The sequence below is a fragment of the Acinetobacter sp. S4397-1 genome, assembly GCF_024129285.1.
Classification (GTDB): Bacteria; Pseudomonadota; Gammaproteobacteria; order Pseudomonadales; family Moraxellaceae; genus Acinetobacter; species Acinetobacter lwoffii_C.
On the sequence record NZ_JAMXXZ010000024.1, the window covers coordinates 1 to 41,535 of the forward strand.

Below are 41,535 nucleotides of genomic sequence, written 5' to 3' on the forward strand. Positions count from 1 at the left end.
AGTAATTTAAACCAATCAATCAATGATAATATTTCGATCAATCAACCAGTAAAAATCCACACAAGTTGTTCTTCATAATCTCTTAATGATCATCTTACTGCTTCGTCAGCAGCAAGCTAGGTCGGCTATGTTACGCTTTCTTTGTAGAAAGTCAACCAGCAAATCCAATTATTTTTAAACCCATTCAAGACACTTAAATTTAACACCTTGTGCTAAATCCTTGTTTCTTAACAAGTTTTAATCTTCATCACTGCCGATGGATGTGCATTCTACAGTATTTCAGGGAGCTTGCAACACCTATTTTTAAAAAATTAAATTACATGTCTTTTTTTTAGCCATTTATGATGTTTTAATTCATTTTCTATACAATTTCGCTTAAATTCCTCCTATTCGTGACAATACAGTTTATTATTTTAGCTGAACAATGCCACCATACTCAGAAAAAGGCCTCGGGATTTTCCTTATGCATCGCTCAATTTACTTATCTCTATGTTTACTCGCTTTGGCCTCTAGTTCATCTTTTGCAGCTGAGGAAAATACTGAGCTTGAGGTGGAAAGTGAATCTACCACCTCTACAACAGTCCCTTTAAGAGCCAAAATTTCTTCTAAGGTCAATCATCTGCAAAGCCAGCTTAAAGTAGATGCTACTGCTGCTCAAGCAGAAGAAGTAAAAGATCCTTTTCAATTCTGGAACAGAAAGGTATATCAATTTAATGATGCGATTGACCGTACGATTGTACGTCCGGTAGCTGTACAGTATAAAGAAAAGCTTCCTCAAGAGGTTCGTGGCAGTTATACCCATTTTCGCAGTAATTTAGGCGAACCTTGGAATGCGGTTAACCAATTGATCCAAGGCCGCCCAGCACACGCAGCAAAATCTTTAGGCCGTTTTACCATTAACACCTTGACCACTTTGGGTCTGGCGGATCCTGCACGTCGTTTAGGTCTCACTCATGAAGATGAAAAATTTGCAACGACCTTAGGATATTACGGTGTTCCTTCTGGGCCTTATCTGATGTTGCCTATTTTGGGTCCAAGTTCAGTACGTGGCGTGATTGGAATATTAGCCGACAGTCAAGCGCGTCCACAAAAATATATGCTGGAAGATCACGATGGCTTGTACTGGGCCGACCAGTTCTGGCGCGGTATTGATACACGTAGCGAATATCTGGATGTCGAAAGTGTGCTGACAGGTGATCGTTATGCGCAGATTCGTGACATCTATTTGCAACGAACCAACTATGCCATTGCAGAAAAGAAGGGTACCGAGCAAGAATCTCTCTTTCTCGAGGATGACTTTGATGATGAAGGTTCGGCAGACGAGTCTCTTAATGAGTCTGAATTCAACACCACCAACGAACTCTTCTAAGTCTGATATTTTAATTAAATGGTTAGCGAAATCTGTGCGCTAGCCATAATTTGCTTGTTATAGTACACCTTAAGTAGACAGCCCTAAGATCGAATCATCTCTCTATGTATTTCATTCAACCCACTCGTGATATTCCCTATCTGGACCAGGTTCTTGAGACACTTCCGCATGTTCAAGTCATCCTGCCGGATGACCATGAGCTGTATGATGCTACGATTATTGCAATTGCTGATGTACATGATTATTTGCATTATCAGTGGAATCTTCCAACGATTGTCCTGGCTCTGGAACATGAAGGGACTGCGCTGGCACAGGCTTGGCAACAGGGTGCTTTGGCTGGATGGATCTGGAACCAACTGCCGGAACAACCACTTCCCGCTCTACAAAAAATTGATGCTCAATATAAACGCAATCAGGATAGCCGTGATCTGCCTTCTGCCGCAGAACTGCAAAAACGCCTATTGCCCAATCCGATAGAACTGCTTAATTATGAGGTCGAGACCTGTTTTCAGCCTTCGGCCTATTTATCGGGTGACTGGTATGATTACTGGAAAATTAGCGATAAAGAGGTCTTATTTTATCTGGCAGATGTGTCGGGACATGGTGTCACCAGCAGTTTATTAACCTCATGGATGGCTGCATTTCATGGCCGCTCCAAAACACCTCGCGAGCTGATCAAAAAGCTCAATGGCATGCTGGTTCAGGAAAATATTGAAAAACATATCACCATGATTGCTGGAGTGCTAAACCTTGAAACTCATGTCTTAAAATGGTCCAGTGCAGGACATTATCCACCGCCGATTATCCTTGAGCCCAACCAGGAACCTAAAATTTTTACAACCAGCAGTTTTCCTCTGGGACTGACCGAAGAGCTGGAAGTCGAAGAATATGAATATATTTTAAGCCGTAATGCTCGCTTTTTCATCTGCTCGGATGGAGCTCTGGAACCTTTTGAAGGCGGCCTGAACGAACAGTTTACCCACCTTCTACACCACCTTAAAAATCAATCACTTGAAATACCAGAACATGTCGCTGATGATATTGCTTTCCTGAGTTTTATAAGAGTCAAGTAATAGGGTCTGTCGATACTTCGCCTATGTTTGCGACGCAAGAGATAGCTCTCGCAAGATTTTTTAGCTGATATAAAACATCAGGCCGGAAAGTTAGTCATTCTAGATGAATCACTCATCACCAGATAGCAGCAGAAAATATACTCATCCTTGCGCTTTAAACACAGCAACGCTTTGTGCTTGTCATGCAGCAAAAACTGTCTCAAATTTCGTTATGAAGCTTGGCAATAGCCTCATTCCCTTGGTTTCATGTCTCATCCGCTGAGTTTTAGCTTACAGCACAAGCCATTTATGAAATATCAACACAGACTAATATATTTACAGGCTTTATAAGCACTTAATTTAATCAGGACTTTCGGCTACTTGAGTATCTAAGTACCCTATGGGATAATTTAATATCCTTCTCTGCAAATGGCATTTATATGTCAACAGGTCATGTTGAATATGCAAGTTTGAATGGAACGCATATTTTTAAGCTTATTGGCGAAGTGCGTGCTCAATCTTGTATTAGTCTAGATAAATTACTGAACAAACTTGAACAGCAAGACAACGTGGTTGGTGCAATAGTTGATCTGACTGAAACCAGCTTCATTGATAGTACTGTACTGGGTGTCTTGGCAAAGTTAGGACTGAAACTCAAGCAAATCCATGAAATTCAGCCGGTTATGTTGTCTACCAACTCGGATATTACCACTCTGGCCAATAGTATGGGCTTGGGACAGGTTTTCGTGATTCTGAATTACTGTGGTGATTCAAATGTATGTACGCGCGCCCTGATGGAAGAACATATCACCCATCAGGCGATGCTGAGTACTGTTCTGGATGCCCACAAGACTTTAATGAAGCTAAATCAGAGTAACCAGAATATGTTTGAACCTCTGGTCAAACAGTTACAGAAAGAACAAGACAGTTTAGATAAAACTTCCGAACAAAAGGTATGAACCGACCATAAGGAGCCTCCATGACTTTAGTTTCTGTTGCACAAATGAATTCCCAAAATGAAATTGAACAAAATTTCACAGTAATCGAGTCATTAATTCAACAGAGTAAAGCCCAAGGGGCAGAGCTGATTGTCTTTCCTGAAAATTTCGTCTGTTTCGCCGCAGGAAAGCAGCGCGAAACTGCAGCCCAGTTTGAAGCAATCCAGCAGCGTCTGGAGCAGCTTGCTCAGCAATATCAGATCTGGATTGTCGCAGGAACTTTACCCTGCCCTTATCGTCCTGATGGTTCTGTGATTAAAGATGGCCGGGTACGTACTGTAAGTCTCTGTATCAGCCCGGAGCGGACTGAAGCCCGTTATGACAAGATTCACCTGTTTGATGTACAGGTGGGTGATGCAGTCGGTGGCTACCAGGAATCCAGGTTCTTTGAACCCGGTGATGAATTAGTCGTGGCTCAAACACCTTTTGGAAATATCGGCCTGATGGTCTGTTATGACCTGCGCTTTCCTGAACTTGCCCTGAAGCTGCGTGCCCAAGGCGCAAATATTTTGACTGCACCTTCTGCTTTTACCTATACCACCGGACAAATGCACTGGCAGTTATTATTACAGGCACGCGGCATGGACACCCAATGTACGGTTCTAGGTGCAGCACAGCAAGGATGGCACGGCGAAAAACGTCAAACCTGGGGGCATAGCGCAGCTGCAAATAGCCGTGGTCAACTTCTGGATATGGTACATGCGGAAGGGGCACAGATTATTACGGTCGAATTTGATCTGGCTGAACAGGCCAAAGTGCGGGAAGCCATGCCACTTATCGAACATCGTAAATTATTGCAGTTTTCCTAAGCGAGTTTTAACTCCTGACTGCATACTGCTTGCATAAATTAACAAAATCCCTCTTATACTTGGCCAGAAATTAGGGAGTATAGAAGCTCTATTAAAATAAATAGGGATTCATCTCATGTCATTAGAAAAAGCTGTATATACCGCACATGCCAAAGCCACCGGTGGTCGTGATGGCCATGCCACCACCGATGATCAGATTCTGAATGTACAATTGGCGGTGCCTAAAGAAATGGGCGGCCCAGGTGGCGGCACCAACCCTGAACAACTGTTTGCCGCAGGTTATTCCGCCTGCTTTTTAGGTGCAATGAAATTTGTTGCGAACCGTGACAAGCTTAATATCAGTAAAGATGCCTATATTGAAGGCGATGTAGGCATTGGTCCGATTCCAACAGGCTTTGGTATTGAAGTGACCTTAAACATTCATTTAGAAGGCATGGACCGAGCTGAAGCTCAAAAACTGGTAGATGCAGCACATATTGTCTGCCCTTATTCAAATGCCACCCGTGGTAATATTGATGTGGTATTAAATGTGATTGTTTGATTTTCAAGCCACCATTCATCTGGATAGATGTTGATGTGGATTAAATTAACGGGCGTCATATGGAATAATATTTATTAGACGCTCTTTTCTTTCTAGCCCACTTATTCAGCACATTGATGAAAGAAAGCTTGAAAATAAACCATAAAATTGACTATCCATAAGTTTCTTTAGCGAAATATAGTACAACCATTCAAAAAAACCGGCTTGTTCTCAAGTCGGTTTTTCATTATTTTCAAGGATGGTCAATAAAAATGCCCCCCATGAAAACAAGTTTTTTAAAAAGAGTTTCCTTTCATACTCATAAGGTTAAATACAAGCAATTGATCGAAATATAGATTAATTTAGGTCAATAGCCCATTAACCCTATTCAAAATAATAGATAATACCCTTTTAAGTTAAGGTTTTATTGGGGTTTTATCACTATCACTCATCATATTTATGGCTTAATGGCGAAAGGACGAGTGCCCATTTTCTTGGCACAGACTCTGCAAATTGCATTTTGAGAATATCAGAGCTCTAACAGCCTCAAGCATGCTAAAAAACAAAGAAGCGTATTTTCATGACTCCGCCGCTTCATTGGTAACACGCAGCACTTCTTCAATCGTGGTTTTCCCTGCCAAGACTTTACGCAAGCCATCATCCCGAATGGAGCCAGACTGCTGGCGTGCATAATTTTCCAGTTCATATTCTGCGGCATTGCCATGAATCAAACGGCGCATATGGTCATCTACCGGTACAATTTCATAAATCGCGGTACGCCCGCTAAAACCGGTATTGCCACAGCGTTCACAGCCTTGCGGTTGCGGTAATTTTAATTCCTGTGGATGCTCAATATTTTCAAACAGACCTTTTTCAAAACTATCTGCTGCTTGCCAGGTCGCGCAGTGCGGACATAAAGTCCGAACCAACCGCTGAGCTACCACCCCAATTAAAGAGCTGGATAATAAAAATGGTTCGATGCCCATATCTTTGAGACGGGTCACGGCACCAATTGCAGTATTGGTATGTAATGTGGAAAGTACCAGATGACCGGTAAGCGAGGCCTGTACCGCAATTTCTGCAGTTTCCAGATCACGAATTTCGCCGACCATCACCACATCAGGATCCTGACGCAGCATGGCTTTTAAAGCCCTGGCAAAAGTCATATCAACTTTGGTATTGACCTGAGTCTGACCAATCCCTTCCAGCTGATACTCTACTGGATCTTCTGCGGTCAGAATATTTTTAGAGCCATCATTCAGATCAGACAGCGCGGCATATAAGGTAGTGGTTTTACCCGAACCCGTAGGCCCGGTGACCAGAATAATTCCATGCGGACGATGTACCAGCGTCTTTAAACGCTCATAGTCTTTACTCATTAGGCCCAGATGGGTCATATTGAGGCGGCCAGCCTGCTTATCCAGCAGACGCATTACCACCCGTTCACCATAAGACGAAGGCAAGGTCGAGACACGAACATCGACTTCACGTCCTGCCAGACGTAAGGAAATACGGCCATCTTGGGGAATGCGCTTTTCGGCAATATCCAGCTTGGCCATCACTTTAATCCGGGAAACCAGCAAAGGAGCCAGTTCACGGCGTGGCTGGACAATCTCGCGCAGCTGCCCATCGACACGCAGGCGTACAGACAGTCTTTTCTCAAATGATTCGACATGGATATCCGAGGCACCTACCCGAATGGCTTCGGACAATAAGGCATTAATCAGCCGGACAATCGGTGCATCATCTTCCTGATCCATCAGGTCTTCAGCTTCCGGAACCGATTCGGCCAAGCTGAGTAAGTCGGGATGGTCTTCCAGGCCAGCTGCGACCTGCTGCGACTCGCCACTGTCGCCAGCAAAACTGGCACTCAACAACTGGTTAAACTCCTGCTCGCTATACAGCAGATAATGTGCAGGATGTCCCAGTAAACGGCGTGCTTCCTGCAATGCAAGCATGGAGGTATTGTCCCGGCGGACAATGAAGGCCTGATCACCCTCATAACGCAACAGCACACCATGACGCTTGGCGAAACTATATGGAATTTGTAATTGTTTCAGTACTTGCATTGCAGATTATAATAATGATGAAAAAATTTAAATTGAGTGTACTCTAAGCATATGACAGCGTGAAGTATGTTTTCAAAGATTTAGCAAGAAAGGGAGCCAGGATTGTCACAAGATCAAGAGGAATATAGCTTAACATCTCCCAAAATACAGTGGTGGGGAGAGCAGAATTTTGAAATTAATGAATCTAAGGCTTGGCAATTCGGCTCCCTGCTGTTCCGCCTGACCCGCGGCTTGCAGGAGTGGCGTCTGGAATATTACCGGCCTGCGGTACAGTATGATTATGAGCAGCAGTGGCATCAGATTGATGATCCACATTTTGCCTTCCCTTCGCCGGTCAAAATCGAACGCTATATGTTCAAGCTGACTCAAAGCAAACTGCAGCTGATGCCTCGCCTGGCTGACCGCTCGGTAGTGATTAAACCGGTTGATCCGATTTATATTCCAGCCGGTCAGCGCGGGACTTTATATATCAGTACCCCGCTTTGGATTGCCGGTTTTGTTGAAGGTCAACGTGAACCCATTTTTGATCTTCCAGTAATTCTACCCAAAGACACCTGGTTCGGACCGAATCATCGCTCGGGTGAAATTTGTTATGCTACCGCGGTCGATGGCCGGACTGAACTGAAGCAATTACGTCCCCGTGCGTTTCGGGCTGTCACCCCAATTGAGTTTCATAATACCAGTCACCAGCAGCTGCGTTTTGACCGGATGAGTGTTCCCGTTCTGGCCTTGCCACTCTTTTATAGTGAAAGTACGGGGCGCTTATGGACATCTCAAATTAAAGTATTGCATGAAGGACTGGACCGTCCGCCGCGGATTCGGGTGGAAAACCGCACTCCTCCCCATGCAGGCGAAGTTAATTATTTACATCCACCGCGTGATCCGGCGGGAAATTTATTTAATATGTTTGATTCATTTTTCTAAGAGCGTGTGATGCCTAATTCGAGTCTTCCAGCCGAAATCACCAGCAGTCTCAAGGCCGTATTTACCAATATTAATACGGAGCGCCTGACTGAGGTTCTGGTGGCAGTGGTATTAAGTTTTATTGGTTTTCTGATTGCACGTTTTGTTTCCAATACGTTTATTCGCACTATCGGTATGCGTTTCAATGCGCATCAGAAACTGGTCTGGCGGCGCGGGATTTTTTATTTCATCTTCTTGCTGTTCATCATGGCCAGTTTGAAAGAAGCCGGCTTTAAACTGAGTGTCTTCCTGGGTGCTGCGGGGATTTTAACAGTCGCTCTGGGTTTTGCTTCACAAACGTCTGCTTCCAACCTGATCAGCGGACTGTTCCTGATTGGTGAAGGCTCTTTTGAAGTGGGTGACACTATTCAGATTACCTTAATTCGCGGACATGCAATTGAAGGTGAAGTCATCTCTATTGACTTGCTCTCGGTCAAGCTTTTGACCCAGGACAATATTTATGTGCGTTTGCCGAATGAACAGCTGATTCGTGCTCCAGTACAGAACCTGTCCAAATTCCCGATCCGGCGCATTCCGATTACTCTGGCAATTAACTTTCATGAAGACATTATTAAAGTGCGTGAAGTACTGCTTGATGTTGCCAATAAATATCCGCTGGTTCTGGCTGATCCGAAACCGGCGGTAACAGTGACTGCCTTCCGTGAATCTTCAATTGAATTGCTGTTTGCCATTTGGTGCCAGCAGGAAAATTATTTGCAAGTACGAGATGAAATGCAGGAACGGATTCGTAACGGCTTTGTCGACAACCAGATTGAGATTCCAGTTCCGAAAATGGGCTTTGTCGATCATCCGCTGTCCCGCCCACTGGAAAATGCAGAAATTGACCAATATGCCAATGAAAAAGAGTTAAAAAGAGAGCCGTATTTAAAATAATGTCGTTCCACCCCCTCCCTTTTACCAAGGGAGGAGGTGAACTACTTAAACCATCTTGAAGCTCTTCTTAGATCTTTTCTCCCTCTGGCATCGGTGCAATATAGGCAATGAATAACATTACTCCACCAGCCAGCAGGAAAGAAATCACCCGGGTCAGCGTACCAGTATGCGACAGGTCGAATAACACCAGTTTCAAACTGACTATCACCAAAATACTGCCCCCTAGAACCCACATCGGTTTAAGTTTTTTTAAGGTTGCAGTCCACATGGTTACCCATGCCAGTAATACCCACAGAATGGTCAGGCTCAGCTGGACTGTGGCATTGCTCCATAGCGCCAGACTATTAAAGGGTGTTTGCAGATACATATGCAAGGCGCGCAAAACGATATAACTCGACAGCCACAGCAGACTCAGTACCATCAACACCGACATCATGCCGCGGTCCTGTCCGGCCCGAATTTGTTGTAACAGCATCCAGATAAAACTGGCCAGCATCGCCAAGCTAATCAGATCAAATGGGTTGAGTAGCGGCAGCCAGTAGTATTCAAAAGCTTGCCGATTGAAAAGTTGTGAGCACAGTAACCACCCTCCCATCAGAAACAGACAGCTTTTACTCTGCCAGAACAAACACCAGTCTGAATTTGCTGGTTGCCTATAACACCAGAGCCAGAAAACCAGCGGTAAAATCACCATACTCAGATAAGGCATGCTCGGCATCAGACAGAGGCTGGCCAAGGCCAAACTGCTGAATCCACCAAAACTCATCCACTCTTTAGACAGCTCCATGCCCTTGATCGGTCTTAGCCATAACGTAGTCAGCAATAGCGCTGAGAGGCCAAATACGCCACGTTCCAGATTACTTTGCCAGACCAGTACGGCATTCTGACTATGATCCACAGCCAAGATGACCGCAATCACCATTAAAGGTGTAAGCCCGCTCCATTTGGGCAATAACCAGCCCCATGCCTGATGTTTATGCTGGACGATTTCACTTAAAATGACATAACCAAGCGTAAGACTGAACAAGCTCAAACTATAGGCATAGTCCTGAGCAAACTCATCTTCTAGCAAGGCAAAGAGAATCAGGGTTGCGGCAAAACTGAGTAGGCTTAGAAAGCTGATACTGAAACTATTCAGCTGCTGGCGGTATTCGGCTTTGAGCTGGCTAAGAAAGACCACGGCCACATAGCAGACGCTCAGAATCCAGTAGATCTCTCGAGGTATCGGATTAAGCTCAACCAGATAATATAGGCTACTGAATCCTGCCATCAGCAACAGTCCCATGCTCAGGTAATGTGCGACACGGATATTTTTTTCCAGAGCCCAGAGATAGATGAGTAGTCCTTCAACAGCCCAGCCCACCACGCTCCACTGCTCTGTCAATAAAATCGGTGGAATCAGCGCCAGGAAAATCAGCATCAGGCTCAGATAGCTTTGTGAAATGATCTGAACCGTTTCTCTATGACGAACCAAGTGCCAACAGACGGCAAAGACCAAAGCAAATAGCAGACTTAAGCCGGCTTGCCAGAGTTTCTGCTCAGGCTGATTAAAATGGATCAGGTATAAAAAGAGATAGGCAGTAATCGGGGCAGCGAAAATGAGGGCCAGATCAAGTACCGGCTTTAAGCGGAAACGGGACAGATCCTGCTTGGCCAGCAACTGGCTAAAGCGAAAACCCAGCCAGATAAAGACTGTGCTATGGGCCAGAATCAGAGCGGTCATACGATAGCGTTCATGGGTGGTGCCATGTATCAGGCTATAGAGTCCACCGACCATGACGGTGACCAAAAAAGCAATCTGGTTCAGAATTTTCCAGGGCCTGAAACTGCTCAGCAACAATACCCCGATATTGATCAGCAGATAATAGCTGATGAACTCCACCGCAGAGGCATCTCGAGTTGGCAGGGTAAACGGTGCCAGATAAGCTATAAATAAGGCCATCACTGCCAGTTCAATACTGTCCTGTTTCAGGCTTAAGTAGAGGGTCAGCGCCAGAATAATCATAAAAACCAGAGCGGCCAGCGCCAAGCTGGGAATCACCAGACTGTAATAGGCAAAAAATAAGGTCAGGAACAAAGCACCCAGCCCCAAGCCTTCCAGTGCCAGAGCAAAACTCCGGTTTTTCACCATTAAAGCATAGCCCAGTCCGGTCACCATGAGGGCAGCCAGCGCCACCAGTGCTAATTTCACCGCCAGGCTGAGTTGCCAGTGCTCTGTCGCAAAACGCAATAATAAAATAATGCCAATCACCAGAATGGTAATTGCAGCTTTTAACACCGGATTACCACGAAAAATCCAGTGCTGGATTTGTTCAATAAGCTGTGGCTGTTCCGAAATAGATGACTCCCTTACCGGTTCTGCCATATCTTCCGGCATGCTGTTTGGCTGAGCCTGCTTTGCAGATGGATAGCGCGCTTGTAGCTGAAGGACACTCCGTTCCAGACGTTGCAGCCAGCGCAAGAGAAAGAAAATCCAGGCAGTTACCCCGATGCCCATTAACCAGTTGAGTTCGCTCACCCCACCCACAATCGCGATAATAGAAGAGATATATAGTGGAACTTTAGAGTTGGCCGGAACAATACGCTGCGCCGGACTGGCCATATCACTTACTGGGGTTTCCACCGCACTGATATATTGCATCACGCTGATCAAAAAGCCCAAGCCAGATAAATAAGTAACGATCTGCAAGTCCAGATACCAAGCACTGACCCCAATGATAAGAAGGCTAATCAGCCAGATCATACGCAACTCATTTTGTCCTGTTGTCATTCTTATCATTCTCTCTCTCCTGAACTTTTCCATCATACAACAGCTGGCACTGCTTATTTCATCTTCACCCGATATTCGCTAAGCTGTGGAACGGGACTTGCCTCAGCGAGTGCAGTAAAAATCACGTACAATAAAGCAGTTTTTTGAATAAGGAATTGATTACATGCCACCATTTGTCTTGGTCGATGGCTCTTACTTTTTATTTCGTGCCTTTCACGCAGTACCACCATTAACCACGTCAACCGGTCTGCACACCAATGCAATTCGTGGTGCGATTTCTGCCATTCAAAAACTGATGCGCCGTACCCAGCCGACTTATATGGCTGTGATCTTCGATACACCAGAACCGACCTTCCGCCATGAACTGTCACCGATTTATAAGGGTGACCGTCCCAGCATGCCAGAAGAATTATCTCAGCAGATCCCGTATTTACATGCCCTGATCCGTGCCTTGGGCATTCCCTTGCATATGTTGCCGGGCGCTGAGGCAGATGACATCATTGGTACCTTGGCCAAACGTGCCGAAGCGCTGGGCCATCAGGTACTGATTTCTACCGGTGATAAAGATATGGCCCAGCTGGTGACCGACAAAGTGACCCTGGAAGACAGCTTTAAAGAAAAACCAATGGATGTCGATGGGGTTTTTGAAAAGTTTGGCGTGTGGCCCAACCAGATCATTGACTATCTGACCCTGATGGGTGATGCCTCGGATGGCATTAAAGGTGTGCCGGGAGTGGGTGCCAAAACTGCTGCCAAACTGCTGACTGAATATGGCTGCATCGGTAGCATTCTGGAAAATGTCGACAAGATCAAAGGGAAAGTCGGCCAGAATATTAAAGACAATGTCGAGGGCATCACTCTGGATCATCAACTGGCCAGTATTATTTGCGATCTGGATTTGAGTTTTGGCTATGAGGACCTGAAGCTGCAAGAACCGAATGTTGAAGCTTTACGCAATCTGTATACCGAGCTGGAATTCCGTAATCAGTTACAGTCGCTGGATCATCCTCATAACCCGAATAACCGCAATTATAAACAGGCGGCCCAATCTATAACTGCCAAAGCCGCCTCTGAGCCTGAAGAGGTGGATGACCAGCAAGCAACGCTCAGTAGTGAGAATGACCAGCTCGGTAAGGCGACCTATCATACAGTTTTAAATCAGGACGACTGGGACCAGCTATTGGAGCGTCTCAGCACAGAAAAACGCTTTGCTTTTGATACCGAAACCACCAGTCTGGATTATCGCGTGGCACGAATTGTTGGTTTCTCGGTGGCTTTTGATGCAGAAAATGCCTATTACATCCCGCTGGCACATGATTATGAAGGTGTGCCTGAACAGCTCAATCGTGAAGATATTCTGGCGCAGCTCAAACCGATTCTGGAAGATGAGGCGATTCAGAAAATTGGCCATCATCTGAAATACGATGCACATGTACTGGAGAATCACGGTATTCATTTAGCAGGCTGGTATTTTGATACCATGCTCGCCTCTTATGTCCTTAACTCGGTTGCAACCCGGCATGGCATGGATGATGTCGCACGTCTTTATTTAAGCCATTTAACCACCACCTATGAACAGGTGGCCGGTAAAGGTGCCAAACAGAAAACCTTTAACCAGATTGAGATTGAGACTGCAACGCACTATGCCGCAGAAGATGCGCATGTAACCTATCGACTTTATGAAGTTTTAAGTGCGAAACTGCAAGCCTATCCGGAACTGGTCAATCTTCTGCACAATATTGAAATGCCGGTAGCACGCGTCCTGACCAGTATGGAAGAAAACGGGATTCAGCTTGACCTCGGCTTTCTGGATCAGTTGAGCTGCGATTTTTCTAAAACCATGCAAGCCTTAGAAAACCAGATCTCAGAAATGGCCGGTGAAGCGTTTAATGTCAGCTCTCCGAAACAGGTCGGTGAAGTTTTATTTGAAAAACTGGGTTTAAAAGGCGGTAAAAAGACCGCGACCGGACAATACAGCACCAGTGAAAGCGTTTTAGAAAAACTGGAACATCCAATTGCCGAACTGATTCTGGAGTATCGCGGTCTGTCCAAACTAAAAAGCACTTATACCGATGGCCTGTTAAAGCAGGTCAATAATAGCTCACATCGCGTCCATACCAGTTATCATCAGGCACTCACTGCGACTGGCCGTCTATCTTCAACCGATCCGAACCTGCAAAACATTCCGATTCGTACCGAAATCGGCCGTCAAATCCGTAAAGCCTTTATTGCACCCGAAGGTCGTGTCCTGCTGGCAGCCGACTATTCACAAATCGAGTTACGCCTGATGGCACATCTGTCTCAGGATGATGCGCTGGTCGATGCCTTTATTCATGGACAGGACGTACACCGCCGTACTGCTGCCGAAGTTCTGGGTATTCCACTCGAAGAGGTCAGCAGTGACCAGCGTCGTCAGGCCAAGGCTGTTAACTTCGGCCTGTTATATGGCATGTCTGAATTTGGCCTGACGCGCCAGCTCGGCTTTACCCGTCAGGAATCACAGGAATATATCAAACAGTATTTCCGTCGTTACCCGGGAATTTATGAATATATGCAGCGCACCCGTCAGGTTGCTCTGGAACAAGGCTTTGTTGAAACCATTCTTGGACGCCGTTTATATACTCCGGACATTGATGCGCGTAACATGATGGTACGCAAGGCCGCAGAACGTGCTGCTATTAATGCGCCTTTACAGGGCTCGGCAGCCGATATTATTAAAATAGCCATGGTCGAAGTCGACAAAATTCTGCCTAAAGATCAGGCTAAAATGCTGCTACAAGTGCATGACGAACTGGTATTTGAGGTCGATGAAGCCATTGCTGATGAGCTGGCCCCAAAACTGGCTGAGATCATGCAATCGGTGATTGAAATCTCTGTGCCGCTCGTAGTTGAAGTCGGTAAGGGCAAAAACTGGGATGAAGCACATTAAGCCGTCATTTTTCTCTTGGTGAAAGCGGAGAAGCATTACAAGCAAGAAGCGGCTATTGATAGCCGCTTCTTGCTTTACTTTATGCTGTCTTTAAATGAGACAGCACCTGCAATTCTCAGGTGCTGTTTCAAGTTGACTAGAGTCTATGCTGTCCTTCTCGGAAAGTTATCAGAGAAGGACTAATAAGCTCAACGATGAAAATCGTGTAAGTTTCTCAGGTTGAAATAAGACAGTTCAAAGTCCGATTACATTTCTACCATTTCTACACCATCAATACGCGCGACCGTCATCAAGTCCTTATCTCCACGGCCCGAGACCGTCGCAATAATGATCTGATCCTTATCCATCGCTGGAGCAAGTTTGGTCACATAAGCCATTGCATGCGAGCTTTCCAGCGCAGGAATAATACCTTCAATTTTGGTCAAATCACGGAAACCCTGTAAAGCTTCCTGATCATTAATCGGCATATAATTGACACGGTGCATATCTTTCAGGAAGCTATGCTCAGGCCCCACGCCCGGATAATCCAGCCCCGCAGAAATTGAATGGGTTTCAATAATCTGACCTTGATCATCAGACATTAAATAAGTCCGGTTACCATGCAATACTCCGACATGACCTGCATTTAAAGGTGCAGAATGCTTGCCGGATTCAATGCCATAGCCTGCTGCTTCAACACCATACATTTTCACATCTTGATCGTTCAAGAACGGATAGAATAGGCCCATCGCATTTGAACCACCACCCACACAGGCCACCAGTGCATCCGGTAAACGGCCAGCCTGTTCCTGAATCTGACGGCGTGCTTCACGACCGATAATCGACTGGAAATCACGAACCAGCTGCGGATACGGATGTGGGCCTGCCACCGTACCAATCACATAATAAGTTGAATCCACATTGGTCACCCAGTCACGCATGGCTTCATTCATGGCATCTTTCAGGGTTTTAGAGCCGCTTTCCACCGGTACTACAGTCGCACCGAGCAGACGCATCCGATAGACGTTCATCGCCTGACGTTTCACGTCTTCTGCACCCATAAAAACCACACATTCAAGGCCCAAACGTGCAGCAATTGTTGCGGTTGCCACCCCATGCTGGCCCGCACCTGTTTCGGCAATAATTCGTTTTTTACCAGACAGTTTTGCCAGCAGCGCCTGACCAATTGTGTTATTAACTTTATGCGAACCTGTATGGTTTAAGTCTTCACGTTTCAAGTAAATTTGCGCACCACCCAACTCTTTCGACCATCGTTCAGCATGATAAAGCGGACTTGGACGACCTACGTAGTAAGCGAGGTCACGGTCGAATTCTGCCAAAAACTGTTCGTCATTTTTCATACGGAAATACAGCTTCTCCAGGTCTTCCAGAGCTGCCATAAGAGTTTCTGACACAAAACGCCCGCCATGAATACCGAAATGCCCGCGTTCATCCGGGAATTGGGTATAGTCAATCACATTATTTTGCTGATCCACGTAGGACTCCTTGCATAAAGCGTTCGATGAGTTGTTGGTCTTTAATACCTTTTGCGGACTCGACACCGCCGCTCACGTCCACCGCATACGCATGTGTGGTGAGAATTGCCTGTTCGATATTGTCAGGATTTAACCCCCCTGCCAAGATCAAAGGAATATTGAGTTGGGGAAATGTGTTCCAGTCAAAGCTGTGCCCGGTGCCACCTTTTAGTTCAGGATGCCATGCGTCTAACAGCACGGCATTAGCCCCTGCCTTCTGGTAGCGTTGAATTTCTGCAACGATATCCAGCTCAGGTTTGACCTGAATGGCCTTGTACCAACGCCGACTTACAGCCTGTGCCATACTTTGGCACTGTTCAGGTGTTTCGTCACCATGAAATTGCAGGATATCCAGCGGCACGGTTTTTAAAAGAAGCTGAATTTCTTCAAGCGTACTGTTCACAAATAGCCCAACCACCTGTACATAGGCGGGTACGGCCTGGATGAGAGCTTCTGCCTGCGCCACTGTCACACTGCGCGGACTCGGCGGATAGAACACAAATCCGATTGCATCGGCACCGGCCCGAACAACGGCGTGTACATCTTCAGCACGGGTAATTCCACAAATTTTGGCACGGGTTCGCATCGTTTTTTGGCTCTACATCTGCCCATGTCATAGCCGATCTATGAGATTGGGGCGAATCATTGTAATGCAAATTTTTAAACTTGCGTAAAGTTCATACGGATTATTCTCAATTCAGATTGTTTAAATCTGTGTCCAACTTTATACTGCGCACAACTTGCAACAAGTCAAAGCCTTTCGCTTTAGGGAAGCTGGTGTAAATCCAGCACTGCCCCCGCAACGGTAAAAAATGAAAAGCTTATCTTTATAAATCCTGTTGATTTACGCCACTGCATATTTGATGTGGGAAGGTGGATAAGTAAGTAGCAACATACTGCATTTAAGTCCGGATACCTGCTTGTTGTGTTCTTTAACTCAATCATTCACGGGGAGTGAATGTATGGAGCACATATCATGTCTATTCAATTTCAACCTACTGCCTTGGTAGGTGCAATCGCGCTTGCGTTGGGTTTTACTTCATCTGTGTCTGCTGCCGAGCAAAAAGTTGCACAAGCATCTTTAAATACCATTGTGGTGACGGCAACCCGTTCAGAAGAAAAAATTGAAAATGTACCGGCGCGGATCTCAGTTATCAATGAACAGCAAATTCAACAATCTCCTATTGCTGATTTAGGTTCTCTACTGAATAAAGAAGCATCTATTAACATTGTACAATCAGGTGGTATTGGTCAAACGACATCTGCATTTCTTCGTGGGACAGATTCAAAACACCTGTTATTTTTAAAAGATGGCGTAAGCTTGAATACAGCTCTAGATGGCGGCTCTAATATTCCTTACGTAGATTTAAGTGATATTCAAGGTATTGAAGTATTAAGAGGGCCTGCATCAGTTCAATACGGTACAGATGCAATTGGTGGTGTGATTAATATCATTTCTGCTACACCTAAAAAAACAGGGATATCATTAACCAATGAAATTGGTGAAAATCATACCTATAAATCTATTATTGGTGCAGATTTTGTAGATCAGTCAGGTTTATATGCTCAAATTAAAGGTCAGCGTCTTGAAAGCGATGGCACACCTGTAACGAACAAAGTTAAAGTAAACGCGGGATACGATCAGAAAGGCTATAGTGCTAAATTAGGCCTCAATAAAGAGAAATATAGTGCAAGTCTTAGTTTTAGTGAGAATGAAGGAACTAATATTTACTATGGCGGCTCACAAGATTTTTTAAACCGCGTCCTTATTGCTAAAGCAAGTGCTGAAGTTTCACCGAATCTTTTACTGACTGGACAATACTCCAACTTCAAAGATGAATTATTAGGAGCCGGAAATAGCTATCTATTTAACACTGAACGTGATGAAGCTGATTTAAGTGCAAAATGGAAATTATCTAACACACAGCATCTTCTTTTAGGGGCCAGTTTAAATCAGGCGAATATTGAAAGTTATTCAATCTTGGGGCAAAAACAGGATTTAGACAGTATTGGATATTATGTGCAACATAATTACGATACCAATAAAATTCATACGCAAGCTGGTTTACGCCTAGAGGATCATGATGAATTTGGTAGCCATATTGTAGGTCAACTTGCAGGTCGATATAATCTAAATGCTAAAACTAGTATTTACAGCAATATCGGAACTGGTTTTAAAGCACCTACAGGTAACCAACTTTACTATTCTTACGATAATGCAACTTGGGGAGGTACTTACGGAAATCCTGACCTAAAACCTGAAGAAAGTATTTCGTATGAAATCGGTTTAGATCATCAGCTCACAAATAGTTTATCTTTAAACGCAGCACTCTATGAAACTCAGGTTGATAACCTAATTGATACTCGCCTGATCGAAGTAGAGAAGAAAGATAAGACCTATGACAATATTAGAAAAGCCCAAATGCAAGGCGGAGAATTCGGATTAAAGTGGCAAAAAGATGATCTATTTATGAGCACTGAATATGCTTATGTTAAAACTAAAAATAAAGAGACTGGTTTAGAACTTATTCGTCGTCCTCGCCAATCTCTTTCAACAACTGTTGGATTAGAAAATAATGTGTATGGTTTAAGTGCGACACTCATTGCAAAATCGACATCGAAGATCTCTAACACTGCAAACTCAAAAGAAGTTCCTGGATATGCAACTGTAGACCTTAATGGCTATTGGAATCTTAATCCTAATATTAAATTATTTACCAATATCAAAAATGTAGGTGATGTGAAATTTAAAACTGCCAATTATTACGAGGATGAATTTTATATCAACGGTGGCCGACTCGCCTCTGCTGGTGTTACTTTCAAATATTAAGTTCACAACAGTTTAAATAAATACTTTTGAGAATCATGTCATGCCTATGGCATGATTCTTTTTATTTACCGCATTTAATTATTTTAGGATCTATCATGGGCCACCGTTTAAGTAAAATCTATACCCGCACCGGCGATTCGGGCACCACAGGACTGGGCGATGGCTCACGTGTGGCTAAAGATGATTTACGCATCACTGCACTAGGGGATGTGGATGAGCTGAATGCAATTATTGGGGTATTACGCGCACAAATTTCCATAAGTTCAATCGAAGATAAAGCCACTTGGGATAAATCCCTGAGTCTGATCCAGCACTGGCTGTTCGATCTGGGAGGTGAAGTCTGCATTCCCAACTTTAATCTGGTACAACCCGTTGCCATTGAATTTCTAGAAAATGACATTGACCGCATGAATGAAGCCTTACCGATGCTGAAAGACTTTATTTTGCCTGCGGGTAGTTTGGTCTGCAGTTTTGCCCATCAGGCTCGTGCGGTATGTCGCCGTGCAGAACGCAGCGTAATGTCAGTTCACTCCCGTGACCAGAATATTCAAGCGGCTTCTCTACAATTACTGAATCGTCTCTCTGACTGGCTGTTTGTGGCCTCACGTACCTGGCAGCGTGCTGAAGGCGGCTCAGAGGTTCTGTGGCAGAAAAACATCAATGACAGCATCGAAAAGTAAAATTATATTTCAGTTTAGCATCTAAAAATACGCGTCAGATGTAGCTTGAATTTACACAGCATCTGACGACAATAGGGCTTATCATTTTTTTGTCATATCGCACACCTATAATGAATTCACCTTCTCAATTTATGAGCAGTCTATGCGCATAATTGGTCATCGTGGTGCGCGTGGCGAAGCACCAGAAAACACGCTTGGCGGTTTTCAGTACATTCAGGATATTGGAATTAGCGCGGTCGAGTTTGATGTACGCCAGCTGAAGGACAATGCACTGATCATCATGCATGATGATGACTTTGTGCGCACCACCGGTTTACAAAAACCGCTCTATGAATGTAGCCGTCAGGATCTGTCCTTATATAACCATGCCGTTAGCTGGTCGGAATGGCATAAGGTTGAAGCCACGCCTCTGCTGGATCAGACCTTAACGATCATTCAGAATTTTGATCATATTGAAGTCGAAGTCAAAAGTGTGGCCTCTGAAGCGGACGCTGAAAAAATCACCACTGAACTCGAACAGCAATTGCAAGGCTTTGAACAGGCTGTCGTCATCACCAGTTTTGACCTCAAAATTCATCAAGCCCTACAACAACAAAAATCCCGTTTAAAACGCGGCCTTTTAGTCGAAACGGATGTGAAATATCTGGCGATTGATCAGGCACTGCAACTGGGCTGCTGCCAGATTGGCTGGATGGATGAATTAGCCAGCAAAGACATCATTCAGACCACTCAGGCTGCAGCACTTAGCATTAGCGTTTGGACAGTCAATGATGTGACCCGTGCCAAAGAGTTACGCAACTGGGGCATTCAAGGCCTGATTACTGATTATCCCAAATTAATGATGCAGCAACTTTAAAGTGTAATATTACGCTGCTTTTTGATTCAGGCTTATCCATCTTATTTTTTAGAATAAAAATTTCCAAAAATCGGGTTATATTTTCTTTTCCCCCTGTTTTATATCTGTGAATTCAGGATCAAAAGCCAACATTCACTTAAAGTGTTTTAACCCCATAGACAGATTAATAATATTGATAAATATTATATACTTAATCTAAAACAAGATGCACTTCTGACGAGAAAAACCACCTGCAAGACCCTCATTATCCTGTTACCGGCCAGTACAATACAATTGTACAATAATGCTAGTGATGGTTCAGGGGGCATGCTAAGATGACCCAGTTTGCTGCTGTTAAATCAGGCAGTAGTCTCTGCTTTTTGTTATACCTTCCCAGGTTCCAGGAGTGCTGTTGGAGATGAATGCTCCCCTACCTCAAGCCCCAATTAATTGGGTCGCAGTCTTTGCTTTGGTGGTTTTGCCCATTGTCGCTGTGATCGCAATTCCCTTATATGCGTATCACCATGATTTCAGCCTTGCCGCTTGGATCAGCATGTTTGTTCTACTGGGCGTGAGTAGCCTGGGTATTACAGCGGGATACCATCGTCTTTGGGCACATCGTGCTTATGAGGCCACCTTGCCTTTAAAAATCATTCTGATGATTATGGGAACCTTTGCCGTACAGAACAGTATTTTGTACTGGGGTTCTGGTCATCGTACCCATCACCGCCATGTAGATGATGTGGAAAAAGATCCCTATTCTATTAACAACGGTTTCTGGTATGCACACCTAGGCTGGATGCTTCGTGATTATCCTGCCGCGGAACCGAACTATAAAAACGCACCTGATTTGCTGAATGATAAAGTGGTGATGTTCCAGCACAAATATTATGTCCCTCTGGTAATTGCAGTCCATGCTGCCATCCTGCTGCCAATTGGCTGGGCTGTGGGGGATGTCTGGGGCGTATTGCTACTGGGTGGTCTGGTGCGTTTGATTCTAAGCCATCACGTAACGTTCTTTATCAACTCGCTGTGCCACATGTGGGGTTCACGCCCATATACTGATGAAAATACGGCACGTGACAACTTCTGGCTGGCAATTGCGACCTGGGGTGAGGGTTATCATAACTATCATCACATTTTCCAGTACGATTACCGTAATGGCGTGAAATGGTGGCAGTATGATCCAACCAAATGGCTGATCTGGAGCTGTTCAAAACTGGGACTGGCAAAAAATCTGCGCCGTATTCCGAGTTTTAATATCAAAAAAGCAGAACTGGCGATGCGGTTCAAATATGCCGAGCAGGATCTGGCAGTATATGGTCATAACGTGACTGAAGACATGGCCAATGTCAAAAGCAAAATTGCTCTGGAATATGAAGCATTTACTCATACCTTAAATGACTGGGCCAAGTTGAAAGAACAGGAAATCCAGATCAAAAGGGCTGCTATGGCAGAGAAAATTCACCAGATGGATGACAAGCTGAAAGTTGAATTCCAGCTGGTGGAACAGCGTCTTTCCCACCATCGTGAGACCCTGAATCTGTTGGTGCGTAATTTAAAGAAAGCGCCGGTGTCACAGTAATTTTATTAACTGTCCTGTTTAGGGCGATACAATTCAATGAAGGAGTTTAGAAATAAGCTCCTTCGTTTTTTTTTAAGGATCATTCTCCGATTTTAAACCTGGAATTTTAAATTAAGCTGGGTATGGCAAATATGGCATGCGCATTACAGGTTTGCGCTTAGAGCTGGAAAACTGTAAGTTTTAAATATTGCGAGGGTCTACAGTAATTCTCGACAAGCTTTTTAAAACCGATCCTAATATCATAACTTTTCAAACAAAAGTTTTACCAACTCTACACTGAGCAGCATTTCCCACTTCCAAGCTTTCAAAGAAGCTTTTTTTGATTCAACTTTCTCTTACGCATACTTGCTTTTTACAACAGTTTTAAACAGGGTTCTTTGTTATATTGATCTTAATTATTTCATTATCCTGTGCCTTATGCATTTTAATTCCCGTTATCCTCAGCTCCCTGCCCGTCTCTATCACCAGCAAATGCCTTTACCACTTAAAGGTGCCAAAGCAGGACATTTTAATGCTGCACTCGCAGAACAGTTGCAATGGTCTGAAGAGGATAAAGCACAATGGGTCGAGATTTGTAGTGGTCAAAAAACTTTTGCCGAATTTGAACCCTTGGCCATGGTCTATGCAGGACACCAGTTCGGCCAGTGGGCCGGACAGTTAGGCGATGGACGAGGTTTGCTGATCGCACAGATTTTAGATCAGCAGGGCCAGACCATTGACCTGCATTTAAAGGGAGCAGGAGCCACTCCTTATTCACGTATGGGAGATGGCCGCGCTGTACTGCGTTCAGTGATTCGGGAATATCTGGCAGGACATGCTTTAAATTGTTTAGGGGTTGCATCGAGTAATGCCGTCGGTTTTACCTCTTCGGCTCAAGGCGTACAGCGGGAAAAACTGGAGCCTGGTGCCATGTTACTGCGGACTTCAGATTGCCATATCCGTTTCGGGCATTTCGAATGGATCAATCAATATCAGCCTGAGTTACTGCCTGAATTTACCCAGAAATGTATCGAATGGCATTATCCTGAATGTCTACAAGCTGAACAACCGATTCTGGCTTTTGCCAGCCAGGTTATCCAGCGTACGGCTCTAATGATTGCCCAATGGCAACTGCTTGGATTCGCACATGGAGTAATGAACACCGATAACCTGAATATTACCGGTTCCACCCTGGACTTTGGTCCATATGGGTTTATGGAGCGTTTCCGCCCTAACTGGATTAACAACCATTCAGATTATCAGGGCCGTTATACCTATCAGCAACAGCCAAGCATTGGCCACTGGAATCTGTGGATGTGGCTGAATAATCTGGTTGCGCTGTGTCCTGAAAATTATGACAAAGAACAATGGAAACAGGATCTGGCCGAATGTCTGGAACATTATGAACCGACCTTCCTTGAACATTATCGGAATGGCTTAAACCAGAAAATGGGCCTGCCTCGTTTTCATAAAGACAGCTTTGACTGTGCCATGGCATTTTTACGAATTTTGCAAAGTGAGCAACTGGATTACACCCAAAGCTTCCTTCGCCTGCAAAATAGGGAATATGACGCGATCAAGGATGATTGTCTGGATCGCCGTCAATTTGAAAGCTTTTTAAGTCTATATAACACGATCCGTGAACATCAAAACCTTGCAGAATTGGATGGTGCAATGGCGCTGGCCAATCCGCATTATATTCTGCGTAACCATATGGCACAGAAAGCCATTGAACTGGCGGGGCGGGATGACTTTTCCGAAGTCGATCGGCTATTTAAACTTTTAAGCCAGCCTTATTTAAAACAGCGAGACCTAGAACAAGCTGAAGATTTAGCTCCCTTACCAAGCGATGTACCAGAAGTCATGGTCAGCTGTTCATCATAATTTCTTCACAACCCAACTCAAAGCTGTGGATAATTTAAGCAATCCCCCACAGCTTTTTTTGATTTATTTCTAGCGAATGACTGACGTACACTTGCCTAAAAACCACCGTGTCTTTAAGTAGAAAATGAGATTGGAACAATAAAACCATTCTATTAACTCGTGAATGGTATTGAGCAACTGCTCATGTAATAGTGCCATAAAGCATGGAAAAACCATTTTAAAGGAACTTACAGATGAGCAAAGCGTCGTATGCCAGCGCTATGGAGCAAAAAAAGACCGAAAGGACATAGTCAAACTCAATTGATACTTATTGTGTAGCATTAAATGCTTCGTCATAGAATACCTCCCCTTGTGGAAAATACCCAATAAAACTGATCGCCTGAAAATATTCGGCTGGCACATCTGCCAACCTCAAATCTTTAATCGCTTTAAATCCAAAATGTGCATAATACGCTGGATCACCCAATAGCACACATCCTTGAGCATTGCGGGTTTTTAATTGCTTCAAAGCCGCATTTATCAATGCTGAGCCAATACCGAAGCCTTGACGAGATGGTACAACTGAAATTGGGCCTAAGCCATACCAGCCCTGATCTCCTGAGGATAATCGTACAGGCGAAATCGCCACATGTCCCACAATTTGACAATCATCTGTGGCGACCAATGAAACAGTGAGCTTATTTCTTTTACGCAGTGTATTCACAATAAAATGTTCAGTGTGGCTTGAATACTCTACATGTTCAAAGGCCGCCTGAGTCAGCTCTGCAATCTTTTGAATATCTTCAGCCTGTTCTAGTCGGATTATGAGGGTCATCAATGCATCTCAACTTTTTTCTGCTCATCATAAAAAAGCGAATACCCCCAGTCTATTCGCTTTTCTTTAACAGGCTTGAAAATTAGTCCTCAGGATATTCAAAACGGTAACCCACCCCGTACACCGCCTGAATCCACTCATGACGGTTACCGGTTTCCGCAGCATCCGAAATTTTACGGCGCAGGTTTTTGATATGACTGTCAATCACCCGGTCTGCGACATCAAAACTGTCCGGATTAATATGATCCAGCAACTGTGCGCGTGAATAGACCTGACCGACATGTTCCAGGAACAGTTCCAGTAAACGAAACTCGGTTGGGGTCAGATTCAAGGCTTTTTGCTGGTACCAGATACGCTGCTGTGATTTATCCATACGGAACAGGTCATTACTTTCCGGCTCCACCTTACGGTCCAGACGGCGAAGTACAGCCTGTACACGCGCCACGAGTTCTTTCGGGCTAAATGGCTTACAGATATAGTCATCTGCGCCCATATTCAGGCCCAGTACCCGGTCAATTTCTTCAGTCCGCGCGGTCACCATAATAATAGGCAGATCCGATTGCTCACGCACCTTACGACAAATCGTCAGGCCATCCATACGCGGCACCATCAGATCCAGAATCATCAGGTTGGGTTTACGCTGGATAAAACTGTTATATGCTTCCTGTCCATCATGAAACATACTGACCTCAAAACCAGTAGCTTCCAGATAGTCTCGCACCAGCTGTGCAAGTTCGATTTCATCTTCAACCAGCATGATATGTTTCATGAATTTATTTCCTTTAAGATTTCATTTGTTTAGGAAAGCTGAGCTTGCAGCGCAAACCACCCAGCGGTGAATGTGCAAAGCTAAGGCTGCCGCCCATTGCTTGAGTAATTTTACATGATAGCGCCAGACCGAGCCCTGTTCCGCCAGTGGCCCGGGTACGCGAATCATCAACCCGATAGAAACGCTCTCCAATCCGGGCCAGTTGCTCATCTGTCAGACCAAATGGACTGTCATCAATATATAAAGTCCACGAGCTGTCATCCTGCTCCGTATGGATATGCACCTGCCCACCGGCTTCAGTATAGCGAATACTGTTACTGAGCAGATTGCCCACAATCTGTTTAAAGCGATCCAAATCCAGTTCCAGTTCTGCCCCCTCGCCTTCGACAGTCACACTCAGCTTGGCCTGTTCAAATTTTGGCTGGAAGCTCATCAGTTCCTGCTGTACCACTTCCCAAGGATTGACCGTGGCACAATAAAATTGCAACTGCTGTGAATCAGCCTGTGCCAGAGCAGCCAGATCTTGAGTCAGCTTTTTCAGGCTCGTCACCTGACCTAGCATCGAGGCAAAATGTTCCGGTGTTGGTTTACGGATTCCATCCTGCATGGCTTCAATCTGAGCCTGCAAGACCGCAAGCGGTGTTTTCAGCTCATGCGAGGTATCTGCCACCCATTGACGGCGCGATGTTTCATGCTGATCCAGAATCACTGCTAACTGGTTCAATTCACTGGATAAATCACCGAGTTCATCATTACGTTTTACTTTGACCTGATGCTGATAATTACCTCGGGTCAGTTCACGGGTACCATTAAGTAAACGCTGGATCGGTTTTTTAAAATAAGTCGCCAACAACAACGCTGCAATCAGACTGGCAAGAATACTTAAACCATAAACCAAAAATAGGTAACGCTTCTGATTACTAAAGAAATTAATACTTAAAGCATCATCCTGATCTAAAACCGGCTTTAAGCCCAAATAACCTACAATCTGCTTATTTACCATAATCGGACGATAGGAAATCTGCTCATCTGAAGCTTCTCCCACCACAAAACGGCGCTTTGCATCATAAAGAGACAGACGCGAACTGAGTCCCAGACGGTCCGGCATTTGAATGAACTGTTTCTTGCCTGCTGGCCGCCCTGCCGATTGCTCCCCCTTATTTTTATGATCGGTTCGGAACGCGCCTTGATTCGAGCTGAGTGGAAATCTCAAACCTTCAAAGGGCTGAAATTGAGAAGGCATATTTGAGGCCAGTATGCGCAATTCTTCCTGATTGACGGGTCGCGGTGCCAAGCTGGGCTCAACCATACTGGACGGCGTAACACTGGCCAGAGTCTGTTCCTGAAAATAACGCTGCTGCAAGGCAATATCATATTGGCGACGTAACCACCAGCGTGATAAGCGGTCATAATCATCTGGCGCTGCTTCCCCTTCAATTTGCAGAATCTGTGCCTGAATGGCATTGCCCCAGTCCTGATAAACCATATAAACGTCTGCAAGGTTTTCAATCACATGATCCAGTTTCTGCATTTCCACATCCGCCACATAGCGGGTGAAGTTCCGTTGCATATTCAGATGCAATACGCCCAGACTCACCGTCGTGATGAGCAGCGTCGTCAACAGCACAGTTAAAAACAGGCGTAAGGCAATCGGAATACGACGAATTTTCAAAGCAAGAATCTCGATTTTTCTTCTGTATTCATCATTGTAACGAACACGGGATTAAAAAACCCTCCATTGTTTCTTCATCTTTATTATTTAATCTTTAAACATTCTAAAAAATCAGCTTCTAATAAATGGGGTAGCGAGATGAAAGCAATGACAAAAGTAGGTTTAATCGGTGCCAGCATTGTGTCTATGAGCTTACTCAGCGCCTGTCAATCGACCAGCCAGGTGCCAGACAGCAAAGAACATCCACACATGATGAAACATCATGAGCATCATGCAGCTAAAAAAGCCCATCAGCTTTCTCCTGAGCAGCGCGAACACTACCAGGCCATGCGCACCGAACGGATGCAGCTGGGCAAACAGATGCAGCAGGCTTGTGAGGGTAAGACCATTGGCAGCACAGTACAAGTGAAAGCCGGCGATAAAACTATTGAAGGCCAGTGTAATATCTTTTTTAAGGCTGACCGCAAAGAGATGAAACAACGTGGTGAATTCCGTGGTATGCGCGGTGAACACCGCCCGATGCAGGGGAATTTCCGTGGCGGTATGAACGGCGCTGACGTATTAACCGATACAAAACGTGCCGAACTGGTCAAACAGTACGATCAATATCTGGCAGAACGCCAGGCTTTACAGACTGCTTTTGCTCGGGCCTGTCAGGGCCAAGCCCCAGGCAAGGCGGTACAGGTTAAAATCGCTGACCAAACCATTAATGGTCAGTGTATGGTGCGCTTTCAACCCAAAGCACCTGTAGCAACGGCTGCATCTCAATAAAAACATGATTCACTAATCAGGCACCTCCGGGTGCTTTTTTATTGGCTGGCATTATTATGCGTTGACCTTTCTTGCCTCATAAAAACTTACAAAAAGTCTTTACCCTCAATACTTTTGATCATTGATATATACTAATCTTTGACTTTACAGTCACCAAGAAATTCCCTTGAAATGCTTGTACCGCGAGGGAAGATGTTGCAGGATTAGACTCATGCCGATACGTGTCAATGAAGATACGTTGTATTTAATTTAGGATTATAACGCTGGTTAAACCAGTATTGAGGAAACCGATATGCCACAATACAAAGCGCCTTTACGTGATATGCAGTTCGTATTGCATGAACTATTAAATGCTGAAGAACACTATGCAAAACTTCCAGCATTCCAGGACAACGTAAGCCGTGAGTTGGTTGATCAGTATTTAGAAGCTGCGGCTGACTTCTGTGAAAATGAATTATCACCTTTAAACCAAGTGGGTGACCGCGAAGGCTGTAGCTGGAACGACGGTGTAGTAACGACCCCGACCGGTTTTAAAGAAGCGTATCAAAAATATATCGAGTTAGGCTTCCCTTCTCTTTCTGCCGAAGAACAATATGGCGGCCAAGGCTTGCCAAACTCCCTGGGTATCAGTATTTCTGAAATGGTCGGTACAGCGAACTGGGCATGGGGCATGTACCCTGGCCTGTCTCACGGTGCGGTCCGTACTCTGGAACACCATGGTTCAGACGAACAAAAGAATACCTATCTGCCTAAACTGGTTTCAGGTGAGTGGACAGGAACCATGTGTCTGACCGAATCTCATGCAGGTTCTGATTTAGGTATTATCCGTACCAAAGCTGAACCTCAAGCAGATGGTAGCTATGCAATTTCTGGCGAGAAAATCTTTATCTCTGCTGGTGAGCATGACATGGCTGAGAACATCATCCATATCGTACTGGCTCGTCTTCCTGGCGCACCTAAAGGCACCAAAGGTATCTCGCTGTTTATCGTACCGAAATTCAGTCTCAATGCGGATGGCAGCATAGGCGATCGTAATGGCGTACGTTGTGGTTCCATCGAACATAAAATGGGTATTCATGGCAATGCAACCTGTGTGATCAACTTTGATAATGCCAAAGGCTTCCTGATTGGTCCTGAAAACCGCGGTCTGAACTGCATGTTCACTTTCATGAATACAGCGCGTATCGGTACAGCCATACAAGGCGTTTCGGCTTCTGAAGGTTCTTTCCAAGGCGCACTTGCGTATGCAAAAGACCGTCTAGCGATGCGCTCACTTTCTGGCCCTAAAGCACCTGAAAAAGAGGCAGATCCAATTATCGTACATCCGGCTGTACGTAACATGCTGTTCACGCAAAAGGCATTTGCTGAAGGTGGTCGTGCGCTGGTTTACCTGCTGGCTCAATATGCTGATGTGGTTGAACACGGCACTGAAGAAGCTGACCGTAAGTTTGCCGACAACATCTTGTCACTTCTGACGCCAATTGCGAAAGCGTTCCTGACTGAAACCGGTTCAGAAGCAGCAAAACATGGCGTACAGGTCTTCGGTGGTCACGGCTTTATTTCTGAGCATGGCATGGAGCAGATCGTACGTGATACACGTATTGCCTGCCTGTACGAAGGTACAACTGAAATTCAGGCACTTGACCTGTTAGGCCGTAAAGTTTTGGGTACTCAAGGTGCAATGTTGAAAGACTTCACCAAGATCATCCACAAATTTACCGAAGCCAACAAAGACAACAGTGCACTGACCGAGTTTATTGAACCGCTTGCGGCATTAAACAAAGAATGGGGTGACTTAACGATGCAAATCGGTATGCGCGCCATGCAAAACCCTGAAGAAGTGGGTGCAGCAGCAGTCGATTACCTGTACTTCTCGGGTTATGTAACGCTGGCTTACCTATGGGCACGTATGGCACTGGTTGCGCAGGAAACTCTGGCTGCTGGTACGACAGAAGTTGATTTCTACAATGCCAAAATCACGACTGCCCGCTTCTACTTCAAGAAGATTCTGCCACGCGTTCGTTCACATGTAGATGTGATCGCAACTGGTGTAGAGCCACTGATGGCTTTAGATGCAGAACACTTTGCATTTTAAAGTAATATCTAGCCGATATTAAAAAAGCTGTACTCATGAGTACAGAAATAGCGAAAGGACGGTCATAGCTTTGGCGGTCCTTTTTCTTTATAAAGGATCAACATTTAAATAATTGTTCTCTAAAAACTTGTGCTTTCAAGCTTTAGAAACAACCTACCGAATTGAAAAATAAACAGGTGACACTATGCCAATTTATAACGCGCCGCTTGCTGATATGAAGTTCATCTTAAATGATGTGTTTAATGCAGAACAATTCTGGCAAGCCAATGAAAATCTTGCCCATGTCGATGCAGCAACCGCTGAAGCCATTCTGGAAGAAATGGCAAAGTTTGCGCAAAACGTGATGCTGCCACTGAACCGTAGCGGGGATGAAGAAGGCGCGAAATATGAAAATGGCAATGTGACCACCCCTGCCGGCTTTAAAGAGGCTTTTAAACAGTATGCAGAAGGTGGCTGGATTGGCTTAGGGGCTGATGCTGAATGGGGCGGTCAGGAAATGCCGAAAATGCTGACCGTACTTTCTGATGAAATGCTGTTTGCGACCAACCCGTCTTTCATGCTGTATCCGCTGCTTTCTGTCGGTGCAGGTATGGCCTTAAACAGCTACGGCTCTCAAGCCCAGAAAGAAACCTATCTGCCTAAGATTTATTCAGGCGAATGGTCAGGCACCATGTGCCTAACTGAACCGCATGCAGGTACAGATTTGGGAATTATTAAAACCAAAGCTGAACGCAATGAAGATGGCAGTTATAACATTACTGGGACCAAAATTTTCATTACTGGCGGTGACCATGACCTGGCGGAAAACATTATCCACCTCGTATTGGCAAAAACACCGGATGCACCTGCAGGTTCACGCGGTATTTCTCTGTTCATCGTGCCAAAATTCCTGGTCAATAAAGATGGTACCTTAGCTGAACGCAATCCGGTCGGTCCAGGTTCAATCGAACACAAGATGGGGATTAAAGCGTCTGCGACCTGCGTGATGAACTTTGACGGTGCCAAAGGCTATCTGGTCGGCAAAGAAAATGAAGGCCTGGCTGCCATGTTCGTCATGATGAACTATGAACGTCTGTCCATGGGCATTCAGGGTCTGGGCGCTTCTGAATTTGCTTATCAAAATGCGGCCCAATATGCCACAGACCGCCTGCAAGGCCGCAGCGCATCTGGTGCACAATCTCCAAGCAAACCGGCTGACAGTATTCTGGTACATGGTGATGTACGCCGTATGCTGCTGAATGCACGTGCCAACAATGAAGCTTCACGTGCATTCGCGGTATATGTAGGTCAACAGCTGGACATTACCAAGTTCTCGACCGATCCGGAAGCTGTGAAAAAGGCCAATGACCGTGTTGCGCTATTAACACCAATCGCAAAAGCATATCTGACGGATACTGCTTTCCAGGCCACGCTCGATGCACAGATGGTCTTCGGTGGTCATGGCTATATTCGAGAATGGGGCATGGAACAATGTATCCGTGACCTGCGTATTGCGCAAATTTATGAGGGCACCAATGGCGTTCAGTCTCAAGATTTAATTGGCCGTAAAACCATTAAGTGTAACGGTGAATTCATTGCAGAGTATATTCAGGAAATCCGTGACTTTACCAATGGTTTAGATGCGGATCTTAATTTTATTAAAGATGCCACACTGGATGCAGCGACTGAAGTTGAATCTGTGACCCACTATGTTTTAGCAGCTGCGCGTGAAAATACCGAATTTTCTAACTCCGCTGCTGTGGATTACCTGCACGCTGTTGGCTTGCTGAGCTTCGCTTATATGTTTGCCCGTATTGCCAATGCCGCCAAAGATAAACAGGGCGAGTTCTACCAGAATAAACTTGCACTGGCACATTATTTTGCACAACGCATTCTGCCGGAACTGGCATTACGCATTACCAAAGTAAAAACCGGTGCCGATATCATCATGAATTTCTCTGAAGATTATTTCACAACCCAAGCTTAAAAGAGCACTTAAAAAACGCCTGCATCTGCAGGCGTTTTTTTATGATTAAACTTTCTGAATTAAAATGGTATCTGGCTGCTGCTGAGTTTTACGATTAAGATGTTTGCTCACAATTTTAATTTCCCCATCCGATTCCAGGGACTCACACAATTCCAGCACCTTCTGCATCTCATCCGCTTTGATGCCTGTGCCAAGAATGAGTTTTTTACCTGCTGCAAGTTGACTAATTTTTGTTTGAATTTTATCTAGCACTTTTTTCTCCTATTTATTCAAGATACCGCTCCTACACTATAGCAATTTAGTTTAAAAAAAGCGCAAAAGTTCAAATAATTTTTTATTCAGTTCCTCTATTTTTGTGCATGCTCTGTGTTTGCTATTTTTTGCCTCATCTTTACTTTCTATACGCCAATCGAAGGAAAGATGAAATTACTCAGTCACGCGAATCAATGCCCGGCCTCCCAGCCAGTTGGCTCCTCGGCTTAGGCGAGCTTTGATTTTATTGATGCAAGATCAAATTTAAAAAAGAATTTTTATATCCGACTTAACTCTGAGCTTTTAATTTGTCCCTCTACTTTCCTCTTCAATCAAGAGGAATTTCAGCTTAGCGATTGGGTACCAGCACATAGCGCCCATTTTCATAAATCCAGTAAGTTCCCGCAGGAGGTGCCGGCAGTCCCAAACGCTGCCAATCCGTGATCAGGGTATAATTGGAGCTTTCAATTCGGGCCACATTCGGGTCGCCATTGACCCAGCGATAACTATTATTATTCTGATAGATGGTGGTCGGTGCCTGATAACGGATATTCAGGCCACTTTGGTTGTGGGCTGGCGGATAGCCCCAGTGCGGCGGACGTTGCGGATTGTGCGCATTCGGTGGCATAGGTCTATGTGAATGGTGCGGATAATCTGGACGTGACGAAGGATGGTAGGGCTTGTTATATCGATCACTGCTGCCATAACCGGTCCAGGCATTTCCGGCAATAGACAGGCTAGACATAGTAGAACACAGACCTGCCAATACAGCGCTAAATAGAACTTTGTGCATGTACATTTCCCCCGACACCCTCTTGTTTACATTTTAAACAAAAGATCGGGAGAAAATATGAATATTCCGGATTTTTCTACAGTTTTTTGTAAGGCTTCGCGCCTGGCCTCGATTCAATCTGGAGCTTTTCTCAGTGGGGTGTCTGGGTTATGCTAGAATCCATTTTTTAATGGTTTCGAGTTAAATACTGTGTCTGACTTAAGTTTCGATCGTTTGTATGAATATTTTTGTAAGGTCCCGAGTGTTCAAAAAGAACTGATTGATAGTTATGGCACGGATGGCCAACAGGCCTGGTGGTTTAAGTTTCAGATCAATGTCGATCATCCTTTGGCATGGCAAACAGTCCAGGAACTGGGGCATGTCCTGAACTATATTTCCAAAAACGAGCGCTTGCCGACCCAGTTTCTTCCGGTTTCCCCGCCCCCTTATATGAATGGTGTGGCTAAAGATTTTTTGTCATGGGTGATCCAGTGTAATCATGCTGACTTTCCACCCGATGTGGTGTGTGACTGGCTTGAAGCACGTTTGCCCAATCCGGTAGAGAATGAAGAGCAATGGAAGATTAAAACTGATATTAAAGAACTCGATATGATGTCAGATAAAGATTTGGATCAGCTGATTCCGCCAAATCCGGAAAACTAATCTCTTCCTCCTAGCCTTCCCCCTTTCAGGAGAGGGCTAGGAGAAAGCATCAAAATGTCGACCAGCCACTCCACTCCATAAAGCGATACAGCCAGTATTTCAACCCTGAATCATCTGCATATTGCGAATAATCCACACTCTCCTGACGGCCATCCAGATTGAACCAGGCTGTATTAAAGTATTGCAGGGCCTCTTGGAAAACTGCTGCGTCTTTTTGTCCCAGCACACGTATATTGGTTTCCAGATTATAGTTTTTCAGATTACGCGCGGTGAAATTGGCAGAACCCAAAATCATTTCAGCCTGCTGGATATTGGATTTGATTAAAATCTTGCTATGACATTGCTCACCTTGTGTATTGCACCAGCGTACATTGATTCCTGCCTTATGCAGTTCCGAAGCCACCTGACGGTTGGGAATGCCATTTTTTTCACGGCCAAAAGCATCTTTGTTGGGATCCAGCAATACACGCAATTTGACCCCGCGCTCATGAGCAGCGATCAAACTCTTAATGATCTTGCGCTCAGACAGATAGAACATTGCCAGGTCAAGCTGATCATCGGCTTTAGCAGTCTGAATCTGGTTTAAAACGGCATCATAAATTGCCTTTTCAGTCAGCACCTGCACCTGTGGCTGGGTCTTATCAGCTTCAAATTCTCCTGCTATAACCGCAGGCATACTGGCCTTCGACATCATGCCAACCGTTTGCTCGGTAGCCAGAATATCCAGCGCAGGCCGCCCCCAAACCAGCAAGCCGATATTGGAATGTTTTGAACTGCCATCATGCGGATTCATCGAAGTGACTAAAGCTTTCCAGCCCTGATCTGTATCTACCACCAGGGTTTTGCGATGATTGGCCTTAAAATTAAACAGGTCAAAATAACTGCGCAGGGTAATTTTTTCTGTTCCAAACGGATTCGGCAACCAGCCTTTGTCCGGATTATTGCCGACCCCCTGGCAACATAAGTACCAGAAGCCTGACCAGCTTGGATTTGAAGCCCTTAACGGAGTCAGATCCGTTTCAATGACATCGACTCCCTGCTGGCGCAGCTGACGGTAGTGGTCAGCCGACACGCCGCCATAGACCGTATTAATCGGATCGGTAATAAACCTGATTTCGACTTCAGGATGTAATAGCCGCTTATTCACCAGGGCCTGAGTCAGCTCGGTACTGAGCGCCTGATGCTGCTCTTTGGACATACCAGTTTGCTGATTAAAAAGAAACATATCCAGTACGATCAGGGATTTGGCTTCTTCAATCATCTTCAGCATTTCATTGAAAATCTGCTGATCCAGATGCTGCTTGCCCTGGGCATCCAGATAGGTCTGATCCGCCAGAAACTTCACTTCAGCATGGCGCAGCTTGCCCGTATAGTTAAGCCCTGCTGGCAAGGGTTTATAGCTTTGATAAATCGCTGATGCCAGATAGCCGACGGCTATAATACCCAGAATAAGTACCGCATAACGGCGATTTGACCAGTTGAGTTTATTGTGAATTCGCTGAAAGATACGCATAAGAAAGAACCTAACCTAATCTGCTCAGGCTAGGTTTAATCGGATGATTTTTCAAGTGGATTTCAGTGACAGCTCTTTGATTCGAACTCTCATTTTATCAATACTGCTAGAAATCGTACTGAACGCCGACGCTAAAGTTACGTCCGACTTGAGGAAGATTGGACAGAAATGAACTATGGGAATAGACGTGATCATCCAGCAGATTATTGGCTTTAAAATACACGCGATAGGCATTCTGATTGGCAAGTGTATGGTGATAACTTAACCCCAGATTAAGCATATTGTAGCCCGGTGTTTCATCTTCATCGCTTGCCACCTTATTCTGATCAAACACATGATAATATTCAGCCAGACCTGACCAGCCATCAGCAAAATCGGCTTCCACTTGGGTGCCTAGCCGACCTGCTGGTACACGTGGCGCATCCTCCCCTTCAATCTTGCCACGTACATAGTCACCAAATACGCTCAGCTTATAGCGTTCATTGATCTGATAACCCGCTTGTGCTTCTGTTCCATAAAATCTGGCTTTAGCCTGAGTATACTGAATTCCTTTTAAATTCCCCTGTCGTGCCACTGTTGCTCCATAAATATAATCATCAAACCAGTTATGATAAATATGCACCTGATAGTCCAGCTGATCCCCTTGATAATACAGGCCAAGCTCCAGATTATTTGAGCTTTCTTTTTCCAGATCAGGCTGACCGACTTCATAGCTATTGGTCGCAAAATGCAATCCGTCTGCATACAGCTCCTGAGCCAGCGGCAAACGCTGCTGATGTGAACCCACTAAAGAGAGCTTATAGTGGGGTTTAAATTCCCAGTGGGCAGCTGCCGAAGCAGACAGCCCGGTGCCCGAATAATCTTTCTGCTCAGAATCAACCTTGACTTTTTGATGGTCTATACGTGCGCCCAGTTCCAGCTGTACATCGCCGAGCTGTTTATGCTCAAGTGCAAATACGCTCCATTTTTGGGTGCGGGTATCTGCCATCAGTACATTATGATTATGATCTGTCTGGTCATTATGGCCATGTGACTCGGGTGCAGATAAATCAATATCCTGCCTTGAGAACTGGCCTCCAATCACCCCTTCCCAACCAGCAACCGGAACATGCACCAGCTCTAAACGACCATCGTAGCCTTTGCTTTTGAAATTACTAATGACTGCATTTTCTTCCAGCTCATCATGCTCATAATCGGTAAAACTGGCATGCGCACGTAACTTGTCAAAACCGGCAAAAGGCTGTTCCAGTTCAGTTCGCAGATCATAACGCTCAGAGTTCAAGTCGACCCATGGTCCGGCGGCATGATCATGATCATTCTGTTTAGAAGCTGGGCAATAAAAATGATCGCCTTGAATTTCACAGTCATGATATTCATGACTATGTCCTGGCAAACCATATTGATCCTGACGGTTGCTATAAGACATCCCGACAAAACCACGGTCATGAACCCATGAGCCACCAACATTGACCGTTTGTCCTTCAGCAAAAGTATTGCCAACCCGACGTTCTTTTTCTAATTCGCCCGCATGCTCATGGAAATAATCCGGAGCAATATAGTCATGGGCTTGATGTTGAGATCCTTCTACATGTAACGCAAACTTTTCCCCCACTGCCGCAGTGACTCCGACACTGGCCAGCTTTTCATCACTGCCCGAGTTATAACGCAAGCCCGCGGTGCCCTCCAGACCATTTTCAGGCAGCTGGGTGGGAATTTTCTGATCCCTGACATTGACCAGACCACCGACCGTACCGGCGCTATATAACAGTGTAGATGGGCCACGTATCAGCTCAACCTGCTTGGCCAGAATCGGATCAACTGTCACGGCATGGTCAGGCGACAAGGTAGATACATCGGCGGTTTCGGAAGCGTGCTGCAATACTTTGACCCGTGGCCCATCCTGCCCGCGAATCACCGGGCGACTCGCGCCACTCCCATACTGGTTAGAATATACGCCGAGCTCATCTGCCAGTGCATCTCCAATGCTGGTCGCACGCTCAGACAAGGCTTTCTGGTCCACAATATGATGTACCCCTGCAAAATCTGCTGCGGTCTGGTTCAAGGCAGGCGCTATCACCTGAATGGTCTCCAGCGTTTGCATTCGCGTAGATGATGTTTGTTCTGCCCATACACTCGGTGTCAGCACCGAAAAAATTGACAATGTTATTAAATTCTTGTGAAAAGACATGATCCCAGCTCAAATCGGCCATTTTTGATTTTGTTATATTATAACATATCAATTGATTTGCAATCTTTTACGATAAATAGCCGCTAAATTTATTACTATGGCACTTCATGATGTTTAAAAATTTTAGTCTGTATTTCAATTTATGCCCTTTACCTTATCTCATGCAGTACTTGCTCCACCCATTTCCTATCTGACCAGAAACCGGTTTCCTGTCGCTGCCCTGGCAATTGGCTGTATGGTACCGGATTTATATCGTCTCTTTAGTCAGGACAGTTCCAGCACCACACATTTATGGTCCTCGCTGATCTATCCTAACTTATGGATTGGCTTGGGCTTCTGTGCGCTGTGGTATTTCATTTATCGACCTGTGATTTACCGCCTGACTGGCATTCAGCATGAACTGAAAATGCACGATTTTTTTGCAGTATTTAAGTTTTTTGTCGGCATGTGTCTGGCCCTGATTGTGGGAACAGCCACCCATCTGGTCTGGGATGGTCTGACCCATGTCGATTTTCGTACTTTTGCTTTTCATGACTTTTTAAATCAGAAATTACTCATTTTTGGACACAGTTATCCTCTGCATCGCCTCCTGCAAATCGGTACTTCGTTTTTAGCACTGCCATTTCTGCTGTGGATGAGCTTGCATTATTATCAGACCCACCGGCAATATCTGGCGGTCAGTACCCGGATTAAAATAGCGGGCTCAGGGCTACTTGGCCTGTCCCTCATGACCGGTGGACTCTCGGTCTGGGATTATATGCGTTATATCCCCGCAGAAGTCTGGCAAGCTGATCTGTACTATTTTAGCGGCCGATCCATCAATGAATTTAGCCAAGGTTTTTTGATTGTTTTTAGTCTGGGTTGCTTGCTGTTTTTACTGCTGGACCGAAACCGGCGCATGGGCTGATGAACGTCCCTGCTTTTTGTTTATTCCCGCTTATTCACTTTAAAATGCGACTGTTTTTGTCCCAAGTTCTTGTGACTATATGTCCAAAGAGGCATAATCCTAGCTTTGTTTAAGGCGGTACGCTGTTTACGTATACGCTTCCTTAACCCATATAGTTGGATTTTTAACGCTATGATGCGAACTCATTACTGCGGTTCTTTAACCGAAGCTCAAATCGACCAAACTGTAACCTTGTGTGGCTGGATACATCGTCGCCGTGACCACGGTGGTGTGATTTTCCTGGACATGCGTGACCGTGACGGTCTGGTTCAAGTGGTTATCGACCCAGATACACCTGAAGCCTTTGCAACAGCAGATAAAGCCCGTTCTGAATTCGTATTAAAAATTACAGGCCGTGTACGTCGCCGTTATGCCGGTACTGAAAATGCCAACATGGTGAGCGGTCAAATCGAAGTTTTGGGTAAAGAAATTGAAGTTTTGGCTCAGTCTGAAACTCCACCCTTCCCGCTGAACGATGAAAACACCAATATTTCTGAAGAAATCCGTTTAAAATACCGTTTCCTCGATATCCGTCGTCCGGAAATGCTAGACCGTTTACGTTTCCGCTCTAAAGTAACCAACCTGATCCGTAACTATTTGGATGATCATGGTTTCTTAGACGTTGAAACTCCTATTCTGACCCGTGCCACCCCTGAAGGTGCACGTGACTATTTAGTCCCAAGCCGTGTATCCAATGGTAGCTTCTATGCACTGCCACAGTCCCCACAGCTGTTCAAACAGTTATTGATGGTGGGTGGTGTTGATCGTTACTACCAGATCGCAAAATGCTTCCGTGATGAAGACTTGCGTGCAGACCGTCAGCCAGAATTTACCCAGATCGACATTGAAACATCGTTCATGAGTGACGATGACATCATGGATTTGATGGAAGGCATGACTGTGAAGATGTTCGATGAACTTCTTGGCGTCAAATTCGACAAGTTCCAGCGTATGCCATATTCAGAAGCCATGCGTGACTATGCTTCTGACAAACCGGACCTTCGTATTCCTTTGAAACTCGTAGATGTTGCTGACCTGATGCAAGATGTAGAGTTCAAGGTATTTGCAGGCCCTGCTAAAGATCCTAAAGGCCGTATCGTGGCGCTTCGCGTACCGGGTGCAGGCGCTTTACCACGTAGCGCGATTGACGAATACACCAAATTTGTCGGCATCTACGGTGCAAGAGGTTTGGCTTATATTAAAGTCAACGAGCTTGAAAAAGGCATCGAAGGTCTTCAATCACCGATCGTAAAATTCATCGAGCCAATCGTGCTGGATCTGTTGAAACGCGTGGGCGCTGAAAATGGCGACATCGTATTCTTCGGTGCAGACAAAGCGAAGATCGTGAATGATGCCATGGGCGCACTTCGTGTGAAAATCGGTCATGACTTGAACCTTGCGACTTGTGAATGGGCACCGCTTTGGGTGGTGGACTTCCCAATGTTCGAAGAAACTGATGATGGCAAATGGACCTCTGTTCACCACCCGTTCACGCTGCCAAAATCAAGCGTTGAAGAGGTGAAGAACAATCCGGGTGAAGCCTTGTCTGTTGCTTACGATATGGTATTAAACGGTACTGAAATCGGCGGTGGTTCACTGCGTATCTATACTTTAGAAATGCAAAAAGCGATCTTTGAAGCGCTTGGCATTGATGAAGAAGAAGCCGAAGAGAAATTCAGCTTCCTGTTAAATGCGCTTAAATTCGGTGCACCTCCACATGGTGGTTTGGCATTTGGTTTAGATCGTTTAGTCATGCTGATGACTGGTGCATCTTCAATCCGTGATGTAATCGCATTCCCGAAAACCAAAACGGCTGAATGTCCACTGACTCAAGCACCAGCACCAGTTGAAGCAACTCAACTGCGTGACCTGGGTATTCGTTTACGTGAAAAACCAAAAGCTGAATCTCAAGAATAATTCTTGGCGATTTCAAGTAAAAGCCCTGCAATTGCAGGGCTTTTTTATTACATTGAGAACAGTTCCCAACAGTGGCATAATAGCCTCAGTTTCTATTTTTAGGTGATTTAGCAATGGCGATGCGTCCTGCTGTTCGTAATCGTAGTATTATGCTGATTGTATTTTCTGTGGTGCAATGGCTATTTATGCGCTATATCCTTGCAAATAACCTGTTCCAGTTAGATACCAATGAGCGTATTGTCTATTTCTGCTTAAGTAGCATCATTGGCGCTTTGTTTATTTTTATCGGCTTGATTTATATGGTATTGAAGGGTAATCCGGATAAAGAATCTTAATCAAATACTCTGGATGCCATGTACCTCTTACTCAAAAATTTCTCAAGACTCCCCCTCAGATTGATTCAAAATTTAGCTCGGCTGGCGGGTTCTCTTCTTTATCTGAGCAACTCCTCCGCACGTCGGGTGACCGAAATCAATCTGGCTTCTGCTTATCCTGAACTTTCTGAATCTGAACACGCTGATTTGACCCAGCGTAGCCTGAAAAGTCAGTGCATGACCTATGCAGAATCAATCAAGACTTGGGGTTCTGCACCGGAGTTTGCCCTTGAGCAGATCAAGGTCGTGCACGGGGAAAATATTTTTTTAGACGCGCTGAAAAACCCAAATGGAACTTTGGCCGTGGTTCCACATTTTGGTACCTGGGAACTTTTGAATGTCTGGGTGAATCAACATACCTCACCAGTCATTATGTACAAGCCCAGCAAGAATGAAGATATTGATCGTTTTATGCTGGAAGCTAGACAACGACTGAATGCGACTCTGGTTCCAACCGATGAAACAGGGGTTCGCGCCTTATTTAAACATTTAAAACAGGGCGGATTTGCTGCAATTTTACCGGATCATGTACCTAAAGAGTCTGGCGGAATTTACTCACCTTTCTTTGGACAAAATGCCTTGTCCTCCACTTTGCTGTCTAAACTGGCAGCTAAAACGCAATGCTCTGTGGTTGGACTCAGCTGTTTAAGACGTGAAGATTTATCTGGTTTTGAGGTGCATGTGCAGACTTTATCTGCAGAGATTAATGCCAAAGATTTGCAGCTTTCAGTCGATACGCTGAATAAAGAAATGGAGCGCATGATTAATGTCGCTCCAGAACAGTATTTGTGGGGGTATAAAAGATTTAGGAAGGTTAAAGGAGGTAAAAACATTTATCATGTTATTAGAATATAAAACCTACCTACTTTATAGATTTTGACTTTCAAGGTATTACATTTTATTGTAGAGAAACTAGGGCGTGTCCTCATTTGGCTTTGCACCAAATAAACATGCAAGCAATGTAGATCATAGACTGATAATTTCGTGCAAGCTTATCAAATCGGGTAGCAATAGCACGGAAATGTTTTAATCTCGCAAATGCATTTTCAACCAAATGTCTTAATTGATATAGATATTTATCAAACTCCTTATTCGACCTCTTACTATTTGATCTCATTGGAATAATGGGAATCATATCCTTAT

33 protein-coding genes and 1 riboswitch are annotated in these 41,535 nt (G+C 44.9%); of the genes, 21 read left to right on the forward strand and 12 right to left on the reverse strand.

Annotated features, from left to right (window positions below):
• Positions 1–463 precede the first annotated feature (463 nt).
• The 5 genes from NI467_RS11075 (at position 464) to NI467_RS11095 (ending at position 4,769) form a co-directional block, all read left to right on the forward strand.
• Complete coding sequence (locus NI467_RS11075; protein ID WP_174659366.1) at positions 464–1,369, forward strand: VacJ family lipoprotein; 906 nt, start codon at positions 464–466, stop codon at positions 1,367–1,369.
• A 104-nt stretch (positions 1,370–1,473) separates the two neighbouring features.
• Positions 1,474–2,442, forward strand: a complete 969-nt coding sequence (gene gigA, locus NI467_RS11080; protein WP_151205482.1) for an RsbU family protein phosphatase GigA — start codon at positions 1,474–1,476, stop codon at positions 2,440–2,442.
• A gap of 419 nt (positions 2,443–2,861) precedes the next feature.
• Positions 2,862–3,380: an anti-anti-sigma factor GigB gene (gigB, locus tag NI467_RS11085; RefSeq protein ID WP_151205481.1), complete on the forward strand. Its 519-nt coding sequence runs from the start codon at positions 2,862–2,864 to the stop codon at positions 3,378–3,380.
• A gap of 20 nt (positions 3,381–3,400) precedes the next feature.
• Positions 3,401–4,228, forward strand: a complete 828-nt coding sequence (locus NI467_RS11090; protein ID WP_174659365.1) for a carbon-nitrogen hydrolase family protein — start codon at positions 3,401–3,403, stop codon at positions 4,226–4,228.
• Between the two features lie 115 nt (positions 4,229–4,343).
• The gene (locus NI467_RS11095) at positions 4,344–4,769 is read left to right on the forward strand and encodes an organic hydroperoxide resistance protein (protein ID WP_151205479.1); all 426 of its coding nucleotides are present in this window, start codon (positions 4,344–4,346) and stop codon (positions 4,767–4,769) included.
• A gap of 557 nt (positions 4,770–5,326) precedes the next feature.
• On the opposite strand, the gene gspE is transcribed toward NI467_RS11095, so the two are convergent.
• Positions 5,327–6,817: a type II secretion system ATPase GspE gene (gene gspE / locus NI467_RS11100; RefSeq protein ID WP_151207290.1), complete on the reverse strand. Its 1,491-nt coding sequence runs from the start codon at positions 6,815–6,817 to the stop codon at positions 5,327–5,329.
• Between the two features lie 102 nt (positions 6,818–6,919).
• On the opposite strand from gspE, the gene NI467_RS11105 reads away from it, so the two are divergent.
• Both NI467_RS11105 and NI467_RS11110 read left to right on the forward strand, forming a co-directional pair.
• A complete protein-coding gene (locus tag NI467_RS11105; RefSeq protein WP_151207289.1) occupies positions 6,920–7,741 on the forward strand; it encodes a hypothetical protein in 822 nt (273 codons plus the stop codon).
• A 9-nt stretch (positions 7,742–7,750) separates the two neighbouring features.
• Complete coding sequence (locus NI467_RS11110; RefSeq protein ID WP_151204210.1) at positions 7,751–8,674, forward strand: mechanosensitive ion channel family protein; 924 nt, start codon at positions 7,751–7,753, stop codon at positions 8,672–8,674.
• 67 nt (positions 8,675–8,741) lie between these two features.
• Here the strand turns inward: NI467_RS11110 and NI467_RS11115 are convergent, their stop codons facing one another.
• Entirely contained in the window at positions 8,742–11,444 is a 2,703-nt protein-coding gene (locus NI467_RS11115; RefSeq protein WP_253152979.1) for a DUF2339 domain-containing protein, read from the reverse strand.
• A gap of 163 nt (positions 11,445–11,607) precedes the next feature.
• Between NI467_RS11115 and polA the strand changes: the two genes are divergently transcribed.
• Positions 11,608–14,373, forward strand: coding sequence for a DNA polymerase I (gene polA, locus NI467_RS11120; protein WP_253152955.1), 2,766 nt, complete (start codon positions 11,608–11,610; stop codon positions 14,371–14,373).
• A 245-nt stretch (positions 14,374–14,618) separates the two neighbouring features.
• Here the strand turns inward: polA and trpB are convergent, their stop codons facing one another.
• Positions 14,619–15,848: a tryptophan synthase subunit beta gene (trpB, locus tag NI467_RS11125; protein WP_151204212.1), complete on the reverse strand. Its 1,230-nt coding sequence runs from the start codon at positions 15,846–15,848 to the stop codon at positions 14,619–14,621.
• Positions 15,832–16,473 carry a phosphoribosylanthranilate isomerase gene (locus tag NI467_RS11130; RefSeq protein WP_253152956.1) on the reverse strand — a complete coding sequence of 214 codons (642 nt, stop codon included), beginning with the start codon at positions 16,471–16,473 and terminating at the stop codon, positions 15,832–15,834. The genes trpB and NI467_RS11130 overlap by 17 nt, the downstream gene beginning before the upstream one ends.
• A gap of 144 nt (positions 16,474–16,617) precedes the next feature.
• Positions 16,618–16,826, forward strand: a riboswitch (cobalamin riboswitch).
• Positions 16,827–16,863: 37 nt separating this feature from the next.
• On the opposite strand from NI467_RS11130, the gene NI467_RS11135 reads away from it, so the two are divergent.
• The 5 genes from NI467_RS11135 to NI467_RS11155 all read left to right on the forward strand — a co-directional run bounded on the left by NI467_RS11135 (position 16,864) and on the right by NI467_RS11155 (position 23,680).
• Positions 16,864–18,717: a TonB-dependent siderophore receptor gene (locus tag NI467_RS11135; protein ID WP_253152957.1), complete on the forward strand. Its 1,854-nt coding sequence runs from the start codon at positions 16,864–16,866 to the stop codon at positions 18,715–18,717.
• 95 nt (positions 18,718–18,812) lie between these two features.
• Positions 18,813–19,397 (forward strand): cob(I)yrinic acid a,c-diamide adenosyltransferase, encoded by a 585-nt coding sequence (locus tag NI467_RS11140; RefSeq protein ID WP_253152959.1) that lies wholly within the window; start codon positions 18,813–18,815, stop codon positions 19,395–19,397.
• A 142-nt stretch (positions 19,398–19,539) separates the two neighbouring features.
• Complete coding sequence (locus NI467_RS11145) at positions 19,540–20,253, forward strand: glycerophosphodiester phosphodiesterase (protein ID WP_253152961.1); 714 nt, start codon at positions 19,540–19,542, stop codon at positions 20,251–20,253.
• 397 nt (positions 20,254–20,650) lie between these two features.
• Positions 20,651–21,817 carry an acyl-CoA desaturase gene (locus tag NI467_RS11150; protein WP_151204217.1) on the forward strand — a complete coding sequence of 389 codons (1,167 nt, stop codon included), beginning with the start codon at positions 20,651–20,653 and terminating at the stop codon, positions 21,815–21,817.
• A 417-nt stretch (positions 21,818–22,234) separates the two neighbouring features.
• The gene (locus NI467_RS11155) at positions 22,235–23,680 is read left to right on the forward strand and encodes a YdiU family protein (RefSeq protein ID WP_253152963.1); all 1,446 of its coding nucleotides are present in this window, start codon (positions 22,235–22,237) and stop codon (positions 23,678–23,680) included.
• Between the two features lie 307 nt (positions 23,681–23,987).
• Here the strand turns inward: NI467_RS11155 and NI467_RS11160 are convergent, their stop codons facing one another.
• From NI467_RS11160 to baeS, 3 genes are all read right to left on the reverse strand, one after another.
• Positions 23,988–24,494 (reverse strand): GNAT family N-acetyltransferase, encoded by a 507-nt coding sequence (locus tag NI467_RS11160; protein WP_174659357.1) that lies wholly within the window; start codon positions 24,492–24,494, stop codon positions 23,988–23,990.
• Between the two features lie 82 nt (positions 24,495–24,576).
• Positions 24,577–25,263 (reverse strand): response regulator, encoded by a 687-nt coding sequence (locus NI467_RS11165; protein WP_253152966.1) that lies wholly within the window; start codon positions 25,261–25,263, stop codon positions 24,577–24,579.
• 13 nt (positions 25,264–25,276) lie between these two features.
• Positions 25,277–26,935 (reverse strand): sensor histidine kinase efflux regulator BaeS, encoded by a 1,659-nt coding sequence (gene baeS, locus NI467_RS11170; protein ID WP_151204221.1) that lies wholly within the window; start codon positions 26,933–26,935, stop codon positions 25,277–25,279.
• A gap of 138 nt (positions 26,936–27,073) precedes the next feature.
• Here baeS and NI467_RS11175 point away from each other — a divergent pair, with 138 nt between their 5' ends.
• The 3 genes from NI467_RS11175 to NI467_RS11185 all read left to right on the forward strand — a co-directional run bounded on the left by NI467_RS11175 (position 27,074) and on the right by NI467_RS11185 (position 31,767).
• Entirely contained in the window at positions 27,074–27,706 is a 633-nt protein-coding gene (locus NI467_RS11175) for a hypothetical protein (RefSeq protein WP_174659354.1), read from the forward strand.
• A 292-nt stretch (positions 27,707–27,998) separates the two neighbouring features.
• Entirely contained in the window at positions 27,999–29,801 is a 1,803-nt protein-coding gene (locus NI467_RS11180) for an acyl-CoA dehydrogenase C-terminal domain-containing protein (RefSeq protein ID WP_151204223.1), read from the forward strand.
• 184 nt (positions 29,802–29,985) lie between these two features.
• A complete protein-coding gene (locus NI467_RS11185) occupies positions 29,986–31,767 on the forward strand; it encodes an acyl-CoA dehydrogenase C-terminal domain-containing protein (protein WP_151204224.1) in 1,782 nt (593 codons plus the stop codon).
• A 45-nt stretch (positions 31,768–31,812) separates the two neighbouring features.
• Here NI467_RS11185 and NI467_RS11190 read toward each other — a convergent pair whose 3' ends face one another.
• Both NI467_RS11190 and NI467_RS11195 read right to left on the reverse strand, forming a co-directional pair.
• Positions 31,813–32,019, reverse strand: coding sequence for a hypothetical protein (locus NI467_RS11190; RefSeq protein WP_151204225.1), 207 nt, complete (start codon positions 32,017–32,019; stop codon positions 31,813–31,815).
• 349 nt (positions 32,020–32,368) lie between these two features.
• Positions 32,369–32,812 carry an RcnB family protein gene (locus NI467_RS11195; protein ID WP_253152973.1) on the reverse strand — a complete coding sequence of 148 codons (444 nt, stop codon included), beginning with the start codon at positions 32,810–32,812 and terminating at the stop codon, positions 32,369–32,371.
• 189 nt (positions 32,813–33,001) lie between these two features.
• Between NI467_RS11195 and NI467_RS11200 the strand changes: the two genes are divergently transcribed.
• Positions 33,002–33,454 carry a hypothetical protein gene (locus tag NI467_RS11200; RefSeq protein ID WP_174659351.1) on the forward strand — a complete coding sequence of 151 codons (453 nt, stop codon included), beginning with the start codon at positions 33,002–33,004 and terminating at the stop codon, positions 33,452–33,454.
• A 49-nt stretch (positions 33,455–33,503) separates the two neighbouring features.
• Here NI467_RS11200 and NI467_RS11205 read toward each other — a convergent pair whose 3' ends face one another.
• The gene (locus NI467_RS11205; protein ID WP_151204228.1) at positions 33,504–34,967 is read right to left on the reverse strand and encodes a phospholipase D family protein; all 1,464 of its coding nucleotides are present in this window, start codon (positions 34,965–34,967) and stop codon (positions 33,504–33,506) included.
• Between the two features lie 106 nt (positions 34,968–35,073).
• Positions 35,074–37,155 (reverse strand): zinc piracy TonB-dependent receptor ZnuD, encoded by a 2,082-nt coding sequence (gene znuD, locus NI467_RS11210; RefSeq protein WP_253152975.1) that lies wholly within the window; start codon positions 37,153–37,155, stop codon positions 35,074–35,076.
• Between the two features lie 142 nt (positions 37,156–37,297).
• Between znuD and NI467_RS11215 the strand changes: the two genes are divergently transcribed.
• The 4 genes from NI467_RS11215 to NI467_RS11230 all read left to right on the forward strand — a co-directional run bounded on the left by NI467_RS11215 (position 37,298) and on the right by NI467_RS11230 (position 41,247).
• On the forward strand, positions 37,298–38,062 hold the full coding sequence (locus NI467_RS11215) for a DUF4184 family protein (protein ID WP_174659348.1): 765 nt from the start codon (positions 37,298–37,300) through the stop codon (positions 38,060–38,062).
• A gap of 171 nt (positions 38,063–38,233) precedes the next feature.
• Positions 38,234–40,018, forward strand: coding sequence for an aspartate--tRNA ligase (gene aspS / locus NI467_RS11220; protein ID WP_151205067.1), 1,785 nt, complete (start codon positions 38,234–38,236; stop codon positions 40,016–40,018).
• 113 nt (positions 40,019–40,131) lie between these two features.
• Positions 40,132–40,353 (forward strand): hypothetical protein, encoded by a 222-nt coding sequence (locus NI467_RS11225; RefSeq protein ID WP_151205068.1) that lies wholly within the window; start codon positions 40,132–40,134, stop codon positions 40,351–40,353.
• An 18-nt stretch (positions 40,354–40,371) separates the two neighbouring features.
• Positions 40,372–41,247, forward strand: coding sequence for a lysophospholipid acyltransferase family protein (locus NI467_RS11230; RefSeq protein ID WP_174659347.1), 876 nt, complete (start codon positions 40,372–40,374; stop codon positions 41,245–41,247).
• A gap of 70 nt (positions 41,248–41,317) precedes the next feature.
• Here NI467_RS11230 and NI467_RS11235 read toward each other — a convergent pair.
• Positions 41,318–41,535 (reverse strand): transposase (locus NI467_RS11235; RefSeq protein ID WP_253152977.1); only part of this gene is annotated, 218 nt, incomplete at its 5' end.

Excerpts from the sequence above, each read along its gene's own strand:
- NI467_RS11075 (WP_174659366.1), top strand. The coding sequence starts at position 464 with ATGCATCGCTCAATTTACTTATCTCTATGTTTACTCGCTTTGGCCTCT.
- gigA (WP_151205482.1), top strand. The coding sequence starts at position 1,474 with ATGTATTTCATTCAACCCACTCGTGATATTCCCTATCTGGACCAGGTT.
- gigB (WP_151205481.1), top strand. The coding sequence starts at position 2,862 with ATGTCAACAGGTCATGTTGAATATGCAAGTTTGAATGGAACGCATATT.
- NI467_RS11090 (WP_174659365.1), top strand. The coding sequence starts at position 3,401 with ATGACTTTAGTTTCTGTTGCACAAATGAATTCCCAAAATGAAATTGAA.
- NI467_RS11095 (WP_151205479.1), top strand. The coding sequence starts at position 4,344 with ATGTCATTAGAAAAAGCTGTATATACCGCACATGCCAAAGCCACCGGT.
- gspE (WP_151207290.1), bottom strand. The coding sequence starts at position 6,817 with ATGCAAGTACTGAAACAATTACAAATTCCATATAGTTTCGCCAAGCGT.
- NI467_RS11110 (WP_151204210.1), top strand. The coding sequence starts at position 7,751 with ATGCCTAATTCGAGTCTTCCAGCCGAAATCACCAGCAGTCTCAAGGCC.
- NI467_RS11115 (WP_253152979.1), bottom strand. The coding sequence starts at position 11,444 with ATGACAACAGGACAAAATGAGTTGCGTATGATCTGGCTGATTAGCCTT.
- polA (WP_253152955.1), top strand. The coding sequence starts at position 11,608 with ATGCCACCATTTGTCTTGGTCGATGGCTCTTACTTTTTATTTCGTGCC.
- NI467_RS11130 (WP_253152956.1), bottom strand. The coding sequence starts at position 16,473 with ATGCGAACCCGTGCCAAAATTTGTGGAATTACCCGTGCTGAAGATGTA.
- NI467_RS11135 (WP_253152957.1), top strand. The coding sequence starts at position 16,864 with ATGTCTATTCAATTTCAACCTACTGCCTTGGTAGGTGCAATCGCGCTT.
- NI467_RS11140 (WP_253152959.1), top strand. The coding sequence starts at position 18,813 with ATGGGCCACCGTTTAAGTAAAATCTATACCCGCACCGGCGATTCGGGC.
- NI467_RS11145 (WP_253152961.1), top strand. The coding sequence starts at position 19,540 with ATGCGCATAATTGGTCATCGTGGTGCGCGTGGCGAAGCACCAGAAAAC.
- NI467_RS11150 (WP_151204217.1), top strand. The coding sequence starts at position 20,651 with ATGAATGCTCCCCTACCTCAAGCCCCAATTAATTGGGTCGCAGTCTTT.
- NI467_RS11155 (WP_253152963.1), top strand. The coding sequence starts at position 22,235 with ATGCATTTTAATTCCCGTTATCCTCAGCTCCCTGCCCGTCTCTATCAC.
- NI467_RS11160 (WP_174659357.1), bottom strand. The coding sequence starts at position 24,494 with ATGACCCTCATAATCCGACTAGAACAGGCTGAAGATATTCAAAAGATT.
- NI467_RS11165 (WP_253152966.1), bottom strand. The coding sequence starts at position 25,263 with ATGAAACATATCATGCTGGTTGAAGATGAAATCGAACTTGCACAGCTG.
- NI467_RS11175 (WP_174659354.1), top strand. The coding sequence starts at position 27,074 with ATGAAAGCAATGACAAAAGTAGGTTTAATCGGTGCCAGCATTGTGTCT.
- NI467_RS11180 (WP_151204223.1), top strand. The coding sequence starts at position 27,999 with ATGCCACAATACAAAGCGCCTTTACGTGATATGCAGTTCGTATTGCAT.
- NI467_RS11185 (WP_151204224.1), top strand. The coding sequence starts at position 29,986 with ATGCCAATTTATAACGCGCCGCTTGCTGATATGAAGTTCATCTTAAAT.
- NI467_RS11195 (WP_253152973.1), bottom strand. The coding sequence starts at position 32,812 with ATGCACAAAGTTCTATTTAGCGCTGTATTGGCAGGTCTGTGTTCTACT.
- NI467_RS11205 (WP_151204228.1), bottom strand. The coding sequence starts at position 34,967 with ATGCGTATCTTTCAGCGAATTCACAATAAACTCAACTGGTCAAATCGC.
- znuD (WP_253152975.1), bottom strand. The coding sequence starts at position 37,155 with ATGTCTTTTCACAAGAATTTAATAACATTGTCAATTTTTTCGGTGCTG.
- NI467_RS11215 (WP_174659348.1), top strand. The coding sequence starts at position 37,298 with ATGCCCTTTACCTTATCTCATGCAGTACTTGCTCCACCCATTTCCTAT.
- aspS (WP_151205067.1), top strand. The coding sequence starts at position 38,234 with ATGATGCGAACTCATTACTGCGGTTCTTTAACCGAAGCTCAAATCGAC.
- NI467_RS11225 (WP_151205068.1), top strand. The coding sequence starts at position 40,132 with ATGGCGATGCGTCCTGCTGTTCGTAATCGTAGTATTATGCTGATTGTA.
- NI467_RS11230 (WP_174659347.1), top strand. The coding sequence starts at position 40,372 with ATGTACCTCTTACTCAAAAATTTCTCAAGACTCCCCCTCAGATTGATT.